This window comes from Alkalitalea saponilacus (assembly GCF_900168165.1).
In the GTDB taxonomy this organism is placed as follows: domain Bacteria; phylum Bacteroidota; class Bacteroidia; order Bacteroidales; family Marinilabiliaceae; genus Natronoflexus; species Natronoflexus saponilacus.
The window spans coordinates 173015-230685 of sequence record NZ_FUYV01000002.1 but is presented as its reverse complement, the minus strand read 5'-3'; the positions used below and the strand labels follow the sequence as shown (position 1 = coordinate 230685).

The window sequence follows — 57671 nt, the reverse complement described above, 5'->3', positions numbered from 1 at the left end:
AGAAAAGATGTCCAAATCGATGTATAACGTGGTAAACCCCGACACCATTGTGGAGCAATACGGTGCCGATACTTTAAGGCTTTACGAAATGTTTCTGGGGCCATTGGAACAGTCGAAACCATGGGATACCAACGGGATTGACGGAGTACATAAATTTCTGCGCAAGCTTTGGCGATTGTTTGTCAACCGCGAAGGTCAATTTATCGTGACCGATGAAGCACCCAATAAGGATGAGTTGAAAGTGTTGCATCGTACCATCAAAAAGACAGCCGACGATGTTGAACGATTCTCGTTCAACACTGCTGTGAGCTCATTTATGATTTGCGTAAATGATTTGAACGATTTAAAATGTCATAAAAAAGCCATTTTGGAGCCTTTATTGGTGTTGTTGGCGCCATTTGCGCCACACATTGCAGAGGAGTTGTGGCAAAAGCTTGGCAATTCAGGCTCCATTTGCGATGCAAATTGGCCTGAGTTTAATGCCGGTCATTTGATTGAGAGTTCTGTGTTGTATCCTGTTTCCTTCAACGGAAAGATGCGTTTTAAACTGGAGCTTCCTGCCGACATGAAAGTGCCGGAAATTGAAAAAGCAGCAGTTGAAAATGAGCAATCCCAAAAATGGATTGAAGGCAAACAGGTGAAAAAGATTATTGTAGTACCCGGAAAAATCATAAATATTGTGGTGGGGTAATGACGTTTAAAGATATCAGGAAGGAGATTCAATCCTATATTTTTCTAACCATTGGTTTGGCCATTGGCACCATTGGGTGGGCGGGATTTATCATTCCTTCTGAAATCATCGGTGGTGGTGTCACGGGCATTGCCACCGTTTTTCATTTTGCCACAGGAATGGATGTGGGTTTGCTGGCATTTGTCATGAATGTAGCGCTTATTTTAATATCCATGAAAGTGATTGGGGCAAAATTTGGTGTTAAAACCATCTATTGCATTGCACTTTTCTCTCTCTTCCTTTCCATAATTTCCATATACATAACAGAACCACTGGTGTCTGAAAAGTTTATGGCAACATTAACCGGGAGTATTCTTGCAGGAGCAGGAAGCGGAATTGTTTTTTTTGAATGGAGGCAGCACCGGTGGCTCAGATATCATTGCCCTGATGATTAATAAATACCGAAACATCAGTTTGGGACGATTATTGTTATACATTGATTCCGTTATCATCAGTTCTTCTTTTTTACTGTTTCAATCCATAGAAACCATGATTTATGGTTTCGTCTCCATGGCCATTCTGGCCTACACGGTGGATATGGTGATCAGTGGAAACAAGCAGACTGTGCAGTTCTTCATCTTTTCAAAAAAACATGAAGAACTTAGGCATCACATCATTCATGTAGCCAAGCGTGGGTTGACAGTACTGCCCGGTGTAGGAGGGTATTCAGGTGAAGAGGTTAAGGTGCTGATGGTAATTGCCAGAAAAAGCGACAGTCAGGTTATTTTTCGGCTCATAAAACAAATAGACCCCGATGCGTTTATAACCATGGGAAGTGTGATGGGTGTTTACGGACAGGGTTTTGATACCATTAAAGGGAGATGAAGATATCTTATGTTGGTTTCTCAATATAATATGGATTATTCAGTATACTTTTTTTATTTTTGAACGGTTTTGATATTTCACATTGAGTTCTATTATGTCATTTTATTAATCTTAGCCACAACAAAGAGATTTCAGAAACATAGCGAAACGCCCTTAGACATTAAAGGATGTGCCGATTATATCGGCATTAACAATCTATTGAAAATATGAAGAAACTTATTATTACTTCAGCTGTTTTAGTCATCATTATCATTTTAATTTCCATATATGTTCGCCATTGGCGTGCAATTAACGATTTAAATATCAGTTTGCAGGATTCTACTTTTATCGAGGAGCTACCCCCGCTTCCTCCACCTCCCATGCTGTATGGTTTCATTGAAGACTCTTTTCATATTGAGCATGGTTCGGTGCGAAGAAACCAAAATCTGGCATCCATCCTTTTAGCCAATGATGTTGATTACTCTACTATTCACAATTTGGCTGAAAACAGTCGCGATTTGTTTGATGTTCGCCGCATCAGGGCAGGAAATCCGTATACCGTCTTTTTTAGTCCCGACTCCTTAAGAAATCCAGAGTGGTTTGTTTATGAGATTAATAATACGGATTACCTTGTTATGCAGTTGACGGACTCATTAAAAATTTACCGGGATAAAAAGCCCATCCGTACAGTTAGGAAATCCGGTGCCGGGGTGCTTAACTCCAGCCTTTGGAACGCCATGCGTGCCAATAATTTAAACCCGATGTTGGCCATTGAAATGTCGGAAATCTATGCATGGACGGTGGATTTCTTTGGTATAGAAAGAGGAGATAATTTCAGGATTCTCTATGATGAAACTTATGTGGATACAGTATCTGTTGGAATCTCGGAAGTGTATGCTGCCCATTTTGTGCATAAAGGACGCGATTTTTTTGCCTTTCGATATAAAGAGGACAGCGTGTGGAGTTATTTTGATGAGGAAGGAAACAGTCTTAGAAAGGCCTTCCTGAAAGCACCTCTCAATTTTTCCCGAATTAGTTCCCGATTCAGTAATAACCGTTTTCACCCGGTTTTAAGAATCTATCGTCCTCATCATGGAGTGGATTACGCGGCGCCGGCCGGTACGCCTGTATATGCCATTGGTGATGGCACCATTGTGGCGCGCGGGTGGGATAACCGTGGAGGTGGTAACTTTGTGAGAATTCGTCACAACAGTGTTTACACTACTGTATATATGCATTTACAGGGCTTTGCGCGGGGCTTGCATAAAGGACAACATGTACAGCAGGGACAGTTGATCGGATATGTAGGGCAAACCGGATTGGCTACGGGTCCTCATCTCGATTTCAGAGTGTTTCAGAATGGACAGCCTGTTGACCCTTTAAGCATCGAAGCGCCTCCTGTTGATCCCATCAGCGAAGAAAATATGGAACGATACCTTGAATACATCCGCCCCCTGATGGATGAGTTAAGACAGATTCCTTTGTCAATGGCCAGTGATCAGTGAACAGTGAACAGTGAACAATGACCAGTGGTCAATTGTCAGTAAATTCCTGTTTCCCTTTTCCAACCTACCAACCGTCCCACCCTTTAACCTTTTTTCCGGTTCCGCTAAGTGGAATTTCGCTGCTCTTCATTTCCGATCTCCAGTCTCCAGTCTCCTGTCTCCGATCTCCAGTCTCCAGTCTCCCTTTCCTAACCCAACAATCCTTCAATCACTTTCGGAAAATGCGCATGTTCCAATTCATGAATTTTTTCAGCCAGCGATTCCGGAGTGTCATTTTTACTTATGGAACATGAAGCCTGAAAAATAATATCCCCTTCATCGTAATTCTCATTCACGAAATGAATGGTAATTCCTGATTTGTTCTCTTTGTTTTCAATAACTGCCTTGTGAACATGCTCCCCGTACATGCCTTTTCCTCCATATGCGGGCAGAAGTGCCGGATGGATGTTAACAATGCGGTTTGGGAAAGCTCTAACGATTTTTGAAGGCACCAATAACAGAAATCCCGCTAAAACAATAAGATCCGGTTGCTTTTCAATTAAAAAATGCAGAACTTTATCTAAATTGGAAAACTCCTCTTTGGTGAATGTAAGTGTGTTGATGTTTAGGTTTTTAGCGCGTGTAATCGCATAGGCGTCTTCTTTGTTCGATAACAACCAGGTGACCTTTGCCGTTGTGCTGTTGTTAAAATATTTTATAATATTTTCTGCATTGGTTCCCGAGCCCGATGCAAGTATGATTATGTTTTTCATTATGAGTGTTTTAGTGTTGTGGTTTGAAGCTGATTTAAACCATAAAAATATATAAAAAGAACCCTTAAAAAGAATTTCGTTCGAAGAATATTTGATTTATTTTCCACAAATCTTTTTCTTTGCACAATTATTTTTTCAAACAAAACTGAATTATTAACTTAAAATTTAAAGCTATGTCAGACATTGCATCAAGAGTTAAAGCAATTATTGTAGACAAGTTAGGCGTTGACGAAACAGAAGTTACTGCAGAAGCAAGCTTCACCAACGACCTTGGTGCTGACTCTCTTGACACTGTTGAGCTGATCATGGAGTTCGAAAAAGAATTCAACATTGCTATTCCTGATGATCAGGCTGAAAACATCAGCACAGTAGGTGATGCTATTGCATACATCGAAGAGAATGCCAAGTAAGACAGTAAATTAGTATTTCTGAAAATTTATTTATGGAGTTAAAAAGAGTAGTCGTAACCGGGCTAGGTGCCATTACGCCCATTGGTAATACCATTGATGCATATTGGGACAGCCTCTGCAAAGGAGTGAGCGGAGCCGGCCCTATCACTCGATTTGACACCACCAATTTCAAAACTAAATTTGCTTGCGAGGTAAAGGATTTCAATCCTACTGATTACCTGGATCGTAAGGAAGTCAGAAAATTAGATTTGTTTGCTCAGTATGCCATGGCGGCTTCTGAGCAGGCAATTCTGGATTCCGGTTTAAACCCCGAAGAAGTTGATCCCGATGAAGCCGGGGTTATCTGGGGTGCAGGTATTGGAGGGATTATCACATTCATGGAGGAGGTTCGTAACTACGTTGAAGGAAACGGAACTCCCCGGTTCAGCCCGTTTTTTATTCCTAAAATGATTTCGGACATTGCGGCCGGTCATATTTCTATGAAATACGGATTCCGGGGACCAAATTATGGTACCGTTTCAGCATGTGCGTCTTCAACTCATGCAATTGCCGACGCCTTTAACCTAATTAGGTGGGGTAAGGCAAAAGTATTCATAACAGGAGGTTCCGAAGCAGCCATTAATGAAGCAGGCGTTGGCGGATTTAATGCTTTGCAGGCGCTTTCTACCCGAAACGACGATCCGGCCACAGCCTCGCGTCCATTTGACAAAGGCAGAGACGGTTTTGTGATGGGAGAAGGTGGAGGAGCTTTAATCCTTGAAGAGTACGAACATGCTGTAAGCAGAGGTGCGACAATATACTGTGAAGTAGCTGGGGCTGGAATGACAGCCGATGCACATCACCTCACAGCACCACATCCCGAAGGGTTGGGTGCCAAAAAAGTGATGGAAAAAGCCATCAGCGACGGTAATATTAAACCTGAAGAGGTTGATTATATTAACGTTCACGGTACTGCTACACCACTGGGAGATATTGCAGAAACCAAAGCCATTAAGGACATCTTTGGCGAACATGCTTACAAATTGAATATTAGTTCAACCAAATCAATGACCGGGCACCTTTTAGGTGCTGCCGGAGCTGTTGAATCCATTGCTGCGATTCTCGCGATTAAGCACGGAATTGTTCCCCCAACCATTAATCATTTTGAAGACGATCCTGATATTGATAATAAGCTCAATTTAACTTTTAATAAAGCACAGGAGCGCAAGGTAAGGGTAGCAATCTCCAACACATTTGGATTTGGTGGTCACAACGCGTCTGTGGCGTTTAAAGCTATTGAATAACATTGTGTTAAAAGATTTATTCACATCAGTAAAACTTCTTACCCGAAAGGGTAAGAAGTTTTCTTGTTTAATCCATAAAATAACGGGGTTTTATCCAAAAAACCTGGAATACTACCGTTTGGCATTTCAGCATAAATCCCTCATGAAGCGCGATGAATCTGGCATGCCTGTAAACAATGAACGACTCGAATACCTTGGGGATGCTGTGTTGAGCGCAGTTGTTGCGCATGAATTGTTCATGCGTTTCCCCGAAAAAGATGAGGGAGCCCTCACTAAAATGCGTTCCCGCATTGTAAATAGAACAACACTTAATCATTTGGCTGCAAAAATGGGGCTGAATAAACTCATTAAAACTCAGCCATTGAATGATCTGGCTCAAACCCATATACCAGGTGATGCCCTCGAAGCGCTAATTGGAGCCGTTTATCTTGACCGGGGTTATTTATGCGCCCGCTCATTTATTCTTTCCGGTATCATGGAGCACTTCAACGATGAGGAGACGCTTGTAGAGAACGATACCAATTTTAAGTCACTTCTCATCGAATGGGCACAAAAAAACAGATGCGACATCCATTTTATAACTGAAGAGCATCACCCAAATTTGCCTTCCCGGGAAACAGCTTTTATAGCCAAAGCTTGTATAGATGGTCAAGTGATTGGGGAAGGAAATGGGGCGTCAAAAAAAGAAGCACAGCAAAATGCAGCCGGTCATGCCTTGAAATCCCTCGATTCTTTTGCGTTTGATCTTTCTGGACTTCAGAATCAGACCCTTTTAACTTCCTGATGAAACGCCCATGAGTGAGTAACTCACAACAAGTATATGAAAACAACAACTCATGGAAGTTCCATTCGGCCAATAACTTAAACTAATTATTTACGGATGAAATTTTGCACTTAAGGTCTATTAGTATAATAGTTCATTAATCTTATTTGTTTGATTGATTACCAAGTGGATAGGGAATTAACTGTTAGGTTTGTAAATTGCTTAAAATTAAAAAGATGCTTCTTTCTAATTTCTAATTTCTAATCTCTCGGGAAAAGTCTAACGATCTATCATTAGTATTGTGCAGCTATTTTTATTTAATTTTTGCACTAAAAAGATTAAAAAGATACTATTAACTAACCGTTTAAGCTGTTCTGAAGTCGGCTGTTTTCAATAATCTTGCTGAAACATCTTTAGAACCTCATGAAATATCAAGTTAATTAATGTTAAACAAGGTGCTAGTTTGCTGTAAGCCGTTATTTTTGTCAATATGAGTAGAAGGTTTATCCAAATCCTTGTGGTGGTTATTGCCATAACGCTTGTTGGTTTAATTTACATGCAGACGTTATGGATAAAAAATGCCACCCGTATCAAAGAAGATCATTTTGACCAACTGGTTCGTCAATCGATGGATCAGGTTGTATACCGTTTGGAAATAAATGAAACTTCGATGCTTGGTGCACAGCTTGATCTGAATCCATCTTTAACTATTCCATCAGGTTTACGGCGTGAAACCAAATACTTTTCAGGGCAGAACCAGAGTTTATTGGATGAGAGTATGCACCAATATGGTATATCTTTAGATCTTACCATACAGGGCGACCATTTGAGCACACGTTTATCTACCTATCAAAAAGATTCTCTCATTTATAGTTATCAGGAGCATACCCCTGTGGTTTACAACCCACAGGACAGGATTGATCCACTTTCGCATGCGCTGAATCATTTAAAATCGCAGCTGCAGAATCGAATTGAAGAACAGCGGGCGCGCTTGTTAAAAGATATCTTTACTTCTGACAGACCATTAAAAGAGCGAATTTCCCGTGAGATGACAGATGTTTATCTGGTTCAGGCTTTTGAAGAGAGGGGAATTTCTGTGCCCTTCGAGTTTGGGGTGTATGATTCGCGTGGAAACCTTGTTGTTTCTACCGCCCGTTATGATAGAGAAGAGGCCGGACAAACCTATCAAAAGCAACTTTTTCCAAACGATGTGCATCCAAGAGCCAATTATATGATGGTTTATTTCCCAAAAAAACCTAACTTTATCATGGAATCGATGGGAATGGTTTTGCCAACTGTTATATTTACCATCGTAATGATCTTGACATCTATATTAACTTTGGTTATTATTGTTAAACAAAAACGTTTGGATGAAATCAAGAATGATTTCATCAACAATATGACTCATGAGTTTAAAACACCCATATCAACCATCTCTCTGGCATCACAAATGTTAAAGGATGGAGCAGTCACGAAAACCCCGTCAACACTGCAACATATATCAGGTGTTATACAGGATGAGAGTAAAAGACTTTCATTTCAGGTTGAAAAAGTCCTGCAAATGGCTATCTTTGATAAAGGAAAAGCCAGTTTGAAGACGCAAAAAACCAATATCAATGATCTGGTTCACGGCGTGGTAAACACTTTTCGCATTAAAGTAGAGTCGCAGAACGGCAAAATTATTGAGAAGTTAGAGGCCAAAAATCCTCATGCCCATGTTGATCAGGTGCATTTTACAAATGTTATTTTTAACTTGCTGGATAATGCCCTGAAATATAGGAGAGGTAAGCCGGTGTTCTACGTTAAAACATGGAACAGACCAACTGGGATTGTAATAAATATCGAGGACAATGGTCTTGGAATATCTAAGGATAATTTAAAAAGAATTTTTGAAAAATTCTATCGGGTGCCTACCGGTAATGTTCATAATGTGAAGGGGTTTGGGCTAGGATTGGCCTATGTGAAGAAGATTGTGGAGGACCATGGCGCTGAAATTAAAGTTGAAAGTGAATTAAATGTAGGAACTAAATTCGAAATATTTTTACCCCTTAAAAGCAACAAGGAATGGAAAAAGAATATAAAATTCTCCTGACCGAAGACGATGAAAACCTGGGGATGTTACTCCGGGAATATTTAGTAGCCAAAGGTTACGAAACCGATTTATTGCCCGATGGAGAAGCGGGTTATGAGGCATTCATGAGCAAAAAATACGATGTATGCGTATTTGATGTCATGATGCCTAAAAAAGATGGGTTTACCCTGGCAAAAGAAATCAGAATGGTGAATACCGAAGTACCCATCATTTTTCTGACCGCCAAATCCATGAAAGAAGATATTTTTCAGGGTTTCAAAATTGGTGCCGACGATTATTTAACCAAACCTTTCAGTATGGAAGAGCTTCTTTTCCGTATTGAGGCGATTCTTCGACGCACCAAAGGCACTTTGGCCAGTCAGGATGTTTTCCAGATTGGAAAATACAAATTCGATACCCAAAAGCAACAACTTATTGATGGTGAGAAGGTCGTGAAGCTTACTACCAAAGAGTCTGAATTGCTGAAGCTTTTATGCAACAATGCCAATAAAGTATTGGAACGTAATTTTGCACTTAAAACCATTTGGGTTGACGATAATTATTTTAATGCAAGAAGCATGGATGTTTATATTACAAAACTGCGTAAGCATCTTAAGGATGAACCTGCCGTTGAAATACTTAATGTTCACGGAAAAGGATATAAGTTGGTGATGTAGTTTTATCATCAGCACGAGTTTAACAGAGCATAAAAACTAAGTTCCGTCATACGGAACTTAGTTTTTATGCTCTGTTTCTATCCGTTTAATTCATTAACATGTCTCTGTTTTCGTGGCGTAAATATGTCAATGCTTTTAACAAGCACAACCTGTTGTTAAAACATTTTATACAAAAAGGTGTATAAATATCGTTAGGCTTATTATATTTGTTATAACTGTGTGTTTTCCCCAATATCCAAATATGGTATGGGAATTGCAGTGTAAAATGAAAGAATTTATTTGTCCTATGTTAGGTTGGCATATATACCAAATCTGTCAGTTATGAAGCGATATATGATTCTGTTGAGTACCATTATGTTTTTTATGGTGCCGCAAGAGTCTGGAGCTCAAATAGAAAGGTTTCAGGTTCAATTTATATATAATTTCACCAGATTGGTGCAATGGCCAGGACTGGAACGCCAATTAACGTTTAGAATTGGAGTTCTTGGAAAAGATCAGCCAATAACAAAGGAGTTGCTGGAAAGTGCACATGAGCGAAATGTTGCTGGTAAACCAATTGAGATTATTGAATTTGAAAGTCTTGACAAACTCACTGCTTGTCACATCTTATTTGTGCCCAATAGCCAGCTCTCATTTTTACGGCGTGCTTCAAATATGCTTTTGGGAGTCCCGGTTTTAATCATAACCGAAGCCCAGGATTTTACTCCTAACGAGGCTGTTATCAACCTATATGTCGACAACGAAAGAATGCGCTATCGGTTAAGCGAGAGAAGAGCCGAAGAGCGAAACCTTACATTAAGTCGTCAGATTATTCACTATTCAAGGTAGATGAGTAAATTTTCATTTGTCAGTTACTAGCTGAAAATTATCAGAGAGCTTTTCAGTAGTAATCAATTGAACTTTGGATTTAACCTGTTTTGGAGCTGTCCCACAGGTAGATGGATTATCCCTGAGAATGCTTTCTAATCTAGCTTTCCTATGTTTTTTGATGTTAATCTGTTCGTGTATGACGATATTCCAGAGTGTACGGGGATAGTTATAAATGTTAACATGAATTTGTATTGCCGATACAGATGGCGACGAATGGTTTTTATATACCTTTGACGATATTGTAAGTCATGATAGTCGTACTTTTGACGAATCGGTGTCTTTCTTCTATTAAATTCGTTTTTTCTTCCATTAGTTTCCTGCTGATTGTCTTGATCTTCCTTGTCAATTTCCTCGTCAATCTTATTTTAACATTGTTTTTTAAGGGTTTTGCCTAACTTTTTTTGCTAGATTTGCGTATGAATGGTAGCGAATGTTGTTGATATTTAACGTTGTTTGATTATTTTTAGAAACAATGTTGTTTTTGCGTGTGCAAATTATTTGAATTCTATTATGAGAAGCTATACAAATACTTCCTTTAAAATATTATTAGTTTTCCTGTCATTTTTCGGTTGGAGCGTATTGTCTTATGCTCAGGAAGAGATTCATGTTAGTTATGAGGCTTGTGCAGGAGGGTTCATTACGGGCGAGCAATTAATGAATGCTGGTTTAGTTCCCAATGGGCAACGAGATGGAGGTACATGGGTTGATACAGGAGGACTTGATTTTTCCGACTTTGGTCGAAGTCCGACTATTTCCGGCTTTGTTTCGGGTAACACTTATGTAATCCGCTGGCGAAGAACGCCCTCTAAAGTTTATGTATTTACTGTTGAAGTTCTTGGGTCAGCTCCTGAGTACCAACTCTTGAATGCTTCAAGCACTACCAATGATGTGGTCAATGCCGGTGGTACACATACTTTTTCTGTAGATCCTATAGATGGAGATCCGGTGGTGTTTTATTCCCGTGAAATGCCCGATGGTGATTTGGTTCTGCGACAATCAGGTACTTCCTCATCGTTTAATTTTTCTGTTCCTGCAACAGGGGTGCATGAAATATCTGCAATGGTAACTGCCCCAAATGGTTGTGTTGCCATGACCAACTCCATAGAAATTTCACAGAATGATCTTCAAATTAGAGTGGAAGGTGGGAAATCAGTTTGTGATGGCACTTTTGACTTCAATTTGTATGTACGACCATATGACGCATCTCGTAATCATGGCTGGTTAAAGGATGGGACTGTGGTTGAAACCAATTCGGAGACCGTGTTTGTAGATGGTCCTGGTGAATATCAGGCGTTTATATGGCAGGGAAACACGGGGGATCGTCCCTTTGAGTCGGCTCCTGTTGTTGTGGGTGATTATCAGCTTCCCACCATCACCTTGACTCCCCCCGATGTAGTTGCTCTTTGTGATGCGAATCTCGATATTACAGGTACTATGAACGGACTTCACCCTGAGGGTGAGGATGTCAGTTATCGATGGTATAATTATGGTTCAACCTATGCAACCGGAGAATTAACGGGAGGTTCCAATACCATTACCGTTAACGATATCGGTTCGTATGATTTTCGAATATTTGAAACAGCCAATCCTTTATGTTACAGGCAGGAGGGGCCGGTTACTGTTTTGTCTCCCATGGCCACTATTGATTTAATTTCAGGTGCCCCATGCGGACCTTACGATCCCTCTTTTATTATTGAGATCATCGGTCAGGTTGGAGATACTTGGGAAGTAACCTTGTCAAATGGTTCAGATACACGTACTTTGAACCTTCATGATTCTAATTCTGATGGTGCAGCATCCGGAATAATTTCCTGGGGCAGCGAAATTACTGAAAATACTACTTTTACCATAACTTCGATTGTTTCAGGTACTACATGTGAAATAACTGATATTCCTGATGCTTTTGTCGCAGAGGTCAACGATTATCCCACTGTATTCGAGGTTTCAGGTGGAGGATGTTCTTCGGAAGACATTTCAATTCAGCTCAGCGGAAGTGAATCAGATGTTACCTATGATTTATTGCGAGGTGGAGTGTTTGTACAGCAACGCTCAGGAACTGGCAGTTCCATTACTTTTAATGTGACCAATGCCATTGCAGGAACCTATACTATTCGCGCTTCACGAGGGGATTGTGAAACTCCAATGGATGGGTCAGTTATTATTGCTGCGAGGCCTTTGTCCGATTTGGGAGTATCGCTTGCAGGAACAGGGTGTGCAGCTAGCACACATGCCATCACTGTGGCTAATTCACAGGCGGATGTATACTATTCTCTTTATCGCGATGGGACAGAGGTGCGAACTCCCAGACTTGGAAATGGCGGAAATCTTCTGTTTGACGGTATCACTACTACAGGAAGCTACGAGGTTAAAGCAACCAGAGGTAATTGTGAAGTGTTTTTAGATAATACTGTGTTTATTGCTCCGCGCCCTGCATTACAAACCATCGCAGAACCACGCATAGGCTGCGAAGGGATTGAACTTTTTGTAACATTGGGAAATTCCGAAACCGGGGTAGAGTACTCAATACTTGACGCAGGTGGAGTTGTTATTGAAACCGTTACAGGGACAACCGGAGTCGGGTTTACTTTCGATACAGGATTGACGACGGTGGGAGTCTATTCAATACGGGCATCAAACACACATGGGTGTTTCAGGGATCTTGGAACTGTTGAGGTGCTTTCTTTGCCTAATACGACTTATACTTTATACACACCAGCTTCTCCTGCCTGTTCGGGAACTACTGGCCATAACATTTCCTTAAACAATGGATCTGAAACAGATGTTGTATATCGCTTGTACAGAAACAGCATTACCGGTTCACCGCTTGCTACAAGAACTGGAGATGGAAACCCCATAGATTTTGGTAGCCAGTCCGTTGCGGGAACATATATGGTCACAGCCGATAATGGCGGATGTGAAGTTAAACTGCCGTCAGAGTTGATATTGTATCAGCAGCCTAATGTTTATAATGTTACACCGGGAACTTATTGTCAGGAAGATGATGTGACCATCACGTTGAATAATTCTCAATCATCGGTTACCTATTTTCTCTTTAGAGATGGAGTTGATTATGGCTCAGACCAGTCTGGTAGCACTGGTAATTCGATTTTCTTTGGACCTGAAAAATATCCCCCCGGAACCTATACCATACGTGGTTCTGCCGGAGGCTGTTTTGCCGATATGAACGGTTCAGTAACCGTAAATGCAAATCCGGTAATCAACATTCCCGGACTGCCCGGTTCTTATTGTGCCGATGCCGGTTCTCAAACCGTCAGCGGAAGCCCTGCAAATGCAAATGGTTCCTGGAGTGTAGTTGGTTTTAGCCCTCTTCCAAATTTCTTTACAGACAATGGAAATGGCACGTTGACTTTTAATGTGACCAATGCCGTGAATAATTACGGAGAAAGATCATTCTCCTTTGTTTATACATACACCGATCCAAATGGATGTATCTCTACCGTGCAACGTTCATCTCTGTTTCAGGAAGATTTGGCAGATGTCGTACGCTTCTCTGGATTGCCCGGGATTACTTGTCAGGATGGTTCAGTTATTAATTTACAGGCTTACTTCAATTACACTGTTCCGGAAAATATTGTTGACAATGCCGGCTCCGGATTTTCAGGTTCCGGTATTACAAATACCGGTCCTGGAACGGCTGATTTTGATCCTGTTGCAGCCGGCAATGGTTTGCATACCATTGTGTTCGACTATATAGATCCAGTTACCGGTTGTCGTGCTTCTTATTCTCAAACTGTTCAGGTGGGAACAACGCTTTCAATTGAAGGACTAAGTTCCATTTATTGTGTAGAAGACGGGGTTCAGGAATGGTATGGAATAGAGGAGGGTGGCAGATTAATCGTTTATGCGGTAGATGAATTTGGTGTAAGAACGGAAATTGCAAACAGAGATAACACAACGGCTCTGGATCCTTTAATATTTAATCCCTCGGTATCGGGAGCCGGAACCTACGTTGCTGTTTACCAATATACCGATGCCGCAGATTGCGTAAACGAAATAGAAGAAGTTGTGGTGGTGGAAGCTGAATTGAACACCAACTTTAGTTTGAATCCTGATGCCACTCAGTTTTGTAGTACCATTAATTCAGTGCAATTGATCCCTGAACAATCAGGAGGTTATTTCAGTGGTGGCTCCTGGGTCTCAACCCAAACATTTAGTCCTGCCATAGCGGGCGACGGAGACCATGAAATAACTTATACCATATCTACATCGGCATGTAATTCATCATCTTCACTGACTGTTCGTGTTATTGATCCTTATCCCATTAGCATCGATAACCTCTCAGACAGATATTGCGAAAATGCCGCCGGTCCCATCTTGCTGGAAGTGAATAATCCCGGTGTGGCAGGAGCCACTTATACTTTCACATCTACCTTAAATGGTGCCGGAAGATCTCCTCTTTACGTTGCAACCGAAGGAGATAGTGACGGAACATCAATTTCAGCAGAAAATGTCTATTTTTCACCAGCTTACGTTGGGGAAGGAACTTACACCATTACCTATACTTTTGATAATACAGCCAATGATGGTTGTATTGCGGTGGTTAACAGAACTGTTCATGTTGACCGTGCGCCTGCGGTTAATTTCGGAGGCACGGCCGACCCCATTCAATATTGTCAGGATGCCGGGATGATTACTTTAACCGGAAGTTTCGTTTCAGGAGGGTTTACCGGCAGTGGGAATTTTGCAGGCCCGGGTGTTGATAATGGAATTCTTGATGATGGGCTGGCCACATTTGATCCGTCAGGTTTAACAGGCGGGTCACATCTGATAACTTACACTTACACCCATATTAATGGCTGTACTACTGAGAGAACCAAAACCTTTGAGGTTCTGGAATCCCCTCTGGTATATAATGTTACTCCATTGAGCAGTGAACCTCATGCCGGTCGATTCTGTGCTGGGGATGCCGGGGTTACCATCGGATTGGAAGATTCTGAAAGTGGAATAACATATCACTTGATTCTTAATTACAATTTAGCATCTCCTGTTGAAACCATTATCGCCACAGGTGGAGTTCTGGAATTTGATCCGGTAAATGTTGTAGGGGATTATATCGTGCAAGCAGTATCTGCTTCTGGATGTAGCAATCCGATGAATGGAGTAGTGGAGGTAAGAAGAAATAATGTTTCTGCATCCATCAACAAGCAAAATGTCTCCTGTACATCGGGCAACGATGGGGCTGCTTCGGTTACAGCCTCAGGAGGGAGCGTTCCTTATGTTTACTACTTGTATGAGTCGGATGGAACAACATTGATTGCCTCCAACGCTTCCGGAAATTTCACCAATCTTGATGCCGGAACCTATTTCGTTGAAGTTGAGGATGCCATTGGTTGTGAATTGGTTGCACCTGTTTCCATCACCATTAACGAACCATCATTGCCACTATCAGTAAATGCATCGGCACAGGCCGTAGGTTGTATGCCTTGCACAGATGGTCTTGATTGCGAAGGTTCTGCCACCATATCAATCACCGGAGGCACTCCATTTACTGATTTAACCACTTATCCTAACGGCTTTGACATTGAATGGCGCGATTCCGGAAATAATATTATTGGAACTGGTTTATCCATTATCCAAAAACCAGCCGGAGATTACACCTACATTGTAGAAGATGCCAATGGATGCATCGTTTCGGGAACCATTGAAATCGAAACCATTAATCCAATTGTTGTCAACGAAGATTTATCAGAACATGTTGATGTTCTTTGTCATGGTTCCAGTACCGGAGAGTTTTTGGTTACTGCTTCAGGTGGCGCAACGGATGCTGTATATCAGTTTTCTTTGGATGGTGTAAATTGGCAGTCGGCCAACGTTGGATCGGATGCACGGCGGTTTATCAATCGTCCCGCAGGCACATATACTGTTTCTGTTCGGGATTTTAATACAAGATGCGTTTACGAATCGGATCCAATTGTTATTTCAGAACCTGATGCGCTTACACTTGATTTGGTGCCCGGTTCCAGAGTACATGTGGATTGTTTCGGAAATGCTACCGGTGAATTCCGTGTTGTGGCCGGTGGAGGAAGCGGAGATTATGAGTTCTCTATTAATAATGGAGCAACATGGGTTGACATTCCTTTATTCTCTGACCTCTCAGCAAATACTTATAATGTAAGAGTCAGGGATGTTGAGGCACCATCATGTATGCGCTCATTGTCGGTACAAATAACTCAACCTGTACCGCTTGTTATCTCAGATTTATCAGCAACACATGTTTTATGCCATGGAGACAACAATGGATCTCTTTCAGTTACAGCATCCGGAGGAACTGCTCCATATGGTTATGTTTGGGAGATCAATGATGGAGGAACATGGGTTGAAATAGGTACGTCGTCTGTTATGAACAACAGAATTGCCGGAACATACAGGGTAACCATCACGGATGTTAATGGCTGTGTCATTCAAAGCAACGAAATAACCATTAATCAACCTGCGTCTCCATTAGATATTTCTGTTTCTGTAACCCCAACAGCTTGCTCTGATGTGGATTCCGGAACCGCAACCGTTTCCATTTCAGGAGGAACCCCAAACTATTCTGTATTTTGGTCGCAAGGGGGAACTGTTATTGGCAACGACGAAAACATTAGCAGCCTCGCCGCCGGTTCCTACTCCGTTCGTGTTGAAGATGCCAATGGTTGTTTGGTAGAAGAATCTTTTACCATAGCACCTTTAACGCCCTTGGTCATTGAAAATGTTACGGTTGATAATCACGTTTCATGCAACGGTGGAAACAATGGAGAACTAACAGTAACAGTATCGGGAGGCTCAGAAACATACAGGTTCTCGTTGGATGGAGATAACTGGTTCTCAGTGGCATCCCAACTTACAGATAATCTTGACGGAACATTCAATTATCAGTTTGAAAACCTGACTGCCGATAACTATACGGTTTATGTAAAAGATGCTGCAAACCCAGACTGTCAGGTTCAATCACCGGATGTTCCTGTTAATGAGCCGGCTGCTTTAACTTTGCTGGTTCAACAGAAGGATAATGTTACCTGTTACAACGGCAACAACGGCATCATCCGTGTTGAAGCACAAGGAGGTTCATCACCATACGAATATTCTATTGATGCCGGAACGACATGGCAACCCTCCAACGAATTCACCGGCCTTTCAGCCGGAAACCATAACATCCGTGTACGTGATGCAAATCTTTGCGTTTATCAAATGGCTCCGGTCAACATTTCACAGCCTGCTCAACTACAGGTATTTGTGGAGGACAGGGAAAATGCATCCTGTAATGGTATAGCTGATGGTTTTATTGAGGCCAGAGCCACAGGAGGAAGCGGTAATTATGTTTACTCGCTGGATGGAACCGATTGGCAGCCTAGCCCGCTGTTTGAAGGTCTGTCAGCGGCAACTTATCAACTTAGGGTGCATGATGCAGCCGATGATGCATGTGTGAGTGCATTGCTGGAGGTTATAATCACCGAACCAACACAACTAGTTGTGTCTGAAGTTATAGTCAACCATCAGAATGTCAGCTGCCATGGTGGCAACGATGGCTCTTTCCGGGTAATGGGAACCGGTGGATCCGGAAACTACGAGTTTTCCATAGACAATAATGTTTGGGTTACAAATAACACCGCATATTATTCTTTCAGCAATCTGGAAGCAGGGGGCTATACTGTATATATAAGAGAACAAGGAAATACTGATTGTTTTGCAGTTATTGCAGATGCCATTGAAATCACTGAGCCCGCTCAGAGCATCCAAATTACCAATGCAATACTTGCAAATGTTGCGTGTTACGGAGAATCAACCGGAAGCATCACCATCACCGTTGTTGGAGGTAACGATACACAACCATACAATTATGTATGGGAACGTCAACTATCCGGAGGCGGATGGACTCTTCTTGGAGCAGCCAACGATGGAACCACGGCTTCACCTCAAAACTTGCGGGCCGGCACTTACAGAGTATTAGTGACCGACTCTGAAGGGTGTAGTGTAACCGCTCCTTATGAAATTACAGAACCAACCTCGCCGCTGAATGTAACAATGACTTCGGTTCAACATGTTACTACCAATGGCGGCAACAACGGTGCGCTATCCATAAGTATTACCGGAGGCACCGGAGGTTATACCATATTCTGGAGTGGCGTCGATGCGGATGGAGACCCAATTGCAGGATTACCCACAAACCAAACCGACTTGTCAGGTTTAACTGCCGGCGTTTACACCGCCACTGTTTTCGATGACAATGATTGTACTTCAACCATTGTTGTTGAAATTCTGGAACCCGGGCATCCCTTACAGTTAATACTTGAAGACAGTTCAAATCCGCTATGCTTTGGAGAAAACACCGGAACTATTGAGCTGAGAGCCACAGGTGGAACTTTCCCATATACAGTAACGTTGACTCGTTCATCAGGTGATAATGTCCCTGCTTTTTCTGTATCAGGCAACTATTATACGTACACCGGATTATCGGCAGGTTTCTACAATGCTGTTGTTGAGGATGATAACGGTGAAACATTCTCAATACCCAATATTGAGATCACACAGCCTGCTCAACTGGTGTTGAATATTGAATCTACTGTTGATGCTACCTGTTTTGGTAGTTCCGACGGACGTCTGTCATTCAGTGCCACCGGAGGATCTCCCGGATATAGCTATACCCTTTGGCCGGACAACGGTGCATCACGGACTCGTAATGTGGCCGATAATGCCGCTCAGTTGTATGACGATTTACTCGCCGACAGATACCGCCTGATGGTACAGGATGCCAATGGTTGTGCATCACCTGTTGAGGAGATTTTTATTTCTCAACCCGATGAAATCAGCATAACCGGAACACCAAACAACATCAGTTGTTTTGGTGCTGATGATGGCAGTATTACCATTAATGTGACTGGTGGTCGTGGCAACGTGGCCTACAATTACAACTGGTATGAACTCAGTGATCCGTCTGTAACTATTTCCACAGAAAGAAACTTGGAAAATGCCGCTGCTGGCAACTATGTTTTGGAAATTACTGAACAAGCAGGAACTGGATGCTCTGCTGTGTCAGATGTATTCACCATCACCGAACCCTCCGAAATGGTGGTTTCGGTAAATGCCTTTGATGTAAACACCTGTACCGGCGATAATTCAGGACGCTTGGTGGTGAGTGTCACCGGAGGCACGGCTCCTTACCTAATTGATTATGGAACAGGAACGGCAAACGGCTCCGGCCCACTCTTTAATATCGAAAACCTGATAGCCGGAGATTATACCGTACGTGTAATCGATAACGATGGCGCCGGTTGCGAAATAGTTGTTCCCGATAATGTCATCGGTGAACCTGCTGCTCCAATTTCTTTGGTTTCATTAGATTTTGGAATTGATTGCGATGCAGCTCAAAGCACATCAGGATTTGTTACTTTTGAAGTGACAGGCGGACTACCCGGTGGCGATTATGAAGCCGTTTTGCGCAACTTAACCAACCCCGCTCAACCGCCCATTGGTCTAACCATTTTGGATGGTGATACACAACCTGTAACCATATCTAATTTACGTGCCGCGAGATATGAACTCACCATTACCAATCGAAATGTAGCAACAACAGCTGCCTGCCCTGCCATTGTAGAAACATTTGAGCTGACTCATCTGGTAGTTTCAGGCAATGTTACCAACGCCACCTGCGCAGGAGCCAATAATGGTGCCATTGATGTGAACATCGAAGGAGGAAGCGGAACATACACTTACGCGTGGACCAAGGTTGGAGAACCTACATTCTCATCAACCGAACAGGATTTGAGCGGATTAAGTGCCGGTTCATACATTGTTGAGGTTACAGATGTCATTCGTGCTTGCACCGTAACCGAAACCTTTGTGGTTCAGGATGGCAAAACGTTGGTCATTGAAGCTTCTGTATCACCTGTTTCTTGTAATGGAGGAAACAACGGTGCTATTCTTGTTAATAATGTGCCAGGAGCAGCCCCGCCTGTTCAATTCTATTGGAATGGCGAAGCAGGAACCGATACCAGAACCGGATTAACAGCAGGCGTTTACGAATTGCGCGTTGTGGATGGCGAGGGTTGTGAAGTGATTCGCTCCTTTACTGTGCCCGAACCACCGGCGGTTACTTACGTGCTTGCTACCATATTGGATGATTGTGAACCCTACAGCCGATCCATTGAAATAGAGAGCCTCACAGGTGGCGTTTCTCCATACAATATCACATGGAGCGGCCCCGGTGCTTTCACTGTCGATGCAGGCAACCAATCAATTTCAGGCATTACCAAAGCCGGAACTTATAAGGCGCTGGTACGCGACTCCCGAGGTTGTGAGACTGAACGAACTATAATGGTTCCCGGCAGAATGGAGCTATCTGCCAATGTTACGCACATCAGTTGCAACGGTGGAAACAATGGCATGATTGATTTGGTAGTCTCCGGCGGAAGTGGAAATTACCAATATGCATGGACTAAAGTCGGTAATGGTTTCACTGCCAATACCCAGGACATTGATGGACTTGAAGCCGGAACCTATACCGTTGTGGTGACCGACATTAATCAAACTTGTGTTGTTTCAGGAGATTCATACACTGAAGAGCTTGAAGTAACTCTGAACGAACCGGCACCCATCGCCATCAACTTCACCAAACAGCACCTTGATTGTGCCGGCGATGCCAATGGCATCATCGATATTACCGAAATTACTGGCGGTACAGGAAGCTATACATTAACCTGGGCGCCTGCATCTGCACCCGGCATTGTTCAGGGACAAAGGATTCAAAGAGATTTGGAAGGTGGTGAATATACCGTCACCATCAGAGACGAAAACAATTGTGTGTTGGTTCATAGTTTTGAAATTATTGAACCGGCACCGCTCAATTTCACCCTTGAGATTAACGATACCGACTGTGACGGCAACAATCGGATAGCAATAGTTGACCCTGTTGGAGGAAGTGGCTCTTACACTTATGTATGGGCTGGCCCCGAAATCCCTGCCGGTTTTAATGGGTTGGAACAAACCGACTTACCCGGCGGAGAATACACCATCACCATGATAGACAATGGTGTGGGCAATTGCGCCATCGAAAAGAGTCTCATTTTAACAAGACCATTGCAGGTTGAGGCGGCGGTGACCAATGCCTCTTGTCCCGGTGTGCACAATGGAGCCATCTCTTTAAACATCTCCCATGGTGTTGCGCCCTATACATTTAACTGGGAAACCATTTCAGGAACGGCTGTCAATGCCTCTGATATGAATCAAAGTGGTTTGCGGGCAGGCCTTTATCGTGTTACGGTTACCGATGCACGAGGCTGCGATTTTCTAATTGATAACATTGAAGTAGAGTTTATCAACCAACTGGATATTGGTTTATCTGTAGTAAATGTTACTTGTCATGGCGATAGCAATGGAAGAATAGAAGCTACAGTTTTCGGTGGTACAGGAGAATATCAATTCTCACTTGATGGAGCCGGCTGGACTGCCGTTCCCGCCTTAACACATATCTTTGATGATTTAACCAGCGGAAGCTATACGGTTTTCGTTAGAGACGTGAATTTATCCGGTTGTTATACTACCAAAACGGTAGATGTTTTGCAACCTTCTGCTCCAATAAATGCAGTGGCAACCATCACCGATGTCCTTTGCAAAGGTGAATTCACCGGCGAAATTGATATAGAAGTTACAGGAGGCACTGCGCCGTACACATATCAATGGACTACCACCACAGGTGGCGGACTGGTCAATACCGCTCAAGATCAGGAAGGACTCTCTGCCGGCAGTTATCATCTGCGAGTTGAAGATTCCGAAGGTTGTGTGGCAAATTTTGGACCTTTTGAGGTAACAGAGCCTGAACTTGCTCTCAATATAGAGATTGTGGACGTTGTTAATGTTGCCATTAATGGCAACGCCACAGGTGCCATTGAAGTGATTACCACAGGTGGTTCGTTCGGATATACCTATGTTTGGGAGATTTATGATGAAGATTCGGATGTTTGGAATGAAGTAGTTGGTGAGACAACTCATCGCATTGAAAACCGAGTAGCAGGGTTGTATCGTGTAACCGTGACCGATGGAAATGGCTGTGAAGCAACGCTTCAGCAGCGAATTACAGAACCAGATACTCCACTCACCATCGATACACAAGTTGATGACATTGGCCCGTGCCATGGTGCAGCCAATGGCTCTATTGAAATAGTTGTCTCCGGAGGCAATCCGAAAATGGATGGCGGCCAACCGGGGTATGACATTGTGGTGATTGGGCCGGGCACAAATACAACCCATTACGGAACAACACTGACCTTAAATAATTTGCAAGCAGGAATATACCAAATAACCGCTACCGATGCTTTGGGTATTGTTGAGGAAACGGATGTAACCATAGATGAACCCGATGAATTCATTGTTAATGTTGAAGTTATAGATGATGTAACCTGTTATGCAGGCAGTGATGGCAGCATCCGGGTAGAAGTATCTGGAGGTTCGCCAAATACTGCTCCCGGTAGATATCGCATTCGTCTTTCAGGAAATGGCATCAGCCGAACCGAGATCGTTGAGGAGCAGTTTCTGTTTGAAAACCTAATCGCAGGCCCTTATCAGGTTACTGTTTGGGACGATTTCAGCGGAGATGGGAATTTCAACACCAACTACGATTGTACTAAAACGTTCAATAACATAGTTGTAACACAACCCGAGGCCCATGCTGTTTTAACTGTAATGCCCGGAAGCAATTCCATTTGCGAAGGAAATATTCCGCAATTGCAGGTCATTGTAAGCAATTGGGATGTGGTGACCACTCCTTTGGAGTTAACATTAAACGATGGAACTGTTGTCACGGTTAATCAAACACCTATGGTGTTTGATGCGGGTGAAACGCCCCCGGTTGGAATCAATGAATATTCTATTGCTAGCTTAATCAATCCCGCTACAACCTGTTCAGCCGGAACATTCACCGGCAACCCTGTAGTGGTGGTAAATCCTTTGCCTACTGCTTATATATCCGGAGATAAAAGGATTTGTTTTGGCAGCTCCGATTCTTTAAAAGTTGAGCTTACCGGAACACCACCATGGAACATTACATACTCCAATGGAATAGAAAGCTTTGAAATCAATGGAATAACCGAATCAACCTATACCATTGAGAATGTTGCGCCGGCTGTTACCAGCACTTATACCATTCTGGAAGTTACCGATTATCATTGCACGAACAGCGGTGACGGTTCTGCGATTATAACCGTCGATCAGCCAACCACTGTTGAGTTTGTGCCTGTTGATTATGGTGAAATTTGTATAGAAGAAAGTATTGAATTACAAGTGTTATTTAATCCTGCTAATACCGGTTCATGGCGACTCAGGTATTGGGAGATTGATCCGACAGGGACATTGGACCCAATTCGACGTGATTTGACTGTTACCAGAGATCAGCTTGTTGATGATACTCTTAAGATCGGTGTAGTGCCACGGAGTACCGCACGTTTTGAAATAGGATATGTGTTTGATACTCATGATTTTTTATATATTCCCGGATGTCCCGGTATTGTTTTGGGCGAGCCTGCCAACGTTATTGTTCGTCAGCGGCCTGTTGTTCCTGATTCCATTGTTGGCGAGGCGGTGGTATGCCAGGGCAGTGAATATGTTTTCTCAGTGCCTGCAGTATTGCATGCCGATGGTTACGAATGGACTGTTCCCACAAATGCGGAAATATTATCAGGAGAAAACACCAGAGAAATTCTTGTTCATTTTACAGACAGTGCTCAATCCGGCTATATCACAGTAAGAGCAGTAAATAGTTGTGGCGGGGAAACACAAAGACATTATGTAACGGTAGATCCGTTGCCCCTGCAAACGGCAGCCATTATAGGGCTTGTGGATATTTGCCAGGGATCATCGGAGGTCGTTTTCAGTACCAACGAGGTGATACATGCTACAAGTTATAATTGGGATATACCAGTAGGGTTCACCATCGTTGGTAGCCAAACAGGTTCAACCATACGTATCACACCGGATCCCGATTTGGCTGTTTTTACAGGTCAAATTTCGGTTACCCCGGCTAATGATTGTGGTGAATCGGTGCATACAGCCACACATACATTTCATGTACGTCCTTTGCCTACCGTCAATGCCGGAGCGGATCAACATATCTGTTTAGCAACACATACGCTTAATGCAGATGAATTACAACCCGGTGAAAGCGGTTTATGGACGGTTGTTCCCGGATCAATGCCCGTAACCATAAATGATCCAACTGAGCACAATTCAGAAATCAGCAATGTGCTTCCGGAAAATAATACCATTTTAAGATGGACTGTAACATCTGAGTTCGGATGCAGTGCTTCTGATGATGTGACCATCCGTAACAATCAATTGTCCGTTTATGCTTATACCGATAAGTTGATTGTATGTGATGGGTCAGCCAATTTGTATGGCCGAGAAGTGCCGGACTATCCAAACACCTCCGGTGTTTGGAGTGTGGTTGAACCTGTTGGTTCAACTGCCGCTTTTGCCAATGCAGCATCTTATGAAACGACGGTAAGCAACCTGGCTCCCGATCGCAATGTTTTGCGTTGGACCATCACGCAAAATGGTTGTGATAGTTATGCCGATGTTGTGATAATGAATCATCGTCCCGATGATGCCATCATCAATGGAGCCAAAACAATAAATCGTTGTGATCAGGATGTTATTACTCTAGAAGCTGAAGAAGTAACTAATGGAGACGGCCGATGGAGCATTATTAAGGGATTTACAACCATAACTCCCAATCCAGAAAGTTCTACGATTACTGTCTCTAATTTCAGCGAAGGAGAAATTGTTTTACGCTGGACAGTCACCAACAAAGGCTGTTCCGATTACGATGAAGTAACCATTCGCAACAACAAAGTATTAGTAAATGCCGGGCCACCACAAGAGGTGTGTGAAAATGAAGTGTTTCTTGCCGGAACTGAGGTTCCTGCAGGCGCAGATGAAAGTGGTTGGGAGTTTATCGAAGGCATTGGAACGTTCAATAATGGAAACATCCACAATCCTCACATTACCGATCTGGGGCTTGGAGAGAATATTTTGGAATGGAGAATCCTTAAAAATGGTTGTATTAGTACAGACAGCGTAATAATTACCAATAACTCCCCTGCCACAGCTACGGTTGGAAGTACGCAAACCAAATGTGATTTCAAAACTGAGTTAATCGGTAATGACCCTGATGGACAAGGAACCGGACGATGGAGTATTGTTAAGGGCAGCGGTATTATTGGCAATTATGAGAATCCCGTAACTGGAGTAACCAATCTGGGATACGGCGAGAACATATTCCGTTGGACCATTACCAACGGAGCATGTAGCACATTTGCAGACTTGGTTGTAAACAACCTTCATGTGGATGTGGATGCAGGAAAAGACTTTCCAACCTGTACACGAGCGGTCACTATGAATGGAAGTCCTGTTCCTAGCGGAATGACTGGGTCATGGCAAACAGCGTTTGGTTCAGGTGGTGCAACCATACCTTTGGATGAAAGAGGCAAGCACAATGCCACAATTAGTGTGGATCTAGGTAGAACAGAATTGATTTGGACCATTACCAACGGTACCTGTGTTAGCAGAGATACTGTAATTGTAACTAACAATATGCCTGATCCTGTAAATGCCGGTCCATATAGAGAGATAAATGATGTTACTCATAAACTTGAAGCGCTTGAACCTGATCAGGGAACTGGTAGATGGCAATTGATTTCCGGTGGGGGCAGTATTTTAGAGCCAACTTTGTTCAATGCAACCGTTACTAATCTTCGAAGAGGGGAAAATGTTTTCAGATGGACAGTAACCCACGGTGATTGTTCGGTGTCTGATGAAGTAACCATTTTAAATGGACAAGTGACTGAAGCCAATGCAGGCCTTAACCGTGAAGTCTGTACAAATTCAACAACTTTAAATGCAAATGATCCGGATGTAGCCATTGGAACATGGTCGGTGGTTTCTGGTACTGCTAATTTTGATGAACCAAACAATCCACGGACTAGGGTAACCAATTTAAGCCCCGGGCCAAACGAGTTGAGATGGACTATTCAATATTCTAATACTAGTAGCTATTCAGAAGTTATCATTACCAATAATCAACCGGGAGAACCCATTGCTAGGTTTGATTTTAATGGTCTTATAATGGATAATGCCATTTGTGGCGATTCAGTGACCTTAATTGGGAACAACTCTGGATTGAACATTGGAATAGACATGGGAACCCCCAAATGGGTGCAGGTACAAGGAGGAGGAGAAATTGATGACGATGAGGATTATAGTACTTATGTCACAGGACTTACTCGTGGTATCAATGAATTTGTGTATAGTTTGACCAAAGGGAATTGCCCCCCACGTGAAACCCGCATAACCATTATCAATGGCACCCCATCAACACCAAATGCCGGAGGTCCCTATGCTCCAACATGTACCGGTAGTGTGCAGTTAAGGCCGCAACCAATTTTGCCCAATCATGGAGTAGCCACATGGAGAGCTATTACACCCGGTGAGATTACTTTTAATGACAACAGGGTACACAATTTGTCGCAAGGCGAAAATGTTTTAGTATATGAAATTGCTACCGATTACTGTACGTTAACTGATACGGCCACTTTAATTAACAACCAGGTGTTACCGGCTTATGCCGGTCCTCCCACGTATCGCCAGTGTTCTGATGAATATGAAATGAAAGCATGGCCTGCCGGATCTGCCGGATCTGGTCAAGCAACTGGAACATGGAGCCGAATTTCAGGAGGAGGCGTTATTGATGAGCCAAATAATCCCAACACCATGATTGAAGGATTAGCTTTAGGAGCCAACCGCTTCCGTTGGACGGTTTCTTATGAAAGTTGTTCTGATTATGATGAGGTGATTATTTATAATGATCATATCGAGGCAGAAATTCTGTTGGATGATTATACGCATTGTGCCGATACTTTGGGCGTATCTGCCAGAGCACCAATGGCCGGTTCAGGTACTTGGGGGATTGCTCAGGGCCGAGGTAATTTTGATAATAATCACTCTGCAAATACTGTAGTTCGGAATTTACAACGTGGAGAGAATGTGATCACTTGGACCGTTAATCACAGAAACTGTAGCCATACGGATGAATTGACCATCACCAACAACATGGCAACTCAGGCATTTGCTGGAGAAGATGATGCGTTCTGCGTGGAAAACGCTACGCTTACAGGCAATGTTAAAAGGGATGTGGAAACCTCTGTTTGGACACTTATTGATGGAAGTGGATTGATTAATTCACCAGACAATTCTGCCGTTACTACTGTTTCAGGGCTTGGTTTTGGAGAGAATATTTTCCGTTATACCATTCGTCATCAGGATTGTATTTCTTACGATGAGGTAACCATTGAGAATAATCATATTGCTGCCAATGCAGGTCCCGATCGGACTTATTGCAGCAATGAGGCTGTTCTGGCCGGAAGTAATCCCGGGTTAGGTGTCGGTACTTGGTCTGTTCCCGGTGGATTAGGAGCTGCTGTGTTTGATAACCCCAACAGTCCTACAACACGGGTTACCAATCTTGGAAAAGGGAGTAATACACTGAGATGGACTGTACGTTATAAAGGGTGTACGCATTCTGATGACGTAATCATTACCAATAATCTCCCCATTACACCTAATGCGGGAAATACTCAAATTCTGTGTCGTGATAATACAACATTGGAAGCTTCACCTTTGGGAGCCGGAGAGCAGGGTGAATGGGTCGTGCTAACTGGATCGGCTGATTTTGCTAATGAAAACCTCCATAATACCCAAGTTACAAATTTGGGTAAAGGCGACAATATCCTCAGATGGACAATCTGGCGAGTAGAAGGATGTGCTTTATCGGAAGAGGTTCTCATTAGAAACAATGATCCTTATGAGCCCAATGCAGGTAGTGATTATGAAGAGGTTTGTGAAAGAACATTCACTCTGAAGGCAGATGCCCCAGAATTTGGAACAGGTAGCTGGAGTTTTGTTCAGGGTGGTGGAAACCTGAGTGATCCATATAATCCGAGGGCTACCATTACCAATCTTGATCACGGAACCAATATCTTAAGGTGGACTGTTGAGCAGGGTAATTGTGCACGTTCGGCAACTATTACAATTGAGAACAATACGCCCAATAGGGCTAATGCAGGTCCCGACATTGAGGATTGCAAAGACTCTCATGTCCTTGATGCCAATGTCCCATTACATGGAGCAACAGGCCGTTGGGAGCGGATGAGTGGATATGGAGAATTCGACAATGAGAATGATCCCAAAACAACCGTTCGTAACCTTGAATTTGGAATGAATCAGTTCCGATGGATTATTGAGAAAGGCAATTGTTTTTCTTCGGATGTGATAACTGTCTTTAATATGGTTCCCGACCGAGCAGATGCAGGTTCGGATCGCATTGGGATTTGTGAAAATTATCTCACATTGAATGCAAATAACCCTGAATCAGGAACAGGACAATGGACTGTGGTGAAAGGTAAAGGAACTTTCGATAATCCCGATCAGTACAACTCGGTTGTACGTAATGTCGGTTTTGGTGAGAATATTTACAGATGGTCCATATCTTATGGTTCTTGTTCAACCGAGGATGAGATGACTGTGGTAAGCCACAAAACCAATGCATATGCCGGAGAAGATCAGGTGGTGTATGAGCCAAGAGCATTGTTGAATGCCAACAATGCCGGAGATCTGAATGCCCGCTGGATTATTGTGGGAACAAGTACTGCTGAATTTGAAGATGAAACCTTTTTCAATACAAATGTGTATAACTTAAGTGATGGCATTAATACATTCCGTTGGGAAGTCGAAGTGGAAGGATGTATTGCCTCTGATCAGGTCAGCATTGATTACAGAGTAGTACCTGATGCCGGCTTTATCACAGATGTGGATTCTGGTTGTTTCCCGCTAAGAGTATTGTTTACCAACTATTCGGTAGGAGGTAGTGATTATATTTGGGATTTTGACGATGGTCATTCTTCAGAAGAGAGAAATCCGGTTCATGTATTCGAATCGCCTGGAGTATATAATGTCAGGTTGATAGCACCCGGGCCTGATGGTAGAGATGGAGAATATTTCAAGGAAATTGTGGTGCACGATCATCCGGTGGCTGATTTTACTGTAAATCCGCAGGTCGTTTACTTGCCGGGTGAAAAGGCCAGGTTTTATGACCTATCGATAGATGCCATCAGTTGGCTTTGGAATTTTGGTGATGGCACCACCAGTACAGACAGAAATCCATCGTATGAATACAGAGATGAAGGCGTATATGATGTTTCCTTAACCGTTACCAATGACAGGGGCTGTGAAAATACTTTCACACAATCTGGAATTATTACAGCCTATCAACAAGGTTTTGTAAGGTTCCCGAATGCCTTCCGTCCCAGACCGGATGGAGCTTCAGGGGGTATTGATCCTTCAGCTGAATATGTGGTAGTGTTTAAGCCAGCCTACAAGGATGTGGATGAGTTCAAACTGGAGATATTTAACCGCTGGGGGCAAAAGATATACGAAACCAATGATATTGATCAGGGCTGGGACGGTATGCACGATGGTCGTTTAGCGCCACAGGCGGTTTATGTTTATCAGGTTTCTGGCAGATATATCAGCGGACGTGAATTCCGAAAAACTGGTAGTGTTTTATTGGTTCGTTAGAATTGGTTTTTAAGAAACTGATTTAAAGTTGAAAGATGGTGAAAAGGTTTTTGCATATAATATTGGTGTTTTTTATCTTGGCTAATGCTGGTAAGATCAGTGCACAGGATGTTTCATTCTCACAGGTGTACTCAGCGCCCCTGTATCTGAGCCCATCATTTGCCGGATTTACCAGTGGAGGGAGGGTTATTTTAAACTATCGGGATCAGTGGCCGGGTGTGTCCAACACTTTTCGTTCTTATTCGTTTTCGTATGATGAGTATCTGAGTAATTATAACAGTGGGGTGGGAGTACTCTTTCTGCGTGATGATCAGGGAGGAGGACAGCTTGTTTCACAGAATCTTGGGGTGGTGTACGCTTATGAATTAGCAATCAACCGTTACCTCTTTGTTCGACCCGGATTGCAGTTTAAGTATTCCGAAAGAAAAATTGATCCTTCACGTCTCACTCAGGTGGGGCCTGATGGAGAAGTTTTTCCCTGGATTAATGCAGAATTCCCCGTCGATCAGTATAGAAAATTGGATGCAACTGCCTCTGCTATGGTTTATAGCCAGGATTTTTGGTTAGGATTTACTGTGGACAATCTTGTAAAAAATAACATCGGTTTTACTGATGTTGAATCCACTATTCCTGTAAAAACTGTTGTTTATGGAGGAGCCCGATGGGTCTATAAACCATCGGGCCTCGGATATAATGAACAGAGTGCAAGTTTTGCATTTATGTATCGCAATCAGCAAACTTTTCAACAACTTGATTTAGGTGTTTACTGGAATACTTATCCCATTGAGGTGGGCGTTTGGTATCGCGGAATTCCTGGAATCAGTACCGAGAACCTTTCAAATAACGATGCATTGATATTCAGCCTTGGCGTAAATGTCGGAACTGTTCATTTTGCATATTCTTACGACCTGACTTTAAGTGGTCTCTCCGGATATAGCGGAGGAAGCAATGAGTTTTCTTTGATCTACCGGTTTAATCGTGGCCCAATCATCACACGTCCCATCGGGCCGATACCATGTAGTGAACCTGCACATGGATGGGGATCTTCATCATCAAGTCATCGGCCGCAGCGTAGATCTCTGTTTTAGTTCTATTATGTGTTGTAATACAAGATGATGTAGGGTTGAGAGTTGGAACGGTTTTTGACGCTGTTCTCTTAATATATGTGTTTTACATCTCAATCAGTGTGAATTAACACGATAAAACTACTTTATTTCTGCTTTAATGTAAAAAAAAGCGTGCTTAACAGTTTTTTTATCTTACTTAAAAGTTATATTTGTTCCCGTTAAATTAAACAGAGTAATAATCATGGCAGAAAATATGAAAAAAATATCTGTTATTGTAAATGTTGTTTTACTTGTGGCGGTGGCTGCATTGTATGTTGTTGTTCTATCAAACGGCCGTACTCATTCTGAGGAGGAGAAAAAACCGGGAATGAGGGAAACATCAGATCATGGGATTGTATACATAAATACCGATTCCCTGATTATAAATTACGAATTTGCGAGGAAGCTAAGCGAAGATCTTTTAAGAAGAGAGGAGTCTTCCAGAACTGACTTTAATTCCAGAGCAAGAGTTTTTCAGGAAGATATGATGGAGTTTCAGAGAAAACTTCAAAACAATGGCTTTTTATCTTTAGAGAGGGCTCAAAGTGAAGAGCGCCGACTACGTCAGAAGGAGGTTGAATTGCAGGAACTTAATACGCGCTTATCCAATGAATTGATGCGTCAGCAAGATATGATGAATCAACAACTTAGGGATACCATCACGAACTTCCTTTCAGAATTTTCAGAAAAGAGATCGTATCGTATGGTTATCAGCAACACCATGGGAGACAATATTCTTTATGCTGAACCGGTTTACGATATTACCAAAGATGTTGTAGAAATATTGAATAAACGATATAGAGCCGCTGGTAACTAAACTAATTTAGGTTTTGATAAGATATCTGTCGGGTACCGTTTAAGCGGTACCCGGCTTTTTTTTAACAGGAGACTCATAATGCCTAAGAAAACCGATTTTACCCTTTTGGAAAAATACATCCGAAAACACCCGGTGCTGTGTGATTTTCACCACGAGTGGAAAAAAAAAGGCGGCCTTATGGTGGTTATTCCTGTGTATAGGGAGCAGGACTGGATCAATGAAACTTTGGAATCCATCATGAGTTGCGATGAACCGGAGTGTGAGGTTGGTGTTGTTTTGGTATTTAATGCATCAGAATATGACTCTCATGAAGTGGTGAGCGGTCAGAAAGCATCAGCAGAATATATTCGTAATAATTACCATAATCGGTTTCCCAAATGGATGCATTTGTTCATCATGGAGGAGTACTCTCTACCAAAAAAGCATTTTGGCGCCGGACTTGCACGTAAAATCGGAATGGATGCTGCAGCTTATTGTTTTCTGAAGGCTGAAGATCCGGACGGCGTAATCGTAACTTTGGATGCGGATACAACTGTTTCCCCAAATTATTTTACAGCCCTCAGGGATTGGTTCTCTAACCCGGCCAATAGAGGAGCTTCCATCTATTATGAACATCCTTTGGATGGTCATAATTTCCCCGACGAAGTTTATGAAGGGATTACTCTTTACGAACTTCATCTTCGTTATTATTTGCAGGCACACAGATATGCAGGTTTCCCGTATTCATATCATACTATGGGATCTGCCATGGCTTTGCGTGCTGTTGCTTATGCGAAAATTGGAGGCATGCCGAAAAAGCAGGCCGGAGAAGATTTCTATTTTCTGCAAAAACTCATTCCCCTTGGCGGATTTGGAGATCTTAATACAACCACCGTTTTTCCGTCTCCCCGACCTTCGGACAGAGTGATTTTTGGAACTGGAGCTGCCATAACTTCCCATGTGGACGGATCAGATTATATCGGGAAAACCTATCATATACAAGCTTTTGAGGATGTAAAATTGTTTTTCGAACGAAAAAATGAGTTTTATAATCTTAGTCCTGACAAATTGGAAGAGTGGAGTTATGAGTTTTCCGGACCGGTACGCAGTTTCCTGCTAAATTATTCAGTGCTCAGTGATCTTCAGGTTATTAAAAAGGATTGCTCTTCCGTTGATGTTTTCAGCAAGCGATTCTTTGAAGTATTTAACGCCTTTAAGATGGTTAAGTATTTGAACTATACCCATGAGCATTTTTTTGAGAAAATGCCGGTTTTTGATGCCTCGTTAGCCTTGCTGGAAATACAGGGACACTCTACAGACGAGTTCATGTTCGAGAAAGAGCTGTTGGACTATTTCCGTAAACTTGAAAAGGGTTGATGATTGAAGTTGAGAGTTTTTGATGGTTTATAGTTTGTTGTTCAGAGTTTAATGTTCGAAGCTCAATGCCTTCAACTCCCAACTATAAATTATAAACTATAAACTATCAACCCAAAACCCTAAAACCTCCTAAAACTGATATAAAAATCCAGAACGGCTGAAATTGCCAGAAAAAGAACCCAATAACTTCTTCCGGTGAACATTGCGACACCTGCCAAGACTAACATGATTGCGCTTATAACGAATATTCCATGCTTTCTTTTGCTTTCCGGACGACCAATTATCAGATTATATACCCTGACACCAAAAACAGGAAGTAATCCTGTGGCGTACAGATAAAATCCAGCTGATGATTCCGCGATATGAAGAACGATGCCGATTAGAAGCATTACCATTCCAATGTAATAGAGAGTGCTTAGTAATTTGTTTAATTCCATGTTTTGCCCTATGTCTGCTATTAGTTTGTGTTATGTCTTGATTGGAGAATTTTATGAATTGTTTTAAACTCAAAATTTGCATTCGAAAAGTGAGATATTAATTCTGATGGTCTTTATTTCTCTTTAATAATAAAAAGTTCTTCATCAGGTTTTTTCATGAGATATTGCTCACGCGCAAATTTCTCCAGGTTTTCGTGACTGCTTTGCAGTTCATCCATCCTTTCTCTGTTACTTTTTATTTCGTTTTGGTAATGCTCTTTTTGTTTGTTGAGTTCACTGATTCTTCTTGCCAACGAAACTCGGTCAACAATGTTGTTTTGGTCAAAAAAGCCAATCCATATAATGAATACCAGACCCGCTATTACGTATTTATTACGTAATAGCGGGAGTACTATATGCATATATTTTTTGAGATACTTCATAATGGATTATTTCCATTACAAATGTAATGGTTTTGTTTTACTCTTCCATCATAAACGGATACTTGAAATCAACCGGAGGCACGAAGTTCTCTTTTATGGTTCTTGGGGACACCCATCGCAACATGTTCAGCATTGAACCGGCTTTATCATTGGTTCCTGACCCACGTGCGCCGCCAAATGGCTGTTGACCAACCACCGCCCCGGTTGGTTTGTCGTTCACATAGAAATTGCCGGCTGCGTTGGATAACCTCTTTGTTATTTTTTGAATGATTGCGCGATCCTTTGCAAAAACGGCCCCGGTTAGTGCATACATAGATGTTTTATCCAGAACATTTAGTGTTTCATCAAGTTTTGAGTCATCATACACATAAATGGTTAAAATTGGGCCGAAAAGCTCCTCCTCCATTGTTTTATAGGAAGGATTGGTGGTAAGTATGATGGTGGGCTCAATAAAATACCCATGGGTTTTATCGTAGTTTCCTCCAAAGATGATTTTTGTATCCGGATGATTTTTGGCTGCATCGATTTCTGAAGCCAGTTTGTCAAAAGAGGGTTCATCAATCACCGCATTCATGAAATTTCTAAAATCCTCGGGAGATCCCATTTTAATCTCCTTCATATCTTTTTGAAGGTAGCTTAATATCTCATCCCATCTGCCTGATGGCAAATAAGCTCTTGAAACGGCAGAGCATTTTTGCCCTTGATACTCAAACGCACCTCTTATCAGGGCAGTGGCAACTGCTTGTGCATCACAGCTTTTATGTGCAATGATGAAATCTTTACCACCTGTTTCGCCAACTATTCTGGGGTAAGATTTATATTTATGGATGTTGTTACCAATGGTTTTCCATATATCCTGAAATACCCCGGTGGAACCTGTAAAATGGAACCCTGCAAAATCGGGATGATCAAAAACGGCTCTTGCCACCACCGGTCCGGGAGCAAATATAAGGTTAATAACACCGTCCGGGAGACCGGCTTCCCGAAACAGCTCCATAAGTATATGTGCAGAGTATATGGCTGTTTTTGATGGTTTCCAAATCACCACATTGCCCATCATAGCCGGAGCCGAAGGCAGGTTGCCGGCAATGGATGTAAAATTGAATGGGGTTAATGCAAACACAAACCCTTCCAATGGCCGGTATTCCATGCGATTCCAAATTCCCGGAGAGGAAGCGGGTTGATCGTTGTATATGGCCGTCATGTAATGCACATTGAATCTCAGAAAATCTGCCATTTCACATGCGGCGTCGATTTCAGCCTGGTAAACATTTTTTGATTGACCCAACATGGTCGAGGCGTTTAACTTCTGACGGTATGGTCCGGATATTAAGTCGGCCGCTTTAAGAAATATGGCTGCCCGTTCTTCCCAGTTCAGTGCCTCCCAGCCTTCTTTCGCGTTGGTGGCTGCGTCAATGGCACGGTAAACGTGTGTCTCGTCGCCTGCATGGTAGTGACCCAAAGTGTGTTCGATTTCATGAGGCGGGAATATTCTTACGGTATTTCCAGAGCGCACCTCTTCACCTCCAATGAACATGGGTATGTCCATTTCTGATGATTTGTATTGTGCTATCTGTTCTTTTAGTGCTGCTCTCTCAGGTGATCCGGGTAAGTAGTTTAGTACCGGTTCATTTTTGGTTGTTGGAATTTTAAAGAATCCTTTTGACATAGAGATCGGTTTTATAACGTTATTGTCTAAATGAAACGCCCATGAGTGCGAAACTCACAACAAGAAGATGAAAATACCACCTCATGGAAGTTACATTTGGCCAATGATTTAAACTAATTATTTTCAAATGAAAGTTCCATAAGTGAGAAACTCACAACAAGTATCTGTATATATCTGCTCATGGAACTTCCATGAGGCCAATAAATTAATTATATACGAATAAAAATTGCATCTAACCGTAAATTACAAATTCTTCCGATAAATTTCCATGCCAATTATCATGTGGATTATGTTTTCAGTGTCCCGGTCTGCTTCTTGGTTGCGGCAGTGTTGAATTAAATGTTTCAGCTCCAATGAGTCTGTGTACTCTATCGGTAAGCCCCTTGTAATATATTAATATGAGATAATCATTTTCTGTTTGTTGAAAGCTGTTTTCCATAGGAAACAGCGTTCCTGTTTTTTCTCCTTCTTCAATTACCAGATAGTGGTAGTTGTAATATCCCTGCTTTAGCAGTAAAGATAATTCATATGCATTGTTGGTTGGGTTATAATGCATTTGCGAACTTTCATTCAGTTCCCAGTTTGTAAGTGCTCCGTTGAGATATACCCTTTGTGATAGTTGTGGTTGATTCACCCGCAGCCTGAAATGAATAAACATGTAGTCTGCTTCCAGGTCGGCATTGTTTCTCTCTTGAACCTCAATGTAATAGCGTCCGTTTAAATCCTGTCTGTATTGATACGATGATGGGTTTCGGGGTAGATCGGCAAATAATCGCACATGATAAAAGGGGTCGAGAAACACAATTTCCTCAATTTTATCGGAGTAGAACCGATAGCTTCTAATATCGAGGTAACGAAACTCGTTACCTCCTTCCATCATGGTTTCCCGGTTATAGTTAAAGTCTAATAAATCATTACGGACAAACTGTGGTCTGAGCCCTTGAATGCGGTTGTCTTTTCTCCCGTTCTGAATAATGGTTGCTGATATTTCATCCATTGGATTTCTGATGGTAAAGCCGGGGTGGTGAACCTCAAAGTTTATTTCATGATGAGAGGCGCGGATGGATGAACTAGCTGTATTTCTTATTCTTGGGACAATGTTAACCATTGGTTCTGAAATCATGAACTTTTTCTTTAATACGGGGTTATTCTGATCGTAGTCCTTAAAAACCATCAGCATATAATTACCCGATCGAAGTGGCCGTATGTCTTCATTGGGAAGTTTTAAGCGGTAATGTATATAATCAATGGTGGTATTAAAAGAGTACGAATAATCAATGATGGGATTTATGGGCGATCCTGAAATGTATTCTGTAACCATCAGGTCAGAAACATTCCAATCAGCATCGCATAAAACAATGGTGTACTGAAAGTTTTTTGTGCTGCTCCCTAATTCATCGAAAGATAGTAACAGTTGTTGTTCACTGTTTAGTCTGATGATTGGGTAGGATAGCGGCCACTCGTTTCGATGAAATTGTACTGTTTTTATTGAAGAGGAAATATATTCTTTAAGGGGCTCGGAGCAGATGTTTGACAGGATAAAAATGTTAAAAATACCAAAAAGAAAAATCGTTTTTCGATTTTTCTTTAAAGAAAAAAATCTGTAATAGTTCAGCCTGAAACAATTATAGCGATTTAGGACTTTTTTGTATGTTTTTTTTGTGCTCATAATGAAATGGTTTCTATGTTGCAATATACTATGTATTACTTATTATTTTATGTAATTTTGCCATCAAATTAAAAAAAACACATTTCAAATATGTCTGAGGTGATAAAAATAAAAAAAGGGCTTGATATTCCTTTAAAAGGAAAATCCGAAAAGGTTTTCGGACAAGCACAATTGCCCGGTTTATTTGCTGTAAAGCCCACCGACTTTCACGGGATTGTTCCCAAAATGGTAGTAAAGGAGGGAGATGCGGTAAAAATTGGTTCGGTTCTTTTTTACGATAAGTATCATCCTGAAGTTAAGTTCGTTTCTCCGGTTAGCGGGCGTTTAAAAAGCGTCAACAGGGGAGAGCGCAGGAGGATTCTCGAAGTTATTGTTGAGAGCGACGGGCAGGATGACTTTATTGATTTTGGTGCAGCTGATCCATTAAACTCCGAGCGGGCTTCCATCGTTGAAAAGCTTCTCGAGAGTGGAGCTTGGCCGTATCTGCGTCAACGTCCTTACGATGTGAATGCCAATTCGGCAGATACTCCAAAAGCCATTTTTGTATCAGGCTTTGATTCAGCTCCATTGGCTCCCGATATGGATTTTGTTCTTACCGGGCAGGAAGATGAATTGGCAACTGGATTTGAAGTTCTGAAAAAGCTGGCGCCTGAAGTCCATGTAGGAATCAGTAGTTCATCGGCATCAAAAGTATTTACTAACTTAAAGGGTGTTCAGATACACAGTTTTGACGGGCCACATCCTGCGGGTAATGTTGGTGTTCAGATACACCATACAATCCCTATTAATAAAGGAGAAAAAGTATGGGTGATTCAACCACAGGCCATTGTCTCTATCGGACGTCTGTTTCTTAAAGGAAAGCATGATTTTTCCAGAGTAATAGCACTTAACGGATCAGAGGTTGTAAAACCTTCTTATTACCGCTATCGTCTGGGGGCATCAGTTTCCGGACTCATCAAGAATAACGTGATAAATGATGAGAAATTACGAATTATCAGCGGGAACGTTCTTACCGGAGATCACATTGAAGACGACGGTTATATAGGTTTTAACCATTCGCAGGTTACTGTCATTCCTGAAGGCGATAAGCATGAATTTTTGGGGTGGATTCTTCCCGGTTTAGAAAAGTTTAGTACTTCTCGTACATTTTTCAGCTGGTTGCGTCCAAACAAAGAATATCGAATAGACGCCAATACCAAGGGTGGAGAGCGTGCCATTGTTATTTCAGGACAATATGATTCGGTTTTGCCTATGGACATTCTCGCAGAGTTCCTTATTAAGGCCATCATGATTGAAGACATAGATAAGATGGAGCAATTGGGGATTTATGAGGTGGTAGAAGAAGATTTAGCTCTTAGCGAATTTGTTGATACCTCTAAAATTGAGATTCAGTCTATATTGCGCAAAGGAATTGATCTAATGATAAAGGAACTTGGCTGATATTTTCAATGATTATGTTACAGGACAAAGAAAATCAAAATAATTTCTAATGAAGGCATTAAGAAAAATATTAGATAATATCAAACCCCATGTTTCGAAGGGGGGACGATTTGAAATGCTTCATTCAACTTATGACGCATTTGAGACATTGCTTTTTGTCCCCGATAGGACCAATAAAAACGGGGTTCATGTACGTGATGCCATAGATCTTAAACGCACCATGATGATGGTGGTTTTCGCTATGATTCCGGCTTTGGTATTTGGCATTTGGAATACAGGCTATCAGCATCATCTTGCATTGGGAGAATCAGCATCATTTTTTGATAACATCCTTCATGGAGTGTTACGAGTGGTACCAATTTTGGTGGTTTCGTATGCAACTGCCTTAGGACTTGAGTTTGGTTTTGCTCAGATGCGGAAACACGAAGTGAATGAAGGTGTTCTGGTGTCGGGGATGTTAATTCCGCTGATTATTCCGATAGATACACCGCTTTGGATGGTAGCCATAGCTACTGCCTTTGCCATTATTATAGGAAAGGAAGTTTTTGGAGGTACCGGAATGAATATCTGGAACCCCGCTTTGCTGGCTCGTGCATTTTTGTTTTTTGCCTATCCGGCACAAATGTCGGGCGATATTGTATGGATCTCAGGTTTGGGCAGCATGGAAAATCTTCCTGATGGGTTTTCAGGAGCTACTGCTCTGGCAGCAGCCGTAGAGGGAAATATTTCTAATTTCTCCTTTATGGATAGCTTTCTTGGCTTTATCCCCGGTTCCATTGGAGAAACCTCTACACTTGCCATTCTTTTAGGAGCTATGTTTCTAATAATTACGGGAGTGGGAAGCTGGAAGGTAATGTTATCGGTTTTTGTCGGTGGTTACCTGATGGCTTTGGTTTTTAACCTGATGGGATTAAATCCTTTAATGCAGGTTGAAGCTCATCACCACCTGGTATTGGGAGGATTTGCTTTTGGTGCAGTATTTATGGCCACCGATCCAGTTTCTGCAACTCGCACCGAACAAGGCAAATGGATTTACGGATTTTTAATTGGTGTATTTGCCATAATGATCAGAGTGTTCAACCCTGCATACCCTGAAGGTATGATGCTGGCCATTCTGCTGATGAATACATTTGCTCCGTTGATTGACCACTTTGTTGTTCAGGCAAATATTAAACGGAGATTAAATAGGGCAGTAGTTAAAGCATAAAAATAGAGAGAAAATGGATAAACAGGGAAATACATATACATTTTTGTATGCTGCTGCAATGGTAATCATTGTAGCAACCATTCTGGCTCTTGTTTCCCAGGGGCTCAGACCCCGGCAGGTTAGAAATGAGCTGGTGGCAAAGAAAATAGATATTCTCCAGTCTGTGAATATTTCAAGCACCAATCGCGATGCTGTGGATGTTTTCAATCGTTACATCGGTGAAAACACATACGTTGTCGATTTTCAGGGAAATCGTGTTTCCGGAGAAGAAGCCATAGATATTGATATGGCAAGGGAGATGCGCAAACCATTGGAAGAAAGATTATTTCCGGTGTATGAAGTTCGCTTGGACAACGGAGAATTGAAATATGTCCTTCAGATGAGGGGCAACGGATTATGGGGGCCAATTTGGGGCTATGTTTCCATTGAGGATGATGGAACTACCATTTTTGGAGCCACTTTTAGTCACCAATCTGAAACTCCGGGATTGGGTGCAGAAATAGATAGTGATTCTTTTCAGAATCAGTTTAAGGGAAAGAGAGTTTTTAATGATGCCGGAGAACTCGTGAGTGTTGATGTGGTTAAAGGTGGAGCCCGTCCTGGTGATCCCCATGCTGTTGATGCAGTTTCAGGAGGTACCATTACAAGTGATGGGCTGGCAAATATGTTGAGAAATTACTTTTCTGGATACGAGCAATTCTTAAAAAATATAGAAAGGGAGAGTTATGAGTAGCGATAAAGAACCTTTATTCTCAGCTAAAAATCTTAAGCTGATTACGACCCCAATCGGACCACAAAACCCCATTACCATTCAGGTATTAGGGATATGTTCAGCATTGGCTGTAACGGCCAAACTGGAACCATCCATAGTGATGTCTCTTTCGGTTGTTTTTGTTATGGTATTTGCCAACCTGATCATTTCGTTGTTGAGAAATACCATTCCTTCCAGAATCCGGATCATTGTTCAGCTTGTAGTAGTGGCCTCCCTGGTAATTCTGGTTGATCAGATTCTTAAAGCATATGCTTACGATGTGAGTCGTCAGCTCTCTGTTTTTGTGGGTCTGATTATCACCAACTGTATCATAATGGGACGGCTTGAAGCATTTGCCCTTGGCAATAAAGCATGGCCATCCATTCTTGATGGTGCAGGAAATGCCGCCGGATATGGAATCATATTGATTATTGTTGGTTTTGTGCGTGAATTGTTTGGATCAGGGACGTTATCGTTCCCCGGGTTTGGAACTTTTCAGGTAATTCCCCAGGCATTTTATGACCTTGGCTATGTAAACAACGGGTTTATGATTCTTCCTCCAATGGCATTGGTGGTAGTGGGAATCATTATCTGGATTCAGCGCAGCCGGGATAAATCATTGATAGAGTCGCATTAATCTGGTAACATTTTAAGTCTAAAAAAATGGAATTACTGAATATATTTGTCAAAGCTATTTTTATTGAGAACATGGTTTTTGCCTACTTCCTTGGCATGTGTTCTTATCTGGCGGTGTCAAAAACCGTAAAAACCTCCTTCGGCTTAGGTGTTGCCGTGATATTTGTTCTGGGAATAACTGTTCCTGTGAACTACCTGTTGGAAAACTATGTTTTGCAGGAAGGTGCATTAAGCTGGCTCGGTTCAGGTTTTGAAACCGTTGATTTGCGATTTCTCAGTTTTATCATGTTTATTGCCGTCATTGCATCCATGGTTCAACTTGTAGAAATGATCATCGAGAAGTTCTCACCAACTCTCTATACATCTTTGGGGATTTTTCTTCCCCTGATTGCGGTTAACTGTGCCATTCTAGGAGGTTCACTTTTCATGCAGGAGCGTTCTTATGCAAATATTGGAGAAGCTACAGTGTTTGGATTGGGGTCCGGCGTAGGATGGTTGTTGGCTATTGTTGGTATCGCCGCTATACGTGAAAAGATTCGTTACTCGAATGTTCCCGCACCTTTAAGGGGGCTTGGTATTACTTTTATAGTGACCGGGTTAATGGGCATCGCGTTTATGAGTTTCATGGGAATTAAACTGTAACAAGTATCAGATAAAAATATAAAATAATGAGCGTTTTACTTGCTATTCAAGGATCAGTCATTATAGCCAGTGTGGTTATTTTCCTTCTGCTGGTGTTGCTTCTGGTTTCAGTACTGCTGTATGCCAAAAAGAAGTTGACGCCCTCAGGAACAGTAACCATTGATATCAATGACGGGGAAAAAGCCCTCACTGTTGAGCCGGGGCAAACGTTGCTGACCGCTTTAGGAAACAATAAAATCTTTTTGCCTTCCGCATGTGGTGGTGGCGGAACCTGTGCCATGTGCCGTTGCCAGGTTGAAGATGGAGCCGGGGGAATTCTGCCTACCGAAACCGGTTTCTTTACTCGTAAAGAACAGATGAACAACTGGAGATTGGCCTGTCAGATTAAGGTTCGGGAAGATATGAAGATGGAAATTCCTCATGAAATTCTTGGAATTAAGAAGTGGGATTGTGAAGTGGTGTCCAATGACAGTGTTGCAACATACATCAAGGAGTTTGTAGTAAAACTTCCTGAAGGAGAAATCCTTGATTTTAAATCGGGTGGATACATTCAGATTGATGTACCTAAGATAGAGGTTGACTTTAAGGATATTGAAGTTGGTGATAAATTTAGGGAAGAGTGGGAAAAGTTTAAAATGTTTGACCTTAAAATGAAAAACCCGGAACCTACGTTCCGTGCTTATTCAATGGCTAATCACCCGGCCGAGGGCAACATTGTTATGCTCAACATTCGGATAGCAACTCCTCCCTTCGACCGTGTAAATGGTGGATTTATGAAAGTAAATCCAGGTATATGTTCATCCTACATATTCTCTCGCAAGCCTGGTGATAAAGTAACTATCTCCGGTCCTTACGGAGAGTTTTTCATAAAAGAAACTGACAGGGAAATGATGTTTATTGGTGGAGGTGCCGGAATGGCTCCGATGCGTTCGCATATTTTCCACCTGTTTCATACTCTTAAATCAGGTCGTAAAGTGACGTTTTGGTATGGAGCCCGTTCCAAAAAGGAGATTTTCTACGAGGAGCATTTCAGAGCAATAGAAAAGGAGTTCCCAAATTTCAAATTTACCATAGCTCTTTCTGAGCCAATGCCTGAAGATAATTGGGACGGATCGGTAGGGTTTATTCACCAGGTAATACAGGATAATTATTTGATGAATCATGAAGAACCCGAAGATATCGAATTCTACATTTGCGGTCCCCCGATGATGAATGCGGCGGTTACAAAAATGTTATACGATCTTGGGGTTCCCGATGAAATGGTTGCATTTGACGATTTCGGATCGTAACCAAAATATTAAAATGCAGATGTGAAAACATCTGCATTTTTTTCTTTTGTTTATAATTATTTCCGATACATTGGGACGAGTTTTGGTAGGTTTGCACCCTGATGTCATTTTTTTGTGCATATGCCAAAATTCCAGCCGCAATCATAACCCTCTATGAAACAAGGAGTATATACCTTCATTGATAGAAGCTAAATTCTTTAACATCATTTTTTGAATCATTTAGTTATGAGAATTCTATTTTTTGTAGCTGTTTCTTTTCTTTTTTTAGCTTGTGAGCTAGAGAAAGAATATCATGTTAACGGAGGCCGTATTTTTGGAACTTCTTATCGGATCGTATACGAAAGTTCCGAAGATCATCACAATGAAATCCATTCTTTGTTGGATTCATTTAACCGTTCTCTATCAACTTATGACAGCACTTCCATCATTAGCCGCATCAATCGATGTGAAGAAGGAGTTGTTCCCGATCCTTTCTTTAAAAAGGTGTTTAGAACAGCCCAAATGGTTACTGCGCAAACCAACGGGGCATTTGATATGACTGTTGCTCCGCTTGTAAATGCCTGGGGTTTCGGGTTTCAGAAAATGGCTGATGTAACCCCTGAACTGGTCGATTCTCTTTTGCAATTTGTTGGTATGCATCACATCGATATCATAAACGGGAAAGTGGTTAAAAAGATTCCCGGAGTTATGCTCGATGGTGGAGCGATTGCCAAAGGATATGGGGTAGATGTGGTGGCTTCTCATCTGGCTTCGTTGGGTGTAAAAAACTATATGGTTGAGATAGGAGGGGAGGTTGCAACAAGAGGCCATAATCCTCAGGGAAACTTTTGGCGGATAGGTATAGATAGACCAATCGACGATCCGTTAGTTTTGGAGCGTAAAACCGAGCTAATCGTGCACCTTTCAGGTGAGTCTCTTGCAACAAGCGGGAATTACCGGAATTTCTACATTCGTGATGGTAAAAAGTACGCACACACCATTGATCCCAGAACCGGTTATCCAGTATCACATAATTTATTGAGCGCAACCATCATTGCTCCCAATTGCATGTTGGCCGATGCGTATGCTACAGCATGTATGGTTATTGGTTTAGAGGAGAGCATTGAGCTTATAGAAAGGCTTACGGATGTAGAAGCTTGTTTTATCATCGATTCGGATGGAGAATATGAAGTGATATACAGCTCAGGGTTTCATCAGCTTTTAAGGTGATTAAGCTTTAAAGCAGGAGAATCTGCCACAGGGCGTAAATTAAAAAAGGTTGTTTCGATTCATCGAAACAACCTTTTTTAATTTATAGCGGATTTATTTCAGGCCTCACTAACGCAGGAGTCTTGTGTTCCACAACCACAGGAATTTCCAGCACCTGATCCGCTACAGGCTGACAATTGGTGTTCGCCTTTTTTCAAAAGCGTTTTTAATGCCAACCCTGCTAGCGCCAGACATATGAAAAAGATGGATAAAGCGAGAATAACTAAAAACTGTGTCATAACGCGAATTTTCGTGAGTATCAACAAACAATCAAATCACCTTGATGACACAAATGTAAGAAAGGTTTATTTCGGACACAATAGTCCGAAATAAATTTATGCTTTTTTCACATTTGAAATTGGGAGAGGTTGCAGGCTTACTGCAACTTCTCTTTTATTAGTTTGATGGCTTTTGCAAGCGCAGAGTCTATTCCATCAGGATTTTTGCCACCTGCGGTTGCAAAGAATGGTTGTCCGCCGCCGCCGCCTTTTATCTCCTGAGAGACACTTTTAATGATTTCAACGGCGTTGAGATTCTTTTCTTTTGATAAATCCTCCGACATGATTACAGTCAATTGGGCTTTATCGTCAGCAGCCACACCTAAAACCGCAATCATGCTTCCATCGCATGCTGTTCTTAGGTTAAAGGCAATGTCTTTCAGGTTTCCTGCAAGCATGGGTTTAACTCTGGCTCCAATCACTTTTACCCCTCCAATGGTTTCAGCATGGCCGATGAATGAGGATATCTCATTTTGAATGATGCTCTGTTTTAATGCATTCAATTCTTTGTTCAGCGAAGCATTCTCATTGATCAGGTTTTCCACATTTTTTTGAATATGGAATTGATTTTTAAACAGCGATCCTAGTTCTTTTAGTGTGTCAGCCTGTTGATTGATCAACTCTTCAGCTTTATCGGCTACCACTGCTTCAATACGCCTTATTCCGGCTGCAATTGAGGACTCACTGATGATGCGGAAGATTCCAATCTGACCTGTGGCATTTACATGGGTTCCACCGCAAAGCTCAAGAGAATCACCAAAGCCGATGGTTCGAACCACATCACCATATTTTTCGCCAAAGAGCGCCATGGCACCCATCTCCTTTGCCTTTGAGACAGGAAGTTCTCTGTGCTCTTCCAGGGGTAGGTTTTTTCGGATCTCGCTGTTAACAATTTTTTCAATGGCATTGATCTCTTCGTCGGTCAATTTCTGAAAATGCGAGAAATCAAAACGTAGATAGTCGGGGTGAACCAGCGATCCTTTTTGCTCAACATGCGAGCCCAGTATCTCTCTGAGTGCTTTGTGCAGAAGGTGAGTTGCGGAGTGATGACTGGCAGTCATGCGGCGCTTATCCAAATCAACCTGCGCTTTAAATGTGGCATTTAAATCTTTTGGGAGTTTGGGCGCGATGTGGATTATCAGGTTATTTTCACGCTTTGTATCAATAATGGGAATGCGTTCCTCGCTGTTTTCAATGAATCCGCAGTCGCCAACCTGTCCCCCGCTTTCAGCATAAAAAGGTGTGATATTGAATACCAGTTGGTATAGTTCTTTGTTTTTTGATTTTACTTTGCGGTATTTAACCAGTTGTATTTCCGAATCAAGAAAATCGTAACCAATGAACTCTTCTGTGTCATCGTTGGTTAAAACAACCCAATCATCTGTTTCAACAGCTGCAGCGTTTCTGGCTCTTGTTTTTTGAGCCTCCATTTCGGTTTCAAACTCTTTGCGGTTAACCACCAGTCCATTTTCCTTAAGAATAAGCTCTGTCAGGTCAAGGGGGAATCCGAAGGTATCATACAGTTCAAAAGCCACTTTGCCATCCACCACTTTGTAGTCGTTCTCGCGCGTATCTTTTATGATTTTATCCAACAGAGTGATTCCGGTTGAAAGTGTTCTAAGGAAAGAGTCTTCCTCTTCTTTAACTACTTTTTGAATCAGCTCTTTTCGGTTTTCCAATTCAGGGTATGCTGTTCCCATGGTTGCGATCAACTCCGGCAGCAACTCTCCCATAAAAGGTTTTTTCAAATCAAGGAAAGTATATGCATACCGAACAGCTCTTCTTAAAATCCTGCGGATCACATATCCGGCTTTGTTGTTCGATGGTAATTGGCCATCGGTGATCGCAAAAGAGATGGTTCGAATATGATCGGCAATTACGCGCATGGCGATATCCGATTCCGGAGAGTTGCCATATTTAATGTCTGAGATAGATGATATCTTTTGAATGACAGGCTGAAAAACGTCGGTATCATAGTTTGACATTTTTCCTTGTATCACACGGCACAGTCTTTCGAATCCCATACCTGTGTCCACATGCTTTTGCGGAAGGGGAACCAGAGAGCCGTCAGCTTTACGGTTGTATTGAATAAATACCAGATTCCATACTTCTATCACTTCAGGATGATCTTTGTTAACCAGATTCTCTCCGGGAATCTGTTCTTTCTCATCACTGCTTCTTAAGTCAACATGAATCTCCGAGCATGGCCCACATGGACCTGTGTCACCCATTTCCCAAAAATTATCCTTTTTATTTCCATTGATGATCCGGTTCTCAGGCACATGATTTTTCCAGTACTCCAATGCTTCCTCATCTCTCTCAATGCCATCTTTTGCATCTCCTTCAAAAATTGAAACATATAAACAGCTTTTATCAATTTTGAGTACTTCTGTCAGGTACTCCCATGCCCAGTCAATGGCCTCTTTTTTAAAATAGTCTCCAAACGACCAGTTGCCCAACATTTCAAACATGGTATGATGATAGGTGTCGTGACCTACCTCTTCCAAATCGTTATGTTTACCCGATACACGGAGACACTTTTGCGAATTGGCCACTCTGGGGAATTTGGCAGGCGCATTTCCCAGAAAGATATCTTTGAACTGGTTCATGCCCGCGTTGGTAAACATAAGAGTTGGGTCGTCTTTCACCACCATAGGTGCTGAATCAACGATTTTATGCTGTTTTGATTCAAAAAAAGTTAGAAAGCTATTCCTGATTTCCGATGCTGTCATAGGATTATTGTAATGTTTTTTAAATTTTGTTTATCAAAAAAAAGCAACCTTTTTTATGTTTTTATGTATAAACCAGAGATGCCGATGGTTTTTTGTTTTGTGAGATTGTGGTTATGTAAAGCAAGTGGGTGCGGGATTAAAGAAACTATACTAAACCTCAGTTCTGCTTCTGTAAAAGCAGAACTGCAAAAATAAATCAATTGATTTTGGCTAAACACCTCACTTTCTTCTATCACCGCAAAATTGCAAAAAAGTAATCGGAAAACATTCTGTTTTTGAAAAAGTAATGCACAAAAATAGATTATTCAACCAATTTTGGTTGAATATTAACAAATTTTTCTATTTTAGCAGCAAAATAATCTACGTATGTCAAAAGTAAAGTATAGATATAATCCGGAAACATTAAGTTATGATAAAATTGAAACCGGGTTTAGATTTTATCTTTCCAGAGTATTTACATTTTCGTTCTTTGGTGCCCTGATGGGTCTGGTATATTTCTTTGCGTATGTCTATCTGATAGATAGCCCCAGAGAAATAAGACTTGAGAGGGAAAACTCCAGAATGTTGGCTCAGTACGAAATCATGAGGGATAAGCTGTCACAGGTTCAGGTTGTGCTTGACGACATACAGCAGCGTGATGAAAATGTTTATCGGGTAATTTTTCAGGCCGATTCCATTCCAAATTCAGTTCGAAGAGCAGGATTTGGTGGCGTAAATCGTTATCGCTACCTGGAAGATCTTGACAATGCCAGTCTGGTTGTAAATACTGCTCAGAAACTGGATGTTATCATGAAGCAGTTATACGTGCAATCCAAGTCGTTTGACGAAATCATTGATCTTACCCAAAGAAAAGAGGAAATGCTTCGATGCATCCCTGCTATTCAGCCTGTTTCAAACCGGGATTTGCGTCGAACTGCATCCGGTTTTGGATGGAGGATTGACCCCATTTATAAGACACGCCGTTTCCATGAAGGTATTGATTTTTCAGCCCCTACCGGAACTGAAATTTATGCGACAGGTGATGGTGTGATAACTTCGGTAAGAAATTCAGCAATTGGCTACGGAAAACACATTGAAATAGATCACGGTTTTGGTTACTCTACACTTTACGCTCACCTGGATGAATTCAACGTTAGGGTAGGACAAAGGGTTAACCGTGGAGATGTGATTGGTTTTGTTGGAAATACAGGAAAATCGACAGCACCTCACCTTCATTATGAAGTTAGAATTAAAGGACGTGCGGTGGATCCTACTCATTATTTCTTTCAGGATTTAACCCCGGAACAATATGAAGAGATGATCCGAATTGCATCTAACAGCAACAGAACATTTGACTAGGAATTGACCTAATTAATTCATTATACGACCATCTTGCGATTGCAAGGTGGTTTTTTTATGCATTTGTTTTTTGAGGTTCATTCTCTCTGATCAACCATAATATTACGAAAGTCAGAAATCCGTTGAGAATCAGTTTTTCATATCCCAATGAAAAGCCAAACCACTTTTCAGCATTGAAATCGATTATTCCGGTGATTATCGGGGGCAGCAGTGCAGCAAAAATAACAAGTTTATCTTTTATCCGGTATTTTGTAAATAATCCAAAAGCGTACAATCCAAGAAGTGGGCCATAGGTATATCCGGCCAGAACGTAGACCAGATTGATGATGCTGTCCTGATTGAGAGCCCGGAAAACCAAAATAATAAGCGCTGTTATGATTGTGAAACCAAAATGAACCAAAACCCGATAGGTTTTGGCTTTTTGAGGCTTCATTTTATCAATCTTAAGAATGTCGAGTGAGAACACTGTGGTTAAAGATGCAAGTGCCGAATCGGCACTGGAGTATGCTGCAGCTACCAATCCCAGAATAAAAAACAAACCGGCAGCCATAGGCAAGTAACCGCCCATAGCCAGCATCGGATAAAGGTCATCTGCTCTTTCCGGTAAAGGAATTCCCGCTTCGTTTACATAGATATATAACAAAGCTCCCAGACTTAAAAAAAGAAGGTTTACAGGCAGAAAGGCAATGCCATACCAATACATGTTTTTCTTTGCATCTTTGATGTTTTTACATGAGAGGTTTTTCTGCATCATATCCTGATCTAATCCAGTCATAACGATGGTGATAAATGCACCTGAGAAAAATTGTTTAAGAAAATGACGGGATGAGGCCCAATCTGTGTTCAGAATGGTTGAGTATTCACTTTTGGAAATGGTATAAACCATTTCCCGAAAACCTAATTCCAGTTCACTTCCTATATAATAAATGGTTATTCCAACAGCAGATAGCATTAACAGAGTTTGTAAGGCATCAGTCCAAATAATGGTTTTAATACCCCCTTTAAATGTATAAAGCCAAATTAACCCAATTGTGACCATTACGGTTTGGTAAAACGGAATGTTCAATGGATCGGATATGGCCAATTGAAGAACTCCGGCCATGAGGTATAATCTGGCAGAAGCACCAGTGAGTTTTGATATAATGAAAAGAATGGAGCCCGATTTGTACGAATGTGTTCCGAAACGATTGTTCAGATAGGTGTAGATGGATGTGAGGTTTAAACGGTAATAGAGGGGCAGTAGAATGTTGGCTATAAAAATGTAGCCTGTTACAAACCCGGTTACCATTTGCAGATAATTGAACTGCTGTGTGGCAACCCATCCCGGAACCGAGACGAATGTTACTCCCGAAAGAGATGCTCCAACCATTCCAATGGCTACAATGAACCATGGCGATTGTCGGTTTCCTAGAAAAAAAGTAGCATTATCTGCTTTTCTGCCCGTAATCCACGAAACAAAAAGAAGAATGAGAAGATATCCTCCAATAATTGAGCCTGTAAGTATCGGATTCATTTTTTTGTAGCAAAGAAAAGCTTTTTGCCGGTTCCGGCAAAAAACTTCAGCATGTTACCTCTAATTTTTATTACCTTTGATCTTCGAAAAATTGTTGAAAGAACATTTTAATATTATTTTAAATGAACAACTCCCGATATCCCTCAAGGTTGCTGGAGAGTGCTGTTAATGAATTTGCCCGTTTGCCGGGTATAGGAAGAAAAACAGCACTGAGGTTGGCGCTGTTTGTGTTAAAGCAGGAGGTTGATGATGTTGTCCGGTTTACTTCAGCCATCAGGGAACTCAGGGAAGAGATTCAGCATTGTAAAGTTTGTTTTAATATCTCCGATTCTGAGGTATGTGAAATATGCGCTTCTCCCAAACGCGACCGTTCATTGGTTTGTGTGGTGGAAAGCATTCGTGATGTAATGGCCATTGAAAACACCCAGCAGTACACAGGTATTTATCATGTGTTGGGAGGAGTTATCTCTCCAATGGATGGCATTGGACCCGATGATTTGACCATTGAGCCGCTTGTGGAGAAAGTAAAATTTGGTGAAGTGAAAGAAGTTATTTTTGCTCTGAGCACCACCATGGAGGGAGATACAACAAACTTTTTTATTTATCGAAAACTGGCTCCCCACAACATTGAGATGACCACCATTGCACGTGGCGTTTCTATTGGGGATGAGCTGGAATATGCCGATGAGGTTACCCTGGGAAGATCATTGATTAATCGAATGCCATTTGAGAAATCACTGTAAAAGAAGAAATAAATAATTTAATATATAAAACATGGAAAAACCAAACTACCTAAAGCAGATATTATTATTTTATTGGTTTATTTTTGCAGCTCTTTTAGTGTTTGCTTTTATAGCCATTTCTCTTGGTTCCAAGGTTAGTGGAGTGTTAGATTGGTCTTTGCAGGATGTGGAAACCCTTAAATCGGTGATTATTATTCTTGCTTTGGGGGGAATACCTGCGGGTTTTATATTTCACAATAAAAAAATAAAGAAATTGCCCCAGGAGATGGATATGGACAATCGCATAAAGCAATATCGTAACAGTTTTTTTATTAAAATTGTAACATTTGAAGCTTTAGGAATTATTTCATTAATTGGATATCTGGTGTCGGGTGATTTTGCGTTTGTAATGATTTTTGCGTTGCTTTTTGTGGCATTTTTGCTTAATATTCCCATAAAAGAGCGTATTATTAATGAATTGGAACCTAAAAACGAAGAGGAGTCTATATGATAATCGCTGTAGATTTTGATGGAACCATTGTTGATCACCGCTATCCCGATATTGGCAAAGAGAAGTTTTTTGCCTTTGAAACACTTAAGGCTCTTCAAAGAGATGGCCATCATTTAATTCTCTGGACATACCGGGGTGGTAAATTACTGGATGAAGCAGTTGAATATTGCAGAAAAAACGGAGTTGAATTTTATGCTGTGAATTGCAGTTATCCTGGAGAAGTTATAGAGAATGACCAGAGTCGTAAAATCCATGCTGACTTGTTTGTCGACGACAGGAATGTTGGTGGATTCCCGGGGTGGGGGGAGATTTATCAGGCGATAAACCCCAATATGAGTACAGAGGAGCATGCAGAGTTCAGGCAAAATTTTGAGAAAGCCCGCCGACGTACCCTGAGTGGCTTCATTCGTTATATCCTGGGGCGTGAGTAAGGCAAGTTGATGGTTTGTCGCAAGGAGTCGGGATTTTGGATAGAATCGGGATTAGGTTTAGGATAGGGCTTAATATTGTGATTGCAAGGTGTGTAATATTTAGTTAAAAATTGATTCCACATATATTGAAACAGGTTTTAAGTCCATAAGAATAAAAAAATAAATAAAATGAGAAATATAAGGTTGATAATTGCTGCCATCATTGTGATGCCAATGTTAAGCAGTTGTGGCTATAACAAGATGGTTGATTACAGCGAAGCTGTGGATGCTCAATGGGCACAGGTTGAAAATGTTTATCAGCGACGTGCTGATTTAATCCCTAATTTGGTTGCTACCGTTAGAGGATATGCAAGTCATGAGCGCGAAACTCTTGAAGCGGTTATTGACGCAAGGAGCAGGGCGACCGGTGTTAACTTTTCGCCGGAAATGATGAACGATGCTTCAATGCGTCAGTTCCAGGAGGCGCAGGAAAATCTTTCATCGGCTCTGTCGAGATTGATGGTGGTTGTAGAGCGTTATCCTGATCTGAAAGCCAATGAGAATTTCAGAGATTTACAGGCTCAGCTGGAAGGTACTGAAAATCGCATAGCTGTTGAGCGAAACAGATTTAATGAAGCAACCAGGCAATATAATGCATATATCAGGCGCTTTCCGCAACGGATGGTTGCATCAATTTTTTCATTCGAGCGCAAACCTTATTTTGAGGCCGATAGAGGTGCACATCAGGCTCCACAAGTAGAATTTTAGCGTATAGATATGGCAGAGAAACTATTTAGCAGTGAGGATAAAGAGAGGATTGTGGCTGCTGTTAAGCAGGCTGAATTAAATACCTCGGGAGAAATTCGTGTACATATTGAAAATCATTGTCCGGAGGAGTTGATGGACAGGGCAGCTTACCTTTTTGAAAAACTGAAGATGCATAAGACAGAACTTCGCAATGGAGTGCTGTTTTATTTAGCTGTTAAGGATCATCAATTTGCCATTTTGGGTGATGCGGGTATAAATGCCGTTGTGGAGGATGATTTTTGGGAGTGTATCAAAGAGAAGATGACAGAGTATTTTAAACAAAGTGACTTTGCCGGGGGATTGGAGTGTGGTATTCTTAGGGCAGGAGAGAAATTAAAGTCGCATTTTCCATATCAGAGCGATGATGTGAACGAACTTCCTGATGAAATTTCTTTTGGTAAATGATATTTGATGATTATGAATAAGAGTTTAAGATATATTTTTATTGTTCTGTGTTTTGTCGGATTTTCTGATCTTTTGGCAAGTCCTATACCGGAAAGACCGGTTCCACCCCGTTTGGTGAATGATTTTGCAGGTGTTTTGCCGGAAGGTTCCCTAAATAATCTGGAAAATAGTCTGGCTCAGTTTGCCAGAGAGACCAGTACTCAGGTAGCTGTTGTAATAGTACCTGATTTGGGCGGCTATGATGTGGGAGATTTTGCCTTTCGGGTGGCCGATAAATGGGGGATTGGACAGGCAGGCACCGATAATGGCCTGTTGGTGTTGGTAAAACCTCGCATCGGGAATGAGAGAGGACGTGCCTATATCGCCGTTGGTTATGGTTTGGAAGGAGTCATTCCTGATGCAGTAGCTCGAAGGGTGGTTGATAATGAAATGATTCCTCATTTTCGAAACGATGACTATTACACCGGGTTAATTGCCGGATTGAATGTAATCATGGATTTAACGAGAGATGAATACACTGCCGATGCCTACATGTCCAGAACCGGAAGCCGAGAAGAGGCTGTTGGAGGCGTGGTTGGGTTGGTTATAATTATTGTGATGTTCATGGTCATATCAAGAGCAAGACGAACAAGACAGTCTTCTTTGGGGCATGATGTGCCATTTTGGGTAATCATGTCGATGCTAGGCTCTGGTTCGCGAAGACACAGCGGACAGTGGGGCAATTTTAGCTCAGGCCGGGGAAGTTTTAGCCCCGGATCCGGAGGTGGTTTTGGAGGATTTGGAGGAGGTCGCTTTGGCGGCGGAGGTGCCGGGGGAAGCTGGTGATGTAAAATATGTTCTTTTGATATAAAACAAAGAGGTGTAAATCTTAGATTTACACCTCTCTTATTTTTAAGTAATGTATGAATTACAATTGGTCGTCCACAAGAATACGTCCGCAGTATTCACAGACAATGATTTTCTTTCTGATCTGAATGTCCAGCTGACGCTGAGGTGGGATTTTATTGAAACAACCACCACAAGCATCCCGTGCTACGGTAACAACAGCTAACCCGTTACGTGCATTTTTACGAATACGTTTAAATGCAGTCAATAGGCGGTCGTCAATTCGGGTCTCAATCTCTTTTGATTTTGTTCTTAGCCGCTCCTCTTCGTTTTGAGTCTCTGAAACAATCTCATCCAATTCTGCTTTTTTAGCAGTCAGATCAGATTGACGCTCTTCCAATTGCTTTCTCGATGCATCTACCAACTCCGATTTGGCTTTCATTTCAACAGTGAACTCTTTAATGCGCTTTTCGCAAAGCTCAATTTCCAGCGTTTGGAATTCTATCTCTTTAGTAAGAGAATCATATTCACGGTTGTTGCGCACATTTGATTGTTGCGCCTCATATTTTTTAATGAGCAAACCTGCATCCTTAATTTCATTCTTTTTGGTCAGAATGCCATCATTAAGGCTCTTTACTTCAGCTTCCAAGTTCTTTATGCGGGTTTCTAAACCCTCTATTTCATCTTCTAAATCCTGAACTTCCAAAGGAAGTTCTCCCCTCAGGGTTTTGATTTTATCAATTTCTGAAACGACTTTTTGTAAATCGTGCAGTGCGCGAAGTCTTTCTTCTACAGGAACTTCATTTGCACTTGTTTTTGAATCCATTGTTGCCATTCTGCTAAAAATATTTTATAGGATTGCTATTTACTTCTGATAAACGGACTGCAAAATTAGGGATTTTTTTTGTAAGTATCTCAAAAAAAAGTTCTTTAGTGAACTGTTCACTTTCATAATGTCCCACATCTGCAATCATAATGCGGTTTTCTGCATCAAAAAACTGATGGTACTTAAAATCTCCGGTTACAAATGCCTGGGCACCCGAGGCAATGGCATTTCTTAAAAAAGAGCTTCCGCTGCCACCACAAACAGCCACTTTTTGAATCTTTTCATGTATGCATTCGGTGTAACGAATGCATGAGGCATTCGTCACTTCTTTTAGTTTCGTAAGAAATTCTGTTTTGCTCAGCGGTTGATGGTATTCTCCAACAATACCTAACCCTGCTTCAGGCCAACTGTTGTTCAGAGGATAAAAATCAAATGCAGGTTCTTCATACGGGTGTGCTTTTATCAAAGCATTTAAAACCCTGGATTGCAAAGTGGCCGGGAGAATGGTTTCTACCCTGATTTCGGGTTCGGTGTGCAACTCTCCTTTTTCCCCAACGTATGGATTGGTCGATTCATCGCCGCGAAATGTGCCTTCTCCGGCGATGTTGAAACTGCATGAGTCGTAATTGCCTATTTGACCTGCTCCGGCCTCAAATATGGCATTTCGAACTTCCCCGGCAGCTTCTTTGGGCACAAATACCACCAGTTTTACCAGGGCATTTTGCTTAAGAGACAGGATTTTGTGATTGATGAGTCCCAGTTTATTGGCCAAAATGCCGCTGACACCGTTTTTTACATTATCGATGTTGGTGTGTGCGGTATATATGGCAATGTTGTTTTTGATGGCTTTGATAAATACCTGTTCTGACAGGTTTTTCCCGGTGAGGCTTTTTACCCCTGAAATGGTGACCGGATGGTGACTGATGATGAGGTTGCAGTTTGTCTTTATCGATTCATCAACAACCTCCGGTGTAACATCAAGTGTGATGAGCACTCCGGTAGCGTTTTGGTTTACATCGCCGGTTTGCATTCCGCTGTTGTCAAACCCTTCCTGAAGCGATTGCGGAGCAAAGTCTTCAAGATGGCTGATGATCTCTTTTATGGTCATTTTTTTCGAAACTATTTCAATTTGTAAAATGGCAGGAACAAACCTACATTCCTTCTTTGATATCGATGAGCATCTCTTTGATATCTTTCAGCCGTTTTACTACTTCGAAGTTTTCTATGGTGTCTTCTTTGTTCTCTTTCAGTTTTTTTTCGGCACCTTTCAGTGTCATCCCTTTTTCTTTTACCAGATGGTAAATCAGGTGAAAGTTCTCAACGTCCTGAGGCGTAAAAAGGCGATTGCCTTTTTTGTTTTTATGTGGTTTGATGATGTTGAATTCTTTTTCCCAGAAACGAATTAATGAGGTGTTGACGTTAAACATTTTAGCTACTTCACCTATGGTGTAGTAGAGCTTTTCAATTACAGGCTCTTTATATGGCATGGTACAACTAAATTTTAGGAATATCTATCTTACAATTTTACTCTTTTTTTTTAATGATTACAAGAAAATTTGCTGCCATTATTTTAATGGCCACTCTTCGGTTGCTTCTCGTATATAGGTGTTTAGTTGCATCACTTTTCTTGCGCTTTTAAGATATTGCTGCATGCCTTCCCACCCCGGGGCAATATGATCAGGAACACCCTGCCTGTCCCACACAGAAGCAGGGTATATGTAGTACCTGCGGCGATTGTCGATGATTGGCGTGTGAACCCAGGTAAGCAGGTGTTGAGCATCTTTAATGTAGGTGTCGCCTTTATGTTTCGCCAAAGTGATTCGAACCATTGCCCCACCGTCAGTCAGTTCCCATCTTTGGTTGGAAATAAAGTTTCCCAGGGAATAAACAACCAGTTGTTCGCGGTCGTTTTGGTAGGTTAGGTGCATGGGTTGAATGACATGCGGATGAGCTCCAATGATGATGTCTGCTCCATGTTCAAAAAGAAATTCTGCCAATTCTGTTTGATCGTTTGATGGTGAGGTGGCGTATTCGTTACCCCAATGCAGAAACATGATGATTTTATCAGGATGCATGGATTTGGTCAGTTCTAGATCCTGTTTCATTGTTTCTTTGTCGATGAGGTTGACAATATTTGGTGGCGTAACAGGTATGCCGTTGGTGCCGTATGTGTAGTTTAACAGAGCCAGTTTGATGCCATTGATGTGAATGATGCGGGGATGGTGTTTTGCAATATCCGTGCTATCCAGAAAAGTTCCTGTCCTCACAAAGTGATGCTGATCCAGAACTTTGATGGTTCTTTCCAGTCCTGCTTTGCCACGATCGCACGAGTGGTTGTTGGCGGTAACCAGAACATTTACCCCTGACTCTTTGAGAGCCGTTGCGAGTTCGTCCGGAGAACTGAACAATGGATAACCTTTATATGGCTCTCCTCCCAGCGTCACTTCAAGGTTTCCCACAACAACATCTGCTGATCGGAAGTATGGTTCAATGTATTTGAAGTTTTCTGAATAGTCATGGTATCTGCCACCATCACGTTCTGCACTCTCAATTTGCGCTCCATGCCCCATTACATCTCCAAAAAAGAGGAGCGTGGCTTCCTGACAAACCGAACTGAACGTTATCGAAAAAAGGATAAGTGCGAATATAAAGGGCTTCATGATTAGTAACTTTTACAGTAAAAACAGGGTTTGATGAACTTTTAATTCTTTGCCTTTGTTCTTTGTTTAAATATGATGATATTTAAATTAAAATTGAAACAAAATGAATTCTGACATATTGATTGTTTATGGGTCATCCTTAGGTAATACCCGTTTTGTGGCCGAAAAGTTACAATCACTTATTCAAAAATCTGATTTAAAAGGAGCTAATGATGTTTCTCCGGAAACCATCAAGGCATACTCTACTATAATTCTTGGAACCTCAACATGGGGGGTTGGTATGTTGCAGGATGATTTTGAAACATTTGTGGAGATGCTGGTTCAACAGGATTTGTCCGGCAAAACCATTGCACTGTTTGGTCTTGGTGATCAGCAGAATTACCCGGATACTTTTTGCGATGGGATGGGGAAACTCTATGAACTTTTGCAGGATAAAGGTGTGAAGTTTATTGGTGAATGGTCGGCAGATG

At 41.8% G+C, this 57671-nt stretch carries 40 protein-coding genes (2 of these 40 running past the window's edge); 29 read left to right on the top strand and 11 right to left on the bottom strand.

What is annotated here, in order from left to right; all coding sequences use genetic code 11:
- The 4 genes from leuS to B5X70_RS03015 all read left to right on the top strand — a co-directional run.
- A protein-coding gene (leuS, locus tag B5X70_RS03025; protein WP_079556392.1) for a leucine--tRNA ligase crosses the window boundary here: on the top strand, positions 1-691 show its end. 2096 nt of this gene lie to the left of the window's left edge; the window shows 691 of its 2787 coding nt (coding positions 2097-2787); its start codon lies beyond the left edge, outside the window; the stop codon is at positions 689-691.
- Positions 691-1125 carry a YitT family protein gene (locus B5X70_RS18255; RefSeq protein ID WP_234995070.1) on the top strand — a complete coding sequence of 145 codons (435 nt, stop codon included), beginning with the start codon at positions 691-693 and terminating at the stop codon, positions 1123-1125. The genes leuS and B5X70_RS18255 overlap by 1 nt, the downstream gene beginning before the upstream one ends.
- Complete coding sequence (locus B5X70_RS18250; RefSeq protein WP_234995069.1) at positions 1118-1555, top strand: YitT family protein; 438 nt, start codon at positions 1118-1120, stop codon at positions 1553-1555. The genes B5X70_RS18255 and B5X70_RS18250 overlap by 8 nt, the downstream gene beginning before the upstream one ends.
- A gap of 206 nt (positions 1556-1761) precedes the next feature.
- Complete coding sequence (locus B5X70_RS03015) at positions 1762-3039, top strand: M23 family metallopeptidase (RefSeq protein WP_079556391.1); 1278 nt, start codon at positions 1762-1764, stop codon at positions 3037-3039.
- A gap of 188 nt (positions 3040-3227) precedes the next feature.
- Here the strand turns inward: B5X70_RS03015 and purN are convergent, their stop codons facing one another.
- Positions 3228-3791, bottom strand: a complete 564-nt coding sequence (purN, locus tag B5X70_RS03010) for a phosphoribosylglycinamide formyltransferase (protein WP_079556390.1) — start codon at positions 3789-3791, stop codon at positions 3228-3230.
- A gap of 173 nt (positions 3792-3964) precedes the next feature.
- Between purN and B5X70_RS03005 the strand changes: the two genes are divergently transcribed.
- The 10 genes from B5X70_RS03005 (at position 3965) to B5X70_RS02900 (ending at position 32764) form a co-directional block, all read left to right on the top strand.
- Positions 3965-4201, top strand: a complete 237-nt coding sequence (locus B5X70_RS03005) for an acyl carrier protein (RefSeq protein WP_079556388.1) — start codon at positions 3965-3967, stop codon at positions 4199-4201.
- A gap of 32 nt (positions 4202-4233) precedes the next feature.
- The gene (gene fabF, locus B5X70_RS03000) at positions 4234-5484 is read left to right on the top strand and encodes a beta-ketoacyl-ACP synthase II (protein ID WP_079556387.1); all 1251 of its coding nucleotides are present in this window, start codon (positions 4234-4236) and stop codon (positions 5482-5484) included.
- Positions 5444-6268 (top strand): ribonuclease III, encoded by an 825-nt coding sequence (gene rnc / locus B5X70_RS02995; protein ID WP_317045056.1) that lies wholly within the window; start codon positions 5444-5446, stop codon positions 6266-6268. Before fabF ends, rnc begins: the two co-directional genes overlap by 41 nt.
- 469 nt (positions 6269-6737) lie before the next feature.
- Entirely contained in the window at positions 6738-8339 is a 1602-nt protein-coding gene (locus B5X70_RS02990) for a sensor histidine kinase (protein ID WP_079556386.1), read from the top strand.
- On the top strand, positions 8312-8995 hold the full coding sequence (gene rprY, locus B5X70_RS02985; protein WP_079556385.1) for a response regulator transcription factor RprY: 684 nt from the start codon (positions 8312-8314) through the stop codon (positions 8993-8995). Before B5X70_RS02990 ends, rprY begins: the two co-directional genes overlap by 28 nt.
- Before the next feature lie 321 nt (positions 8996-9316).
- Complete coding sequence (locus B5X70_RS02980; RefSeq protein WP_079556384.1) at positions 9317-9823, top strand: YfiR family protein; 507 nt, start codon at positions 9317-9319, stop codon at positions 9821-9823.
- 552 nt (positions 9824-10375) lie between these two features.
- On the top strand, positions 10376-29485 hold the full coding sequence (locus tag B5X70_RS17850) for a PKD domain-containing protein (protein ID WP_088328637.1): 19110 nt from the start codon (positions 10376-10378) through the stop codon (positions 29483-29485).
- A gap of 35 nt (positions 29486-29520) precedes the next feature.
- Positions 29521-30573, top strand: coding sequence for a PorP/SprF family type IX secretion system membrane protein (locus B5X70_RS02910; RefSeq protein WP_079556383.1), 1053 nt, complete (start codon positions 29521-29523; stop codon positions 30571-30573).
- Positions 30574-30793: 220 nt separating this feature from the next.
- Positions 30794-31408 (top strand): OmpH/Skp family outer membrane protein, encoded by a 615-nt coding sequence (locus tag B5X70_RS02905; RefSeq protein WP_234995068.1) that lies wholly within the window; start codon positions 30794-30796, stop codon positions 31406-31408.
- A 78-nt stretch (positions 31409-31486) separates the two neighbouring features.
- The gene (locus B5X70_RS02900) at positions 31487-32764 is read left to right on the top strand and encodes a glycosyltransferase family 2 protein (RefSeq protein WP_079556382.1); all 1278 of its coding nucleotides are present in this window, start codon (positions 31487-31489) and stop codon (positions 32762-32764) included.
- A 119-nt stretch (positions 32765-32883) separates the two neighbouring features.
- Here the strand turns inward: B5X70_RS02900 and B5X70_RS02895 are convergent, their stop codons facing one another.
- The 4 genes from B5X70_RS02895 to B5X70_RS02880 all read right to left on the bottom strand — a co-directional run bounded on the left by B5X70_RS02895 (position 32884) and on the right by B5X70_RS02880 (position 36961).
- Entirely contained in the window at positions 32884-33201 is a 318-nt protein-coding gene (locus B5X70_RS02895; RefSeq protein ID WP_079556381.1) for a hypothetical protein, read from the bottom strand.
- Positions 33202-33314: 113 nt separating this feature from the next.
- The gene (locus tag B5X70_RS02890) at positions 33315-33602 is read right to left on the bottom strand and encodes an FtsB family cell division protein (protein ID WP_232468288.1); all 288 of its coding nucleotides are present in this window, start codon (positions 33600-33602) and stop codon (positions 33315-33317) included.
- A 58-nt stretch (positions 33603-33660) separates the two neighbouring features.
- Positions 33661-35292, bottom strand: coding sequence for an L-glutamate gamma-semialdehyde dehydrogenase (pruA, locus tag B5X70_RS02885; protein WP_079556379.1), 1632 nt, complete (start codon positions 35290-35292; stop codon positions 33661-33663).
- 295 nt (positions 35293-35587) lie between these two features.
- Positions 35588-36961 (bottom strand): type IX secretion system plug protein, encoded by a 1374-nt coding sequence (locus B5X70_RS02880; protein ID WP_079556377.1) that lies wholly within the window; start codon positions 36959-36961, stop codon positions 35588-35590.
- Positions 36962-37051: 90 nt separating this feature from the next.
- Between B5X70_RS02880 and B5X70_RS02875 the strand changes: the two genes are divergently transcribed.
- From B5X70_RS02875 to B5X70_RS02845, 7 genes are all read left to right on the top strand, one after another.
- Entirely contained in the window at positions 37052-38401 is a 1350-nt protein-coding gene (locus B5X70_RS02875; protein WP_079556376.1) for a Na(+)-translocating NADH-quinone reductase subunit A, read from the top strand.
- A 49-nt stretch (positions 38402-38450) separates the two neighbouring features.
- On the top strand, positions 38451-39608 hold the full coding sequence (locus B5X70_RS02870) for an NADH:ubiquinone reductase (Na(+)-transporting) subunit B (protein ID WP_079556375.1): 1158 nt from the start codon (positions 38451-38453) through the stop codon (positions 39606-39608).
- Between the two features lie 13 nt (positions 39609-39621).
- Positions 39622-40341, top strand: coding sequence for an NADH:ubiquinone reductase (Na(+)-transporting) subunit C (gene nqrC / locus B5X70_RS02865; RefSeq protein ID WP_079556374.1), 720 nt, complete (start codon positions 39622-39624; stop codon positions 40339-40341).
- Positions 40334-40996, top strand: a complete 663-nt coding sequence (locus B5X70_RS02860; RefSeq protein ID WP_079556373.1) for an NADH:ubiquinone reductase (Na(+)-transporting) subunit D — start codon at positions 40334-40336, stop codon at positions 40994-40996. The genes nqrC and B5X70_RS02860 overlap by 8 nt, the downstream gene beginning before the upstream one ends.
- Positions 40997-41022: 26 nt before the next feature.
- Entirely contained in the window at positions 41023-41637 is a 615-nt protein-coding gene (gene nqrE, locus B5X70_RS02855) for an NADH:ubiquinone reductase (Na(+)-transporting) subunit E (RefSeq protein WP_079556372.1), read from the top strand.
- 26 nt (positions 41638-41663) lie between these two features.
- Positions 41664-42926, top strand: a complete 1263-nt coding sequence (gene nqrF / locus B5X70_RS02850) for an NADH:ubiquinone reductase (Na(+)-transporting) subunit F (protein WP_079556371.1) — start codon at positions 41664-41666, stop codon at positions 42924-42926.
- Between the two features lie 225 nt (positions 42927-43151).
- The gene (locus B5X70_RS02845; protein ID WP_079556370.1) at positions 43152-44135 is read left to right on the top strand and encodes an FAD:protein FMN transferase; all 984 of its coding nucleotides are present in this window, start codon (positions 43152-43154) and stop codon (positions 44133-44135) included.
- A gap of 415 nt (positions 44136-44550) precedes the next feature.
- Here B5X70_RS02845 and alaS read toward each other — a convergent pair whose 3' ends face one another.
- A complete protein-coding gene (gene alaS / locus B5X70_RS02840; RefSeq protein WP_079556369.1) occupies positions 44551-47184 on the bottom strand; it encodes an alanine--tRNA ligase in 2634 nt (877 codons plus the stop codon).
- A gap of 366 nt (positions 47185-47550) precedes the next feature.
- Between alaS and B5X70_RS02835 the strand changes: the two genes are divergently transcribed.
- Positions 47551-48522 (top strand): M23 family metallopeptidase, encoded by a 972-nt coding sequence (locus B5X70_RS02835; RefSeq protein ID WP_079556368.1) that lies wholly within the window; start codon positions 47551-47553, stop codon positions 48520-48522.
- 55 nt (positions 48523-48577) lie between these two features.
- Here B5X70_RS02835 and B5X70_RS02830 read toward each other — a convergent pair whose 3' ends face one another.
- On the bottom strand, positions 48578-50035 hold the full coding sequence (locus B5X70_RS02830; protein WP_079556367.1) for a sodium:solute symporter: 1458 nt from the start codon (positions 50033-50035) through the stop codon (positions 48578-48580).
- A gap of 122 nt (positions 50036-50157) precedes the next feature.
- On the opposite strand from B5X70_RS02830, the gene recR reads away from it, so the two are divergent.
- The 6 genes from recR (at position 50158) to B5X70_RS02800 (ending at position 53715) form a co-directional block, all read left to right on the top strand.
- Positions 50158-50778 (top strand): recombination mediator RecR, encoded by a 621-nt coding sequence (gene recR, locus B5X70_RS02825; RefSeq protein WP_079556366.1) that lies wholly within the window; start codon positions 50158-50160, stop codon positions 50776-50778.
- 31 nt (positions 50779-50809) lie between these two features.
- Positions 50810-51268, top strand: coding sequence for a hypothetical protein (locus B5X70_RS02820; protein ID WP_079556365.1), 459 nt, complete (start codon positions 50810-50812; stop codon positions 51266-51268).
- Positions 51265-51699 carry a BT0820 family HAD-type phosphatase gene (locus B5X70_RS02815; RefSeq protein WP_079556364.1) on the top strand — a complete coding sequence of 145 codons (435 nt, stop codon included), beginning with the start codon at positions 51265-51267 and terminating at the stop codon, positions 51697-51699. The genes B5X70_RS02820 and B5X70_RS02815 overlap by 4 nt, the downstream gene beginning before the upstream one ends.
- 168 nt (positions 51700-51867) lie before the next feature.
- Positions 51868-52446, top strand: coding sequence for a LemA family protein (locus B5X70_RS02810; protein ID WP_079556363.1), 579 nt, complete (start codon positions 51868-51870; stop codon positions 52444-52446).
- A gap of 9 nt (positions 52447-52455) precedes the next feature.
- Positions 52456-52890 (top strand): TPM domain-containing protein, encoded by a 435-nt coding sequence (locus B5X70_RS02805; protein WP_079556362.1) that lies wholly within the window; start codon positions 52456-52458, stop codon positions 52888-52890.
- 12 nt (positions 52891-52902) lie between these two features.
- Positions 52903-53715: a TPM domain-containing protein gene (locus tag B5X70_RS02800; RefSeq protein ID WP_088328881.1), complete on the top strand. Its 813-nt coding sequence runs from the start codon at positions 52903-52905 to the stop codon at positions 53713-53715.
- Between the two features lie 82 nt (positions 53716-53797).
- Here the strand turns inward: B5X70_RS02800 and B5X70_RS02795 are convergent, their stop codons facing one another.
- The 4 genes from B5X70_RS02795 to B5X70_RS02780 form a co-directional block, all read right to left on the bottom strand.
- On the bottom strand, positions 53798-54541 hold the full coding sequence (locus B5X70_RS02795; protein WP_232468289.1) for a zinc ribbon domain-containing protein: 744 nt from the start codon (positions 54539-54541) through the stop codon (positions 53798-53800).
- 13 nt (positions 54542-54554) lie between these two features.
- A complete protein-coding gene (locus B5X70_RS02790) occupies positions 54555-55649 on the bottom strand; it encodes a Nif3-like dinuclear metal center hexameric protein (protein ID WP_079556359.1) in 1095 nt (364 codons plus the stop codon).
- 43 nt (positions 55650-55692) lie between these two features.
- Positions 55693-56028 carry a MerR family transcriptional regulator gene (locus tag B5X70_RS02785; protein WP_079556358.1) on the bottom strand — a complete coding sequence of 112 codons (336 nt, stop codon included), beginning with the start codon at positions 56026-56028 and terminating at the stop codon, positions 55693-55695.
- Between the two features lie 78 nt (positions 56029-56106).
- Complete coding sequence (locus B5X70_RS02780) at positions 56107-57201, bottom strand: CapA family protein (RefSeq protein ID WP_079556357.1); 1095 nt, start codon at positions 57199-57201, stop codon at positions 56107-56109.
- Positions 57202-57304: 103 nt separating this feature from the next.
- Between B5X70_RS02780 and B5X70_RS02775 the strand changes: the two genes are divergently transcribed.
- Positions 57305-57671: the 5' portion of a flavodoxin gene (locus B5X70_RS02775; RefSeq protein ID WP_079556356.1), read on the top strand. Its footprint extends 134 nt past the window's final position; only the first 367 of its 501 coding nucleotides appear in the window; its start codon is at positions 57305-57307; the stop codon falls past the right edge of the window.

Bases quoted from the DNA above. Each gene is read 5' to 3' on its own strand.
- B5X70_RS18255 (WP_234995070.1), top strand. From the start codon at position 691: ATGACGTTTAAAGATATCAGGAAGGAGATTCAATCCTATATTTTTCTA.
- B5X70_RS18250 (WP_234995069.1), top strand. From the start codon at position 1,118: ATGATTAATAAATACCGAAACATCAGTTTGGGACGATTATTGTTATAC.
- B5X70_RS03015 (WP_079556391.1), top strand. From the start codon at position 1,762: ATGAAGAAACTTATTATTACTTCAGCTGTTTTAGTCATCATTATCATT.
- purN (WP_079556390.1), bottom strand. From the start codon at position 3,791: ATGAAAAACATAATCATACTTGCATCGGGCTCGGGAACCAATGCAGAA.
- B5X70_RS03005 (WP_079556388.1), top strand. From the start codon at position 3,965: ATGTCAGACATTGCATCAAGAGTTAAAGCAATTATTGTAGACAAGTTA.
- fabF (WP_079556387.1), top strand. From the start codon at position 4,234: ATGGAGTTAAAAAGAGTAGTCGTAACCGGGCTAGGTGCCATTACGCCC.
- B5X70_RS02990 (WP_079556386.1), top strand. From the start codon at position 6,738: ATGAGTAGAAGGTTTATCCAAATCCTTGTGGTGGTTATTGCCATAACG.
- rprY (WP_079556385.1), top strand. From the start codon at position 8,312: ATGGAAAAAGAATATAAAATTCTCCTGACCGAAGACGATGAAAACCTG.
- B5X70_RS02980 (WP_079556384.1), top strand. From the start codon at position 9,317: ATGAAGCGATATATGATTCTGTTGAGTACCATTATGTTTTTTATGGTG.
- B5X70_RS17850 (WP_088328637.1), top strand. From the start codon at position 10,376: ATGAGAAGCTATACAAATACTTCCTTTAAAATATTATTAGTTTTCCTG.
- B5X70_RS02910 (WP_079556383.1), top strand. From the start codon at position 29,521: ATGGTGAAAAGGTTTTTGCATATAATATTGGTGTTTTTTATCTTGGCT.
- B5X70_RS02905 (WP_234995068.1), top strand. From the start codon at position 30,794: ATGGCAGAAAATATGAAAAAAATATCTGTTATTGTAAATGTTGTTTTA.
- B5X70_RS02900 (WP_079556382.1), top strand. From the start codon at position 31,487: ATGCCTAAGAAAACCGATTTTACCCTTTTGGAAAAATACATCCGAAAA.
- B5X70_RS02895 (WP_079556381.1), bottom strand. From the start codon at position 33,201: ATGGAATTAAACAAATTACTAAGCACTCTCTATTACATTGGAATGGTA.
- B5X70_RS02890 (WP_232468288.1), bottom strand. From the start codon at position 33,602: ATGCATATAGTACTCCCGCTATTACGTAATAAATACGTAATAGCGGGT.
- pruA (WP_079556379.1), bottom strand. From the start codon at position 35,292: ATGTCAAAAGGATTCTTTAAAATTCCAACAACCAAAAATGAACCGGTA.
- B5X70_RS02880 (WP_079556377.1), bottom strand. From the start codon at position 36,961: ATGAGCACAAAAAAAACATACAAAAAAGTCCTAAATCGCTATAATTGT.
- B5X70_RS02875 (WP_079556376.1), top strand. From the start codon at position 37,052: ATGTCTGAGGTGATAAAAATAAAAAAAGGGCTTGATATTCCTTTAAAA.
- B5X70_RS02870 (WP_079556375.1), top strand. From the start codon at position 38,451: ATGAAGGCATTAAGAAAAATATTAGATAATATCAAACCCCATGTTTCG.
- nqrC (WP_079556374.1), top strand. From the start codon at position 39,622: ATGGATAAACAGGGAAATACATATACATTTTTGTATGCTGCTGCAATG.
- B5X70_RS02860 (WP_079556373.1), top strand. From the start codon at position 40,334: ATGAGTAGCGATAAAGAACCTTTATTCTCAGCTAAAAATCTTAAGCTG.
- nqrE (WP_079556372.1), top strand. From the start codon at position 41,023: ATGGAATTACTGAATATATTTGTCAAAGCTATTTTTATTGAGAACATG.
- nqrF (WP_079556371.1), top strand. From the start codon at position 41,664: ATGAGCGTTTTACTTGCTATTCAAGGATCAGTCATTATAGCCAGTGTG.
- B5X70_RS02845 (WP_079556370.1), top strand. From the start codon at position 43,152: ATGAGAATTCTATTTTTTGTAGCTGTTTCTTTTCTTTTTTTAGCTTGT.
- alaS (WP_079556369.1), bottom strand. From the start codon at position 47,184: ATGACAGCATCGGAAATCAGGAATAGCTTTCTAACTTTTTTTGAATCA.
- B5X70_RS02835 (WP_079556368.1), top strand. From the start codon at position 47,551: ATGTCAAAAGTAAAGTATAGATATAATCCGGAAACATTAAGTTATGAT.
- B5X70_RS02830 (WP_079556367.1), bottom strand. From the start codon at position 50,035: ATGAATCCGATACTTACAGGCTCAATTATTGGAGGATATCTTCTCATT.
- recR (WP_079556366.1), top strand. From the start codon at position 50,158: ATGAACAACTCCCGATATCCCTCAAGGTTGCTGGAGAGTGCTGTTAAT.
- B5X70_RS02820 (WP_079556365.1), top strand. From the start codon at position 50,810: ATGGAAAAACCAAACTACCTAAAGCAGATATTATTATTTTATTGGTTT.
- B5X70_RS02815 (WP_079556364.1), top strand. From the start codon at position 51,265: ATGATAATCGCTGTAGATTTTGATGGAACCATTGTTGATCACCGCTAT.
- B5X70_RS02810 (WP_079556363.1), top strand. From the start codon at position 51,868: ATGAGAAATATAAGGTTGATAATTGCTGCCATCATTGTGATGCCAATG.
- B5X70_RS02805 (WP_079556362.1), top strand. From the start codon at position 52,456: ATGGCAGAGAAACTATTTAGCAGTGAGGATAAAGAGAGGATTGTGGCT.
- B5X70_RS02800 (WP_088328881.1), top strand. From the start codon at position 52,903: ATGAATAAGAGTTTAAGATATATTTTTATTGTTCTGTGTTTTGTCGGA.
- B5X70_RS02795 (WP_232468289.1), bottom strand. From the start codon at position 54,541: ATGGATTCAAAAACAAGTGCAAATGAAGTTCCTGTAGAAGAAAGACTT.
- B5X70_RS02790 (WP_079556359.1), bottom strand. From the start codon at position 55,649: ATGACCATAAAAGAGATCATCAGCCATCTTGAAGACTTTGCTCCGCAA.
- B5X70_RS02785 (WP_079556358.1), bottom strand. From the start codon at position 56,028: ATGCCATATAAAGAGCCTGTAATTGAAAAGCTCTACTACACCATAGGT.
- B5X70_RS02780 (WP_079556357.1), bottom strand. From the start codon at position 57,201: ATGAAGCCCTTTATATTCGCACTTATCCTTTTTTCGATAACGTTCAGT.